Below are 57,671 nucleotides of genomic sequence, written 5' to 3' on the forward strand. Positions count from 1 at the left end.
GTCAACGTGCGCCGCGACGGCAACGTCTACGGCATCGCCTTCGAAAACGGCGACAAAGTGCAAGATCTGACGGTGACCGGCACCTGCGGCAAACGCAACACCGGCACCAGCGTGCACTTCTGGCCGGACGAACAGTTCTTCGACAGCCCGCGTTTCTCGGTATCGCGCCTCACTCACCTGCTGAAAGCCAAAGCGGTGCTGTGCCCCGGCGTTGAGATCTATTTCATCGACAAGGTGAACAACACCGAGCAGCGCTGGTGCTACCAGGACGGCCTGACCGACTACCTGATGGAAGCGGTTAACGGCCTGATCACCCTGCCGGAAGCGCCGTTCGTCGGCAATTTCGCCGGTGATACCGAAGCGGTGGACTGGGCGCTGCTGTGGCTGCCGGAAGGCGGCGAGCTGCTGACCGAAAGCTACGTCAACCTGATCCCGACCATGCAGGGCGGCACCCACGTCAACGGTCTGCGTCAGGGGCTGCTGGACGCGATGCGCGAGTTTTGCGAATTCCGCAACATCCTGCCGCGCGGCGTGAAGCTGTCGGCGGAGGATATTTGGGATCGCTGCGCTTACGTGCTGTCGGTGAAGATGCAGGATCCGCAGTTCGCCGGGCAGACCAAAGAGCGTCTCTCTTCGCGTCAGTGCGCGGCCTTCGTTTCCGGCGTGGTGAAAGATGCCTTCAGCCTGTGGCTGAACCAGAACGTTCAGGCGGCGGAACAGCTGGCCGAGCTGGCGATTTCCAGCGCCCAACGCCGTCTGCGCGCCGCCAAGAAAGTGGTGCGCAAGAAGCTGACCAGCGGGCCGGCGCTGCCGGGCAAGCTGGCGGACTGCACCTCGCAGGATCTGGCCATGACCGAACTGTTCCTGGTGGAAGGGGACTCCGCGGGCGGATCGGCCAAGCAGGCGCGCGATCGCGAATATCAGGCGATCATGCCGCTGAAGGGCAAGATCCTGAATACCTGGGAAGTCTCCTCGGACGAAGTGCTGGCCTCGCAGGAAGTGCATGACATTTCCGTGGCGATCGGCATCGATCCGGACAGCGAAGATCTCAGCCAGTTGCGCTACGGCAAAATCTGCATCCTGGCGGATGCGGACTCCGACGGCCTGCACATCGCTACGCTGCTGTGCGCGCTGTTCGTGCGCCACTTCCGTTCGCTGGTGAAAGGCGGGCACGTTTATGTGGCCATGCCGCCGCTGTACCGCATCGATCTCGGTAAAGAGGTGTTCTACGCGCTGGATGAAGAAGAGAAAGCCGGCGTGCTGGAACAGCTGAAGCGCAAGAAAGGCAAGCCGAACGTCCAGCGCTTTAAAGGGCTGGGCGAGATGAACCCGCTGCAGCTGCGCGAAACCACCCTCGATCCGAACACCCGCCGTCTGGTGCAATTGACGGTCGCGGAAGATGATGTCGATCAGACGCTGGCGGTGATGGACATGCTGTTGGCCAAGAAGCGTTCGGAAGATCGCCGCAACTGGCTGCAAGACAAGGGCGACATGGCCGAATTGGCGGTCTGAGCCTGACCCTGGCCCGGTGAAACGCCGGGCCGGCTTTCCCGCAGGGCGTTCATGCGGCGCCCGATAACCTGGGCCGGAATGCATGAAGATCACGCTCGAAGAATTGCTGGCGTTCACTTCGGTGGTCGACAGCGGTTCCATCACCGCCGCCGCCGATCGGCTCGGCCAGACGACTTCCGGCATCAGCCGCGCGCTCAGCCGCCTGGAGAATAAGCTCGATACCACCCTGATGCGCCGCACTACGCGTCGCCTGGAGCTGACCGAAGAGGGGCAAAGCTTCCTGAGCCATGCGCGTACGATCATCAACTCGGTGGAAAATGCCGAAGAACAAATGGCGGTGCGCCGGCAGATGCCGGCCGGGCGACTGCGGATCAATGCGGCTGCGCCTTTTATGGAGCACGTCATCGTGCCGCTGGTGGCGGGGTTCAGGGAACGTTATCCGCAAATTTCGCTCGAGCTGAACACCGACAATCTGATCATCGATCTGCTGGAAAAACGCACGGATATCGCCATTCGCATCGGCGCGTTGCGCGATTCGACCATTCATGCGCGCGCGCTGGGCGCCAGCCGGTTGCGCATCCTCGCCAGCCCGGCTTATCTGCAGCAGCACGGCACGCCGCAGAGCGTGGAGGCGTTGCACCGGCATTGTCTGCTCGGTTTTACCCAACCGGAATCGCTGAACCAATGGCCGTTGCGCTATCGCCAGGCGCCGCATTTCGCCATCACGCCGACGATCTCGGCGTCCAGCGGTGAAACGCTGCGGCAATTGGCGCTGCGGGGCGAGGGGATCGTACAGCTGGCAGACTTTATGACCCGGCGCGATCGGGAAGCGGGCAAGTTGGTGACGTTGCTGGAGCAGGAGACGCTGGACGTGCGCCAGCCGATTAATGCGGTGTATTACCGCAATACGCAATTGGCGGCGCGCATCACCTGTTTTCTTGACTACGTCAGCGCGCACATCGACGCGCAGACGTTATAAGGCGGAGCTTACAGGATAAGGCGGAGCTTACAGGGCGTTTTCCAGGATGTAGATCTCGGTGTCCAGCACGCTGTCTTTGAGGGTGTCGCGGTGTTTGAGCATGTGCTCAATGGCCAGATGTTTTTCCAGATGCGCCATGCTTTCCCATTTCTCCAGCATGAACACCGAATCCGGCGACCGCTTCTGCCACGGCGCCTGGGTATTGCTGTCGACCATCGGCGTGTATTCGCCGCAACCCTCTTCCGCCAGCACCAGCGGCACCAGCTTTTCAATGGCTTGCAGTACGGTGGCGCGGTGGCCGGGTTTCACTTTGATTTCTGCGATTACGGTGATCATGCTTACCTCGTTGATGAGTATGTTCTGCGTCAGTTAAGCAAAATTTTTCGCCAGATGCTCGCGATAACGTGCGATGTCCGCTTCGATATCCGGTTGTTTTATCACGTCATTGCAGATAAAGGTCGGCAGCGCTTCCATTCCCAGGAACTGGTTGGCCTTGTGGAAGTGCAGGTAAACGCCGTCGACGCCGACGCCGTGGAAGAACTGATCGGGATCGGTGAAGGCCTCCAGCGGGGCGTTCCAGGTCAGGCTCAGCAGGTATTTTTTGCCCTGGATCAGGCCGCCGGAGCCATATTTTTTGCTTTCGTCAGAACGAGAGCGGCCGTCGCTGGCATACAGGCTGCCGTGACCGGCGGTGAACACTTCATCGATGTATTTTTTCAGGATCCAGGGTTCGCCCATCCACCAGCCCGGCATCTGGTAGATGACCGCGTCGGCCCACAGGTATTTCTTTACCTCGGCTTCGATGTCATAACCGTCGTCAACCACGGTGACCTGCACATCGTGCTGCAGATCGCGCAGGAAGCTTTCCGCCACGTCGCTCAGGGTTTGGTTGAGTTCGCCGTTGGAATGGCCGAATTGTTTTTTAGCGTTGATAATCAGGATATTGCTCATCTTTCGCGGCTCCCGTCAGAGTTAAGATATGGCATGCTTCCCGCCGAAAAGGCGGAAACCATCTCGCTGGCGACGAGTGTAATCGTTAGGCAGGCAAGTAAAAATGCGATCCAGCGCACAACAGTGTTGACTGCCAGTCAATAAACGGGCCGCCAGACAGCGAAATTTTGCATAAACCGCAGCGCGCAACCGGCCGCCGCCGGCGATCCTTGCGCCAACTGTGACAGCCACCCTGCAGATGGGTTACTATCGCGGGCAGAATCGACAAGCGATGCCTTTTGTCGTCCAAGGGATTGCCAAGCCACGGTCTGAGGATAATTGAGTAATGAGTGATCTGACTCATGACGGTGTAGAGCGTTTACCGCTGCACACATTCACTGAAAACGCCTATCTGAACTATTCCATGTACGTCATCATGGATCGGGCGTTGCCGTACATTGGCGACGGTTTGAAGCCGGTACAACGCCGCATCATCTACGCCATGTCTGAACTGGGGCTGACCAACAGCGCCAAATTCAAGAAGTCCGCCCGCACCGTGGGCGACGTGCTGGGTAAATATCACCCGCACGGCGACAGCGCGTGTTATGAAGCCATGGTGCTGATGGCGCAGCCGTTCTCGTATCGCTATCCGCTGGTGGACGGCCAGGGGAACTGGGGGGCGCCGGACGATCCCAAGTCGTTCGCGGCGATGCGTTATACCGAATCGCGCCTGTCCAAATACGCCGAGGTCTTGCTGGCCGAGCTGGGCCAGGGCACGGTCGACTGGATCCCGAACTTTGACGGCACGCTGCAAGAGCCGAAGATGCTGCCGGCGCGCCTGCCGAACATCCTGCTGAACGGCACCACCGGCATCGCGGTTGGCATGGCGACCGACATTCCGCCGCACAACGTGCGCGAAGTCGCCGCCGCCGCGGTGGCACTGCTCGACAAGCCGGGCGCCTCGCTCGATGACCTGCTCGAGTTCGTGCAGGGGCCGGACTTCCCGACCGAAGCCGAGATCATCACCCCGCGCGATGAAATTCGCAAAATTTACCAGAGCGGCCGCGGCTCGGTGCGCATGCGCGCCGTGTGGAAGAAAGAGGATGGCAGCGCGGTGATCACCGCCTTGCCGCATCAGGTTTCCGGCGCCAAGGTGCTGGAGCAGATAGCCAGCCAGATGCGCGCCAAGAAGCTGCCGATGGTCGAAGACCTGCGCGACGAATCCGATCACGAGAACCCGACGCGTCTGGTGATCGTGCCACGTTCCAACCGCATCGATCTGGAGCAGGTGATGAATCACCTGTTCGCCACCACCGATCTGGAGCGCAGCTACCGCATCAACATGAACATGATCGGTCTGGACAACCGCCCGCAGGTGAAAGGGCTGGTGGAGATCCTCACCGAATGGCTGGCCTACCGTCGCGATACGGTGCGTCGCCGCCTGAACTACCGCCTCGAGAAGGTGCTCAAGCGCCTGCATATCCTCGAAGGTTTGCTGGTGGCGTTCCTCAACATCGACGAGGTGATCCACATCATCCGCAGCGAGGATGAGCCGAAGCCGGTGCTGATGCAGCGTTTCGGCATCTCCGATACTCAGGCGGAAGCGATCCTCGAGCTGAAACTGCGTCACCTGGCCAAGCTGGAAGAGGTCAAGATCCGCGGCGAGCAGGACGAACTGGCGAAAGAGCGCGATCAGCTGCAGGCGCTGCTGGCGTCCGAACGCAAGCTGAATACGCTGATTAAGAAAGAGATCCAGGCCGATGCGCAGACCTACGGCGACGATCGCCGTTCGCCGCTGACCGAGCGCGCGGAAGCCAAGGCGATGAGCGAGCATGACTTCGTGCCGTCCGAACCGGTGACCATCGTGCTGTCTGAAATGGGCTGGGTGCGCAGCGCCAAGGGCCATGACATCGATCCGACCGGGTTGAGCTACAAGGCCGGCGACAGCTTCCGCGGCGCGGCGCGCGGCAAGAGCAATCAGCCGGTGGTATTTATCGACTCTACCGGGCGCAGCTATGCGCTCGATCCGATGACGCTGCCTTCGGCGCGCGGGCAGGGCGAGCCGCTGACCGGCAAGCTGACGCCGCCGCCGGGCGCCACCATCGAGCAGGTGCTGATGGCGGCCGACGATCAGAAGCTGCTGATGGCGTCTGACGCCGGTTACGGTTTCGTCTGCACCTTTAACGATCTGGTGGCGCGCAACCGCGCCGGCAAGGTGATGATCACGCTGCCGGACAACGCCAGAGCGCTGCCGCCGATGGAGATCCACGGCGCAGACGATATGCTGCTGTCGATCACCGCCGCCGGGCGCATGCTGATGTTCCCGGTCGCCGATCTGCCGCAGCTGTCGAAGGGCAAGGGCAACAAGATCGTCTCCATTCCGGCGGCGCAGGCCGCCGCCGGTGAAGACAAGCTGGCCTGGCTGTTCGTGCTGCCGCCGCAGGCGTCTGTCACGCTGCACGTCGGCAAACGCAAGCTGACGCTGCGTCCGGAAGATCTGCAGAAGTTCCGTGCGGAACGCGGCCGCAAGGGCACCCAACTGCCGCGCGGCCTGCAGCGCATCGATCGCGTCGAAGTGGATGCGCCGGTGCGGGCGTCGGGTGGCGACAGCGAAGAGTAAGCGTTGGCACCAGCGTTAACGGGCGGTCGCAGCATGCTGTGGCCGCCTTATTTATTTTTGCTGGCGTTTATTTTCCAAATAGTTAACATTTCTGCGCATAAAATTATTGTGCGTACTGCCGCCTGGCGGGAAAATAGCGAGAAATGCAGGCGACATAGGCGTGCTTTCCGCTTGGTCGGCAAATAATGAGTAAAGGAATCTGCGCAGCGAAGTAAACTGCGTTGGCAGTGTGCTAATGAGGTTGTTATGTTATTGATTTTGCGTGCCGTTCTCGCCACTCTTTTCTGTATTCTGGTGTGTATTTTCGGTTCGGTTTATTGCTTGTTCAGTCCGCGTAATCCTCGCCATGTGGCGACCTTCGGCCATCTTTTCGGTCGTCTGTCGACGCTGTTCGGCATCAAGGTTGAAACCCGCGTGCCGGCCGATGCGGCCAACAACGGCAACTGCATCTATATCGCCAACCACCAAAATAACTACGACATGGTGACGGCCTCTAATATCGTGCAGCCGCGCACCGTGACGGTCGGTAAAAAAAGTCTGGTGTGGATCCCGTTTTTCGGCCCGCTGTATTGGCTGACCGGTAATCTGCTGATAGATCGTGATAATCGCGCCAAGGCGCACGGCACCATCGCCCAGGTGGCGGAGCAGTTCAAGAAGAAAGACATTTCGATCTGGATGTTCCCGGAAGGGACCCGCAGCCGCGGCCGTGGGCTGATGCCGTTTAAAACCGGCGCGTTCCACGCGGCCATCGCCGCCGGCGTGCCGATTGTGCCTATCTGCGTATCCACCACCAGCGGTAATATAAATCTTAATCGCTGGAATAACGGCCATGTGATCGTCGAGATGTTGGCGCCGGTGGATACCAGCAAATACGGCAAAGAAAACGTGCGCGAGCTGGCGGCCCATTGCCGCGAGCTGATGGAGGCGAAAATCGCCGAATTGGACGCCGAAGTCGCCCAGCGCAACGCCGCCAAAAAATAAGAGTCTACCGGCTTCAAAGAAGAGTTTTTTAATTGGCGTTCAGCGCCGTTAACGCCTGAGCGCCTGCTAATCTTGATTGGCGGGCGTTTGGGTTTTGCACACGGTTTAGTTATTGCTTTTCATGGAGAAAATATGTCACTCAGTCGACGTCAGTTTTTACAGGCATCGGGCCTGGCGCTGTGCGCGGGCGCCGTGCCGCTGAGGGCTGAGGCGAGCGGAACGCAGACCCCATTACCCATTCCCCCGCTGCTGGAGTCTCGCCGCGGTCAGCCGCTGTTCCTGACCTTGCAGCGCGCCCACTGGGCGTTTATGGATAACCGCAAAGCGGCGGTGTGGGGCATCAACGGCATGTACCTGGGGCCGACGGTGCGGGTTTACAGCGGCGACGACGTCAAACTGATCTACAGCAACCGCCTGCAGGAGCCGGTGGCGATGACCATCAGCGGTCTGCAGGTGCCGGGCACGCTGATGGGCGGCGCGCCGCGCATGATGTCGCCCAACGTCGACTGGTCGCCGGTGCTGCCCATTCGTCAGGCGGCGGCTACCTGCTGGTACCACGCCAACACGCCAAACCGCATGGCGCCGCATGTGTATAACGGGCTGGCCGGATTGTGGCTGGTGGAGGATGCCGTCAGCAAAGCGCTGCCGCTGCCCAACCACTACGGCGTCGACGATTTCCCGCTGATCATTCAGGACAAACGCTTCGATAACTTCGGCACGCCGCAATACGATGCGCCGTCGCAGGGCGGCTTCGTCGGCGATACGCTGTTGGTCAACGGCGTGCAAAACCCGTATGTCGACGTGTCGCGCGGCTGGGTGCGTTTGCGTTTGCTCAACGCCTCCAACGCGCGGCGTTATACCCTGCAGCTCAGCGACGGGCGGCCGTTCAACGTGATCGCCAGCGATCAGGGCTTCCTGCCTGCGCCGGTTGCGGTGCAGCAGCTGTCGTTGGCGCCGGGCGAGCGCCGGGAAGTGCTGATCGACATGTCGAAGGGCGACGAGGTGACCATCACCGCCGGTGAAGCGGCGGGCATCATGGATCGCCTGCGCGGCCTGTTCGAGCCGTCGAGCATTCTGGTGTCCACCCAGGTGCTGACGCTGCGCCCGACCGGCCTGCTGCCGCTGGTGACCGACAACCTGCCGATGCGCCTGCTGGCGGATCAGCTGTTGGACGGCAGCGCCAGCCGCACCCGCGATTTCCGCCTGGGCGACGGCGGCGTCGGCATCAACGGCGCAATTTGGGACATGAACCGCATCGACGTACAGGCGCAGCAAGGCACCTGGGAACGCTGGAACATTCATGCGGATACGCCGCAGTCGTTCCATATTCAGGGCGTGCAGTTCCTGATTAAACGCGTCAACGGCGCGCAGCCGATGGCGGAAGATCGCGGCTGGAAGGATACCGTCTGGGTCGATGGCGACGTCGAGCTGCTGGTGTATTTCAACCAATCCACCTCCGAACACTTCCCGTTCCTGTATTACAGCCAGACGCTGGAGATGGCCGATCGCGGCACCGCCGGCCAGCTGATGGTGCAGCCGACGATGTAACCCGCTCTGCGGGCCGCTTAGGGCGCCCGCAGCATCGCCAAAAAAGCCTGCACCACCGGCGTGACGCTGTCGGTACGGTATACCGCATACAGATCCGCCGGCGGCGCCTGTTGCAGCGAGCAAAACCGCACGCCGGGCCACGGAATGCGGCCGTAGCTGTCCGGCAACAGCGTAATGCCGCAGCCTTCCGCCACCAGCGCCAGCAGGGTTTGCGGCTCGTTAACCTGATAAGCGACGTCCGGCAAAAATCCCTGCTGCAGACACAGATTGTGCAGATACAGCCCCAGGCTGGCCTCATGCGGCGGCAGCACGATGAAGCTGTCGTTTTGCAGCGCCGCCAGCGGGATATTCTCCTGCTGCGCCAGCGGATGATCGAGCGGCAGCACCACGGCGATGCTTTCGCGCGCCAACCGTTGGCAGGTCAACCCCGGCAGCGTCTGTTGCTGCGCCTCTCGCCAGACCCCGATGTCGATATGCCGCTTTTGCAGCGCGATGATTTGCTGGCTGGGCGTGAGCTCGTTCACCGACCAGGTGACGCCGGCGCTCCGCTCGCTGAATCGCCGCAGCGCCGCGATCAGCCCGCCCCAGGCCGAGGTGCCGACCATGCCGACCACCATGTGGCCGCCTTCGCCGCGCCCCATTTGTTGCACCTGATGCAGCGCGCTGTCGGCCTGATCCAGCAGCCGCTCGACGTTGCGCAGCAGCGTGCGGCCAGCCGGCGTCAGCGTCATGGAGCGGGTGGTGCGTTTGAACAGTACCACGCCGAGCTGGCTCTCCAGTTCCTTGATGTGCTTGCTGAGCGGCGGCTGTGACATATTCAACCGCCGCGCCGCCTGAGTGAAATTCATCTCTTCCGCCACCACGCGGAAATAGTGCAGTAGGCGGAAGTTAATCCGACCGGGATCGGGCAGGGCATGGGGCGGGTTCATCCGGGGTATCGCCTCCTGTGACGCAGCTCAACTTATAGATAAATGAAATAAATCGGCCGCCAAGAATGTATTGGTCTCGGCCGCGCCTCGCTCTCTACTATGGGGCTTATTGTCCCCCGCTTAAAGAGAGAATACGATGTTTAATCAAGAAGATGCTTTTATCTGCGCCGATGTTGTCCGCGCACGTCTGCCGGGTTTTCAGCCGAAAGCGGCCTTGATTCTCGGCTCTGGGCTCGGCGCTCTGGCGGAGGTGATGACTGAAACCGTCACCCTCGATTACGCGGCGCTGCCGGGCTTCCCGGTGAGCGGCGTCGCCGGCCACGCCGGGCAACTGGTCGCCGGCAAGCTGGAGGGCGTGCCGGTCTTGTGCATGAAAGGGCGCGGCCACTTCTATGAAGGGCGCGGCATGCAGGTGATGACCACCGCAGTGCGCACCTTCAAACTGCTGGGCTGCGAATTCCTGTTGGCGACCAACGCCGCCGGTTCGCTGCGCCGCTCGGTAGCGCCGGGCAGCCTGGTGGCCATTACCGATCATATCAATTTCATGCCGGAATCGCCGCTGGTCGGCGCCAACGACGAGCGCTTCGGGCCGCGCTTCTTCAGCCTGGCGAACGCCTACGATCGCGATCTGCGCGCCCAACTGGCGGCGGTGGCCGAAAGCGCGGGCATCCCGCTGGCGGAAGGGGTGTTCGCCGCTTACACCGGGCCGAACTTCGAAACGCCGGCGGAGATCCGCATGATGCAGACCCTCGGCTGCGACGTCGTGGGCATGTCGATCGTGCCGGAAGTCCTGACGGCGCGCCACTGCGGCCTCAAGGTGCTGGTGGTGTCCGCGATGACCAACTACGCCGAAGGGCTGTCGGATACGCCTCTTTCTCACGAACAAACGCTCAGCTGCGCGGCGCTGGCGGCGGACGATTTCATGCGCCTTATCCGCGAGCTGTTCAAAACGCTGTGACACCGTAAGCAAACCGGCGGCGGGCTGCAGTGGGCCCGCCGCACCAATCATCGTTGAAAGCATAATAACAAGGTGATGGCGATGGCGATAAAAACACGATTGAAGGTGATGATTTTCCTGCAGTTCTTTATCTGGGGCGCCTGGCTGGTGACGCTGGGCTCCTATATGATCAACACGCTGCATTTCAGCGGCATGCAGGTGGGAATGGTTTACAGCGCCAAGGGGATCGCGGCGCTGATCATGCCGGGCCTGGCGGGCATCATCGCCGACCGTTGGATGAGGGCCAACTACCTGTATGCGCTTTGCCACCTGCTCGGGGCGCTGGCGCTGTACTGTGCGGCGCAGGTTGAGCAACCGATGCTGATGTTCTGGGTAATGCTGTTCAACGCCATGGTCTATATGCCGACCATCGCGCTCTCCAACGCCATTTCCTATTTTTGCCTGGAGAAGCACGGCTTTGACACGGTAAAGGACTTTCCGCCGGTGCGGGTGTACGGCACCGTGGGATTCATTCTGGCAATGTGGCTGGTCGGTTTCAGCCAAATCGAGCTCAGTAATCTGCAGCTGTATCTGGCTTCTGCGGCGTCGCTGCTACTGTCCGCCTATTCGCTGACGCTGCCGCGCTGCCCGACCAACCGCGCGGCCGAGTCGAAGCGCTGGGTGAGCGTGCTGGGGCTGGATGCGCTGGTGCTGTTTCGCCAGCGGCGCATAGCGCTGTTTTTCCTGTTCGCCATGTTGCTCGGCGCGGCGCTGCAGATAACCAACACCTTCGGCAACCCGTTCCTGCACGATCTGTCGCTCAATCCGCTATATCAGGACAGCCTCAGCGTCCGGTATCCGGCGGTGCTGCTGTCGCTGTCGCAGATCTCTGAAGTGTTCTTTATCCTCACCATTCCCTTTTTCCTGCGCCGTTACGGCATCAAGCAGGTGATGCTGATCAGCATGGCGGCCTGGACGCTGCGTTTCCTGTTCCTGGCCTACGGCACGCCGGTCGGTTTTGGTTTCGTGCTGCTGCTGTTGTCGATGATCGTTTACGGTTGCGCGTTCGACTTCTTTAATATTTCCGGCGCCATTTTCGTCGAGAAGGAGGCCGATCACCGCATCCGCGCCAGCGCGCAGGGGCTGTTCATGACCATGGTCAACGGTCTGGGCGCCTATGTGGGGGCACTCGCCAGCGGCGAAGTGGTGGATTTCTTCAGCCGTGACGGCGTGAAAGACTGGCAGAGCATCTGGCTGGTGTTTGCGCTGTATACGCTGGTGCTGGGGATTGTGTTCGCGTTGAGCTTCAACTATCGCCACTCGCCGCAGGAGAGTGCGGCGGCGGCGCAGTAAGGCTGAGGGCGCTGGATGGCGGCGCCCTGAAACGTCAGGCCTGCGGGAAGCGTTGTTGCAGTTGATGCCGGTCCGGCGGATTGGCGGCGCCGAGGCTGGCCACCACGCAGGCGGCGACCCGGTTGGCCAGATCGACCGCCCGCGGCAGCGGCCAGCCGGCGGACAGCCCCGCCAGCAAACCGGCGCAGTGGGCATCGCCCGCGCCGATGGTATCGATGACGTCCACCGGATAGGCGGGAACGTGCAGCGGCGGCGTGCGGCCGTCACAGATCCAGGCGCCGTCGCGATCCAGGCGGCAGATCAGCGTCAGATTACGGGCGGCGGCATAGCGCTGCGCGGCATCCACGGCGTCGCCGGCGCCGCACAGCGCGGCCACTTCGTCGCGGTTGAGCGTCAGCAGGGTGTGGCTGTCGCTGAGCATGGCGAAGAAATCTTCGCTGAGCTGGGCAATGCGCGGGCCGGGATCGATCAGACGCGGTTGGTCGAACGGCATGCGCGTCAGCCACTCGCGCAGCGCTTCGCCGTTTTCGCCCGCCAGCTCGTAGCCGCTGGCGTAGATCAGGGTGTGTTCCGTCAGCGGCAGCGTGGCCAGCTGCGCTTTATTCCATTGGCTTTCGCAACCGGAAACCGTGATGAAGGTGCGTTCGCCGTTCGGCTCCACCAGCGCCAGGCACCAGCCATTGTCCATCTGGCCGTGGCGCAACAGCACCTCCAGCCCCAGTTCGCCCATGGCGGCTTCGATCGCCGCGCCCCATTCGCCGTTGCCGACCGGCATACCGTTGATCACCGGCACTTCAAGGCGCGTCAGCGCGCGCGCCACGTTGAACGCGCAACCGCCGATTTGCCGCGCCTGCGGCTGGGCTTCGATATCTTCGCCGCTGGTCGGCAGGCGCGGCAGCGTCATCACCAGATCGCCGACCGCGCCCCCTATCACCAGGACAGGCGTTACAGCTTCCCACTCATTCATTGATGTTCTCTGCGTTGGGTCAGGTACAGACCGTAAGCGATCAGACTCACCGCAAACGACACAAACAGCCCCAGGCTGGAGTCGGCAAACAAGCCTTTAGCCAGCGGGCCGTCGATAAAACCGGTTTTGGTGACCAGCAGGCCGCACAGGGCGCCGAGGAACCAGCAGAACAGCGGGGCTTTGCGCACGCCGCGGTTCTGGCCATGCAGGCCGTACAAAGCGTTGCCATCATACCCGTGGTGGCGGCGCAGGCACAGGTAATCGAGCAGGAAAATCGCCTCCCAGGCCGCCAGGAACACCCCGCAGAACACCAGGAAGGAGATGAACGGCCCCATAAAATCGCCGGAGATGAACAGCACATACAGGGCGATACCCAGCACCACCACGGCGTCGATCGATACCGCCAACCACTGTTTGACCTGCACGCCGATGGTCAGCAGGTTAAGGCTGGCGGAATACAGGCTGAGCACCGCGATGGTGACGATGCCGGCGGTGGCGGCCAGCAGATAAGGGATCGCCATCCAGGCGGGCAGCACTGAGCCTATCAGCGTGATGGGATTGGCGGCGTTGGCCAGATCGGGCAGCTGCACGGAAAGCAGAATGCCGGCCAGCATCAGCAGCATCAGCGGCAAACAGGCGCCGCCCATCACCGCGGCGAAAATGCTTTTGCTCGACGAATTCGGGCTTTGATAGCGGCTGTAATCGGCGCCGGCGATCGCCCAACTGATGCCGGTACCGGCGGCGATCACCGAGACCGCCGGCAGGAAGCCGGTCAGCCAGCTGCCGGAAGGCAGCGCCAGCACCTGGCTCCACTCGGTGTTGAACAGGATATAGAGCACCACGATCAGCGTCATGGTGCCGAAGATGCGGCTGAACCAGCTTTGCATCCAGACTACGGTATTCTGCCCCAGCAGGCTGACGACGATAGTGAGCCCGGCGAACAGCAACAGGCTGAGCGCGGTCAGCAGATGGCTGGCCCCCAGCCCGAAGGCCTCGAACAGCGCCGCCAGCGTCAGGGTGCCGGTGATCACGTTGACCGCTTCCCAGCCCATCAGATTGATCCAACTGAACAGGGTAGGCGCCACGTTGCCCTTCAGCCCGAAAATCACTCGCGACAGCGTCAGCGTAGAGGTGCGCCCGCGCTTGCCGGCGAAGCTGGTGAGGCCAACCAGCACGAAGCTGGCGACGCCGAACAAGGCGGCGAGCACCGATTGCAGGAAGGATAAGCCGAAGCCGACGATGATGGCGCCATACACCACGCCGAGAATGCCGATATTGGCTGCCGACCAGATCCAAAACAGCTCGATGGGCCGCCCGGTCTGTTCCGCATCCGGCACCCGGTCGATACCGGTGCTCTCTACCTTCCATGCTTCATTGCGATTGATATCGGTCATAGCAATTGTTCCCTGTTGCGCAGGGCCTTGAGGGCCGCCGCAGTTAACTGAAAAGCGATTTTGTTGGCGCTGCGGCCGCCGCCTCGGATGAGGCTTGCCGACCGCACGGCGCCAATGAGTGTAGACAAAGAGTGGGTCTGCAGCGGAGTTTGGAAGAGAGAGAACGTTTTTATTTGCAGGCATCAGTCCGTTTCACCCGGCGCAAGGGGGATCGCGCGAGGGGATGATGAGCCGTGAGCAAGCTATCCATTAGCACCGTTGCTTATTATTTGTCATTTGTAGTGGCGTCTTGGGCAACGTGACCCATCGGGTACGGCGAGAAGCGGGCAATTCATCCCAAAGGGTCGCCCATCCGCTTCAGCGAACGGGATGCGGACAGCGTATGCCCGCTGCCTGACCATCAGGTGCGTCCTGTCTGGTCGGCAGCGGATTTTTAGTTGTTTTAAAGGTGGATCCCTGGTGTTGGTGCCATTGATGTTTCAACATCAATAAGCACAGATTACGCGCGATCTAGATCCAATGAAAGTCCATTGAATAAAAATTGTGATGTCCCTCTGAAAACATTAGCAATATTTTAGTTATGGTGAGAGGCTTTATCGCCGGATCGGCGATAGGAGAAAGCGAAGTTTGGGCATAGGGCGGAACAAGAGGGCGGGCGAATGACGGATTTTATGGCCTGGCTGCGTGAACATCTGGCGCAGGGGGCGGCGGCGCCGCGCTATATTCAGCTGGCGACGGCGATAGAAACCGCGATCAGGCAGCAGGTGCTGGCAGCGGAGGCATTTCTGCCGCCGGAGCGACACATGGCGGAAGGTTTGGCGCTGTCGCGCGTCACCGTCAGCAAGGCGATGAAACTGCTGGAGGAGAAGGGGCTGATTTCGCGGCAGCAGGGCGTTGGCACCCGCGTGGCGATGCGTATCGGCTATTCCCTCGATAAGGACAGCGGTTTTACCGCTCAGGCGCTGCGTCATGGCAGCAGCGTCAGCAACCGATGGCTGCTGCGCGCGCGGGTCGGCGCGCCGGCCAAGGCCGCGGCGGCGCTGGGGATCGCGGAAGGGGATGAGGTGGTCAAACTGCGGCGTTTACGCTTGTTGAACGGCAGCCCGGTCTCGCTGGAAACCACCTATATTCCGCTGCGCTTCCTGCCTGAACCGGCGCAGCTGGAGCATTCGCTGTATGCGTTATGGCAATCGCGCGGCATCGTGCCTGAAGATAAACACTTTTTGTTGAAGGCGGTGTCCTGCAGCGGCGAGGTCGCCGAGCTGCTCAACGTACCGTGCGGCGCGCCGTTGTTGCACATCATCCAAACCAGCCGCAACGCCCGGGGCGAGGCGCTGGAGTTCAGCGATATCTTGTGCCGCAGCGACGTTTATGAATTCGAGGTGAATGGTTAGCGAAATAACCATGCTCTTTTTGCCACTAGTGCGTATAATCGCCGCCCGGCGATTAATTAACCTGTAAAAAGAGCAGCAGAATGAGCACCACCAGCCTGATCCAACCCGATCGTGAACTGTTTTCTTATAAGCCTTATTGGGCGGAATGTTATGGCACCGCGCCGTTTTTACCGATGTCGCGAGCAGAGATGGATCAACTGGGCTGGGACAGCTGCGACGTGATCATCATCAGCGGCGACGCCTATGTCGATCACCCGAGCTTCGGCATGGCGATCATCGGCCGCATGCTGGAAGCGCAGGGCTTCCGCGTCGGCATCATCGCGCAGCCGGACTGGAGCAACAAAGAAGACTTCATGCGGTTGGGGAAACCGAATCTGTTCTTCGGCATCACCGCCGGCAACATGGATTCGATGATCAACCGCTATACCGCCGATCGCAAACTGCGCCACGACGACGCCTACACCGCCGGCAACGTCGGTGGCAAGCGCCCGGATCGCGCCACCCTGGTTTACAGCCAGCGCTGCAAAGAAGCCTATAAAGACGTGCCGATCGTGCTGGGCGGCATCGAAGCCAGCCTGCGTCGCATCGCCCACTACGACTATTGGTCGGATACCGTGCGCCGCTCGGTGCTGGTGGACTCCAAAGCCGACATGCTGATCTACGGCAACGGCGAACGCCCGCTGGTGGAAGTGGCGCACCGTCTGGCCGCCGGCGAGAAGATCGGCGATATCCACGATATTCGCAATACCGCGGTGATGCGTAAAGAAGCGCTGCCGGGCTGGAGCGGCGTGGATTCCACCCGCCTCGACAAGCCGGGCCGCATCGAACCTATCCCGAACCCGTACGGCGAGGATCTGCCGTGCGCCGACGGCGCCAAACCGAAGGAGCCGGAAGCCAAGCCTGTCACGGTGCGCGCCGCCAAGCCGAAGCCGTGGGAGAAGACCTACGTGCTGCTGCCGTCCTTCGAGAAAGTGAAGGGCGACAAGGTGCTGTATGCGCACACCTCGCGCATTTTGCACCATGAAACCAACCCCGGCTGCGCCCGCGCGCTGATGCAAAAACACGGCGATCGCTACGTGTGGATCAACCCGCCGGCGATCCCGCTGACCACGCCGGAGATGGACAGCGTCTTCGCCCTGCCTTACCAGCGCGTGCCGCACCCGTCCTACGGTCAGGAACGCATTCCTGCCTACGACATGATCCGCTTCTCGGTGAACATCATGCGCGGTTGCTACGGCGGCTGTTCGTTCTGTTCGATCACCGAGCACGAAGGGCGCATCATCCAGAGCCGTTCGGAAGATTCGATCGTTCGCGAAATCGAAGAGATCCGCGACAAAGTGCCGGGCTTTACCGGCGTGATCTCCGATCTGGGTGGCCCGACCGCCAACATGTACATGCTGCGCTGCACCAACCCGCGCGCCGAGCAGACCTGCCGCCGCGCCTCGTGCGTGTATCCGGAGATCTGCACTTATATGGATACCAACCACGAGCCGACCATCAAGCTTTACCGCCGCGCGCGTTCGCTGGAGGGCATCAAGAAGATCCTGATCGCCTCCGGGGTACGTTACGATCTGGCGGTGGAAGATCCGCGCTATATCAAGGAACTGGCGACCCACCACGTCGGCGGCTACCTGAAGATCGCGCCGGAGCACACCGAAGAAGGCCCGCTGTCGAAAATGATGAAACCGGGCATGGGCAGCTACGATCGCTTCAAACAGCTGTTTGATCACTATTCGAAGCAGGCGGGCAAAGAGCAGTACCTGATCCCGTACTTCATCTCTTCGCACCCGGGCACCCGCGATGAAGATATGGTGAACCTGGCGCTGTGGCTGAAGAAGAACCGTTTCCGCCTCGATCAGGTGCAGAACTTCTATCCTTCGCCGATGGCCAACTCCACCACCATGTATTACAGCGGCAAAAACCCGCTGAGCAAGGTGGGGTACAAGAGTGAAGACGTGGTGGTGCCGCGCGGCGAGCGCCAGCGTCGCCTGCATAAGGCGCTGCTGCGTTACCACGATCCGGCCAACTGGGCGCTGATCCGCACCGCGCTGGAAGAGATGGGGCTGAAGCACCTGATCGGCAGCCGCCGCGAGTGTCTGGTACCGGCGCCGAGCATCGACGAGCAGCGCGAAGCGAAACGGCTGCAGCGCCACACCCGACCGGCGTTGACCAAGCATACCGACATCAATCGGCAGCGCACGCCGTCCAACCGGCCGCCGCGCAAACCGATTCGCAAGGCCAAGCCGTAACGACGAGGCCCGCGCGCAAACAAAAAGGAGAACCCTCGGGTTCTCCTTTTTACTTTGGCTAATTACAACCGTTCGTAAGCGGCTTCCACTTTCATCAAATGGCGCGGCGCCTGCGGGGCGGGATGGTATTTGCGCACGTGCCAGTTAAAGGCTTCCGGCGACAGGTTGTTAATCATCGCGATCGCCTGCTGGCGGTTGCTGGAGAAGGTGCGCAGCAGCGCCCCGGTACCGTTGACGTAGGCGATGATGGTGGCGTAGCGCAGCGTGACGGGATTGGCGATCCCTTTAAGCTGTTGTTTTTGCAAGGTGGCCAGATAGGCGGCGCCGAGATCGATATTGGTGTCGGGATCCCGCAGGTCATCGTCGTCCGGGCAGCCGCGTTTGCCTTTGTAGCGGTAGGCGTCGCAGCCGGCGGTATCGGCTTTCAGCTGCATCAGACCGATCGCATTGGATCTGCTCACTGCGGAAGGGTTGAAGCCGGACTCCACCTGGATCATGGCGGTGATCAGCTTGGCGTCCACGCCGTATTCGCTGGCGGCGTCTTGAATGGCGCTATCGAAGGCGTGGCGATCGTAGCTGACGCGCTGTTTCTTGCCGGCGCAACCCGCCAGCACCAGCATGATGCAAAGCATGCCCAGCCGTGACCCGTGTGAGAAAGAGAATTTCATGGTGCTCCGTGCTTGTCTGTTTTTTTAACGGCGTTAACCGGTGGCCGGAGCCTCCGGCGTCGTCATCATAACGTCAGGCGGCGCAAAGGAGCAATGTGCGGGAAGGAAAAGCCCCCTCCGGCGGGAGAGGGCTTGAGGGGGTTACAGGGTATCCGGATCCGGCCCCAGGCGGTTGCCGACGTCCAGCTTGGCGATCTCGCCCAGTTCGTCCTTATCGAGTTTGAAATCAAACACCTCGAAGTTTTCGCGGATGCGCGACGGCGTGACCGATTTCGGGATCACGATAAGGCCGCTGTCCAGGTGCCAGCGCACCACGATCTGCGCCGGAGTCTTCTCGTATTTCTCGGCCAGCGCCTTGATCAGCGGCTGGTCGAATACCCCTTCACCACCCTGCGCCAGCGGGCTCCAGGATTCGGTGGCGATATGGTGCGTGGCGTTCCAGGCGCGCAGCTGGCGCTGTTGCAGCAACGGGTGCAGCTCGATCTGGTTGACGACCGGCGCCACGTTGGTTTCATCCAACAGACGCTGCAGGTGCGGCGTATGGAAGTTGCACACGCCGATGCTTTTCACCAGACCTTGTTCGCGCAGTTTGATCAGTTCGCGCCAGGCGGAGACGTATTGATCCTGCTGCGGGCGCGGCCAGTGGATCAGATACAGATCCACGTAGTCCAGCTTGAGCTTTTCCAGACTGGTTTCCAGCGCCGCCAGCGGATCGCCCTGATCGTCGTTCCACAGTTTGGTGGTGATGAACAGGTCGCTGCGCGGCAGCGCGCTGGACTGCAGCGCGGCGCCGACGCCTTCCTCGTTCTTGTAGATCGCGGCGGTGTCGATGGAGCGGTAACCGATCTCCAGCGCTTTGCTGACCGCGTGGGTGGTCTCTTCAATACTCGCCTGCCAAACGCCGAGACCCAACTGCGGCATCAGATTACCATCGTGGAGTTTGATGATGGGTTGTTGCGTTGTCATGCGCATCTCCTTGTGTACGGATTGCGGCGCCTGCGGCACCGAAACGGCTATAGATAAATTCTAGTTGGCAAAATGGGCGGTTGCCGGGTTTGCCAGCCTAATTTCAGCGGTGGCGGGAGGGCGATTTTCTCCCCGCTCTCCCTGCGAATGAGCGGTAAGACGAAGGGTACGAAACGAGCGGCGGCGCGCTGAGGCGCCCGACTGCGCCCGGCGATCGGCCGAGCGCAGAATGCGGCGAAAAATGGCTGGCGAAGACTAAAGCCTAGCAAAAAATCGCCGTTTTGCGATTAACGCGCCGCTTCATAAATGCGGCGGCTGACGTCCAGGGTGATGTCCTGATGCTCGCCCAGGGCGGTCATGCCGTGCTGCTGCAGCTTGTCGAGCAGCGCGGGAATGCTGCTGCCGTCGAGCTGATAATCCGCCATGCGGGTCGGCACGCCCATCTGCTCGAAGAAGGCGCGGGTGGCGGCGATCGCGTCGTCGATTCGGCTGTCTTCGCTGCCTTCGCGCAGGCCCCAGACGCGTTCAGCGTACTGCAGCAGCTTTTCGCGTTTCTGCGCTTTCTTCTCGTGCAGCAGCGCCGGCAGCACGATGGCCAGCGTTTGCGCGTGGTCGAGGTCGTGCATGGCGGTCAGCTCATGACCCAGCATGTGGGTCGCCCAGTCCTGCGGCACGCCGGCGCCGATCAGGCCGTTCAGCGCCATGGTGGCGCTCCACATCACGTTGGCGCGCACCGCATAGTTCTCCGGCTCGGCCAGCGCGCGCGGGCCGTCTTCCAGCAGGGTCAACAGCAGGCCTTCGGCGAAGCGATCCTGCACCTTGGCGTCGACCGGGTAGGTCAGATACTGTTCCAGGGTGTGTACGAAGGCGTCGACCACGCCGTTGGCTACCTGGCGCGGCGGCAGCGAGTAGGTCACCACCGGATCCAGTACGGCGAAGCGCGGCTGCACCAGCGGTGAGAAGAAGTGCTGCTTGTCGCCGCTGCTCTTCCGGGTGATCACCGCGCCGCTGTTGGATTCTGAACCGGTGGCCGGCAGCGTCAGCACGCAGCCCATCGGCAACGCGTCAGTGATGTGGCTGCCGACGGTCTGCAGAATATGCCAGGCATCGCTGTCGGCCGTATAACGAGCCGCGGCGGCGATGAACTTGGTGCCGTCAACCACCGAACCGCCGCCGACCGCCAGCAGGAAATCGATGTTTTCCGTTTTCACCACCTCGACCGCTTTCATCAGGGTTTCGTAGGTCGGGTTAGGTTCGATGCCGGAGAATTCCCGCACGTCGCGGCCGGCCAGCGCGCTATACACCTGGTCGAGCACGCCGTTTTTCTTCACGCTGCCGCCACCGTAGGTGATCAGAATGCGCGCGTCCGCCGGGATCTGGCCGGCCACTTCGGCGATTTGCTGCTTGCCGAACAGGATTTTGGTTGGGGTATGCAGAATGAAGTTTTGCATGGCTGATTTCTCTCTTTCTGTCAGGCGGGCGCCAAAGCGGCGCAAAGGTTTCTGGCCCGTATTGTCAGCAACCTGGCGGTAACGCACAATGCACATTCCTGTTTGGTTCTTGCCTATTTCTACAGATGACTGTAGAAATAGAGAGTTTTAAATTATGATTTATGCCGAATCGTTCTGACTGTAAGAGGGTGTTTCCGTGACTGAAATCGATGCGCTGCGCAGCCGCATGGCGCGCCAGGCGATGGCTATCGCCACCGGCAACGGCTATACGCCGTCACCGGTGCCGCGGGTGAAGATCCTGTATGTCGATCGCCACTGCCCGCGCCAGCCGGTGATGTACGAACCGGGGATCGTCATCATCTTTCAGGGGCACAAGGTCGGCTATTGCGGCAACAAGGTGTTCCAGTACGATCCGCGCAACTACCTGCTGATGACGGTGCCGCTGCCGTTCGAGTGCGAAACCTTCGCCAGCCCGGAGCTGCCGCTGGTTGGATTGGCGGTCAATATCGATACCCAAATGCTGCAGGACTTGCTGATCGACATCGGCGACGACGACTACCTGATGCAGCCGCGCGCGGAGAGCAACGGCGTAAACCTGGCCGAGCTGACGGAAGAGCTGTTGTGCGCCACCGAACGTCTGCTGGACGTGATGGCCAAGCCGCTCGACGCTCGGGTGTTGGGGCCGCAGATCGTACGCGAGATCCTCTACTACGTGCTGCGCGGCGCCTGCGGCGCGTCGCTGCAGGAGCTGGTCAACCGTCATACCCATTTCAGTCAGATCGCCAAGGCGCTGCGGCGCATAGAAAATCAGTATGCCGAGAGCCTCAACGTCGAGCAGTTGGCCGGCGAGGTCAACATGAGCGTGTCGGCGTTTCACCATAACTTCAAGGCGGTGACCAACACCTCGCCGCTGCAGTACGTGAAGTCGTACCGGCTGCACAAGGCGCGTTTGCTGATGGTGCATGATGGCCTGAAGGCCAGTACCGCGGCGATCCGCGTCGGCTACGAGAGCGCGTCGCAGTTCAGCCGTGAATTCAAACGCCTGTTTGGCGTCACGCCGGGGGATGAAGTCGCCCGGTTGCGCGACGCCAATCCGCTGATGCTGGAGGGGTGAGCCGCCGCCGGGCGGCGGGCTATGGGGTTAGCACGATCTTGCCGAACGGGCCGCGATCGAGGTGATCCAACGCCTGCGGCAGTTGATCGAGCCGGTATACCTGGTCGATCACCGGCTGCAGATTGACGGCGTCCACGGCGCGCACCAGATCTTCCAGCGCGCGGCGGTGGCCGACGCCGATGCCCTGGATCTCCGCCGATTTCAGCAGCAGCAGGCCGGCGGGGGCGGAGATCTCGGCGCCCGCCAGCACGCCGATCACTGAGATGCGGCCGCCCACCGCCACAGCGTGCACCGAGTTGCCCAAATTCGGGCCGCCGACGGTATCGATCACATGGTCGATGCCGCGATCCTGCGTCAGCGCATAAATCGCCTCCACCCAATCGCCGTCCAGCCGGTTGATGCCATGATTGGCGCCCAATGCCAGGGCTCGCGCCAGCTTTTCATCGCTGCCGGAGGTGACATAGACCTCCGCGCCGTGGGCTTTGGCGATCTGCAGCGCGAACAGCGCCACGCCGCCGGTGCCTTGCACCAGCACCGTCTCGCCGGCATGCAGTTTGCCCTGTTCCACCAGCGCGAACCAGGCGGTCAGCCCGGCGCAAGGCAGGGTGCTGGCCTGCACGTCGTCCAGCGACGCCGGCGCCGCCACCAACCAGTCTTCATGCAAAATCACGTATTCCGCCAGCACGCCCTGATAGAAGCCGCCAAGGGTGTGGTAAGGCACCTGGCGCGCATTGCCGTACGGTTTTTGCCGGCCGTCGATCCAGCCGGGGCTGAAGGTAGAAATGACCCGGGTGCCGGGTTGGAAACGGCTGACGCCGGGCCCGACGGCGTCGACCTCGCCGGCCATGTCCGAGGCGGGGGTGAACGACTGCGGCAGCGTCAGCCCCATGCCGCTTTCAATCATCATTTTGTCGCGGTAGTTGAGCGCTACCGCCTTCACTTTCACTCTGATCTCGCGCGGCCCCGGCTGCGGGATCGCGTCGGTGGTCAGCTGCAGGTGTTCACGCCCCAGGGCGTCCATCGTCCAGCGTTGCATCGTGTCGGTCATGATGTTCTCCAAAGTCTGCGATTAACGACCTGTCGATAATATCGTTGATGAAGGTTCGCCAGTGGCGATAAGATTTCCGCAGATTGTTTCTTTTAGAGCGACAAACCATGAGCGATCGATTGAGCGGCATTTCGGTATTCGTCACCGCCGTGGAGGCGGGCAGTTTTGCGTTGGCGGCCAGTCGGCTGCACCTGTCGCGCTCGGCGGTGGGGAAAACGATCGCCCGGCTGGAACAGCGGCTGGGCGTGCGGCTGTTTCATCGCACCACCCGCAGCCAGAGCCTGACCGACGATGGCGCGTTGTTCTATGAGCGTTGCCTGCGGGCGCTGGAGGAGATCCGCGGCGCGGAAACGCTGCTGGAGTCGGGCAAGCGGCAGGTCAGTGGCCGGCTGCGGGTATCGATGCCGGTGTTGTTTGGCCGCATGTGCATCGCGCCGCTGCTGACCGAGCTGACGCGTGAGCATCCCGGCCTGGAGCTGGAGCTGTCGTTCAGCGATCGGGTGGTGGATCTGATTGAGGACGGCTTCGATATGGCGATCCGCAACGGCACGTTGGCCAACAGCAATGGGCTGGTGGCGCGGCGCATCGGCGATCACCGCATGACGCTGTGCGCCTCGCCGGCCTATCTGCAGCGGTGCGGCGAACCGCACAGCATTGAGCAACTGGCTCAGCACGAGGCGGTGACCTATATGCGCGCCGGCGCGCGGCGCAGCTGGCGGGTGCTGGACGAGAACGGCGAGCCGCAGGAAGTGATGCCGAATAACCGATTGCAGATGGACGATTTGCAGGCGATTGCGGATGCGGCGACGGCCGGGTTCGGCATCGCCTGGCTGCCGTGTTGGCTGGTGCGTGAGCAGCTGTTGAGCGGGGCGCTGGTGCGCCTGCTGCGCGATCGGCCCGGCGCCGCCTTTGAAGCGCATGCGGTGTGGCCGCACACGCCTCACCTGCCGCTGAAGGTGCGGCTGGCGGTGGATACGCTGGTGAGCAAGTTGCCGCCTCGCCTGGCGTTGGTCGAGAAAGCGCTGTAGCGCGCGGGATCAGGAAGAGGAGGCGCGTTTTTTACGCCAGACCACCAGCATGGCGCCGAGCAGGCCGACGAACAGCAGCAGCAGCGGCAGCAGCATCAGGCCGGTCATCACCTGGCTTTCGTGGCGTTTCACCAGCGGAATTTGGCTGAAAGCGTAGCCGAGGCCGACCAGCGCGCAGACCCAGATCGCTGCGCTCAGCCAGTTGAAAACCTGGAAGCGCGAGCTGTTGAGCCCGGAAATGCCGGCCATGGTCGGCAGCAGCGTACGCACGAAGCCGAGGAAGCGGCCGATCAGCAGCGCCGTCAGCCCGTGGCGGTTGAACAGGTTATGCGCGCGCTGATGGTATTGCGCCGGCAGTTGCAGCAGCCAGCCTTTCACCAGGCTGGTGTGGCCCAGCCAGCGGCCCTGGATATAGCTCAGCCAGCAGCCGAGGCCGGCGGCGGCGGTCAGAATCAGCAGGGTGGGGGCAAAGCCCATCACGCCTTTGGCGATCAGCGCACCCGACAGCAGCAGCAGGCTGTCGCCGGGGAGGAAGGAGGCGGGCAGCAGTCCGTTTTCCAAAAACAAGGTGGTGAAAAGTACGGCGTAAACCACCCAAATCACGCTGGGATCGGCGAGGGCGATGAAGTCCTGCTGCCAAAGCGCATGAATAATCTCTCGTAATACATCCATTTTATGTCCTGTTGCATGCCGGTTGCGCCCGGGGTCACGTTCTCCAGGATGCGGCGGTTACCGTATCTGACAGTTACCCGGTTAGTGTACCGCTAATAGCTTAAGCCGACATTAAACGAGACGAAGAAAATTACCGGAATCCGCCTTAGCGCACGCCGTTGAGGCGATCGAAGCCGGCCGCCAGATCGGCGATCAGGTCTTCGACGTTCTCCAGACCGATATGCAATCGCACCAGCGTGCCGGAAAAATCGACGCCGCCCGCCGGGCGGATCGCTTCCAGTTCTTCCGGCTGATTGGCCAGGATCAGCGACTCGAAGCCGCCCCAGGAGTAGGCCATGCTGAAGTGGCTGAAGTTGTCCAGGTAAGCGGCCAGCTGCGCCTCATCCAGCCGCTCTTTCAGCACGAAAGAGAACAGCCCGTTGCAGCCGCTGAAGTCGCGGCGGTAGAACGCGTGGCCCTTGCAGCTGGGCAGGGCCGGGTGATTGACCGTCGCCACCTCCGGCCGTTCGGCCAGCCAGTTGGCGACCTCAATGCTGCTGCGTTCGTGCTGCTTGAGCCGCACGCTCAGGGTGCGCAGGCCGCGGCTCGCCATGTAGGCGGTGTCGGCATCCACCATCTGCCCCATTAGATAGGAGTACTCGCGCAGTTGCTCCCAACAGCGCGCGTTGGCGACGGCGGTGCCGAGCATGTAATCGGAATGGCCGATCAGGTATTTGGTGCCGGCCTGAATGGAAATGTCGATGTCGAAATCCAGCGCCTTGAACAGCACGCCCGCCGCCCAGGTGTTGTCTATCATGATCACCACGTCCGGCGCCACGGCGCGAATGGCCTGCACCATCGCCGGGATATCCTGCACTTCCAGGGTGATGGAGCCGGGGGACTCAAGGAACACCACGCGGGTATTGGGTTGGATAAGCGTGGCGATGTCGGCGCCGATCAGCGGATCGAAATAGGTGGTGCTGACGTTCATGCGGCCGAGGATGTGGGTGCAGAAGTCCTGGGTCGGTTCATACGCTGAGCCGGTGACCAGCAGGTGATCGCCGGCGCCGACGAACGACAGGATCGCATTGGCCACCGCCGCCGCGCCGCAGGGGTACAGCACGCAGCCGGCGCCGCCCTCCAGCTCCACCATCGCATCCTGCAGCGCGAAGTGGGTCAGCGTGCCGCGTCGGCCATAAAACAGCTCGCCGTGGGCGCGTTGCGCGGTGGCCTGTTTTTTGGCGGCGACGGAGTCGAAGACCAGGGAAGAGGCGCGTTGAGTCACGGGGTTGACGGAGCCCTGGGTGTAGCGTTTGCCGCGGCCGGCGCCGATCAGCGTGGTTTCGATGTGTTTTGACGTCATGGTACCTGGCTCACCTCTGGTTGCTCTGCACTGCCCGTTTGCGATAGCCCTTACGTTAGCATGAGTTATTATAGCCATCCAGACGTTTTAACTTCTGGATATAGAAACGGCTATAATTGGCTGCCGCCCGCGCATTTTTCGCGTCATCCTTCTGCCGAGCGGCCAGAGAGAAGCCCATTCATCGGTCGAGACGCCGTTCGGCAGCGTGGCGTTGTTGCGCCGTTGTGGGAGAAAAGTAACGAAATCGCCCTATAAAAGGGGCTTTTAGCGGTGAACGGGCGTAGATTGGCGTTTGGTTGCGGAGGTGTCTAAAATTTTCTCGTTTATTTGGTAAATAATAATGAGAACTACTATCAATCCCCGGTTGGTTTGATATGATCGCACGCTGAATTATTCCTTAATTTTGATCGGTAATGGGTGGAGGCACAGCGTGAAAACGGCTGGCAAGAATTTAAATCAAGGATCGTTCGGCCAGGGCCGGGCGCAGTGGGGCAAGGCCTTTGGCCGCAGCCTGATGGCTTCTATGGTGCTGGTTGTGGGGCTGGCCGGCAGCGCGCAGGCAGCGCCGGCGGCCAATCCGGCCGTTACCGAAAGCGTTGCGCCGACCACCGCGCCTGCACCAGCAGCCGCTGCGCCGGAAAGCATCACGCCGGTGAACCCGGCACCGACGATCCAGCCACCGGAAACCCGCGGCATGGACCTGTCCATTTGGGGCATGTACCAGCACGCCGACGCGGTGGTGAAAGCGGTGATGATCGGCCTGGTGCTGGCGTCTATCGTGACCTGGACCATTTTGTTCGCTAAAGGCAGCGAACTGCTGCGCGCCAAGCGCCGTCTGCGCCGCGAGCAGCTGGCGCTGGCCGAAGCGCGCTCGCTGGATGAAGCTTCCGAGCTGGCGCAAAACTTCTCCGCGGAGAGTGTCAGTGCGGTGCTGCTGAACGATGCGCAAAATGAGCTGGAGCTGTCTGCGGAATCCAACGACAACAACGGCATCAAAGAACGCACCGGTTTCCGTCTCGAGCGCCGCGTGGCGGCCTACAGCCGCAACATGGGCCGCGGCAACGGCTTTCTGGCCACCATCGGCGCCATCTCGCCGTTCGTCGGCCTGTTCGGTACCGTATGGGGCATCATGAACAGCTTCATCGGCATCGCCCATTCGCAGACCACCAACCTGGCGGTCGTGGCGCCGGGCATCGCCGAGGCGCTGCTGGCAACCGCAATGGGCCTGGTGGCGGCGATCCCGGCGGTGGTGATCTACAACATCTTCGCCCGCGTCATCAGCGGCCATCGCGCCCAGGTGGGCGACGTGGCGGCCCAGGTCTTGCTGCTGCAGGGCCGCGATCTGGATCTGGCCGCAACGGCGGAAGCCAAGCGCTCACAGCACGCACATCAACTGCGGGCGGGGTGAGTCATGGCGATGCGCTTAAATGAAGATCTGGACGACAGCGGCGAACTGCATGAAATCAACGTGACGCCGTTTATCGACGTCATGTTGGTGCTGTTGATCATCTTTATGGTGGCCGCGCCGCTGGCAACGGTAGATATCCGCGTCGATCTGCCGGCTTCTTCCGCCAAGCCGCAGCCGCGGCCGGAAAAACCGGTCTTCCTGTCGGTGAAGGCCGACAAGCAGCTCTACGTCGGCGATCAGCCGGTGAATGCCGATCAGCTGACCTCGGTGCTGGATCAACGCACCCAGGCTAACAAAGAAACCACCATCTTCTTCCAGGCGGACAAGAGCGTGGACTATGAAACGCTGATGAGCGTGATGGACACCCTGCGTAAAGCGGGTTACCTGAAAGTGGGGCTGGTGGGTATGGAAGGCGCCGCCAAGTAGCGGCAGCAAAACGATAAAGGGCGCTCAGGCGCCCTTTTTTTACGGCTAAAGAGATGTCACGCCTTTGCCAGCAAATCCCTGGAACCGGCATGGCGCCAGTGGATGCGGCCCGGCAGATACAGCGCGTTCTGTTCCAGCGGCCGCTCGTCGATAAGCGCGGTGACATTGTCGAAGCTATGTTGCGCCAGTGCCAGGCAGTCTTGCGCGACCGTGTCTATCTTCAGCGTCATGCAGTCGAACAGGTAGTGATCGTCGAAGCTGCACAGGTGAATGTCGCTCTCCATCAGCTGATGCTGAGTCAGATATCGCAATACGCCTTCCAGCAGGCCGCAGGCGGCGGTAAACAGCGCTTTGGGCGGACGCCCTAACTGTGCGCACAGCTGAGCGAACATCTCGTAACCTGAGCTGGGGTGATAGTTGCCGTTGATGATCCATTCCGGTTTGCACGTTACGCCGGCGCGCTCCAGGCCAAGCTGGAAGCCGGCCAGGCGATCGCGGGTCGGCGAAATGCGCGGCTGCCCGCCGAGAAAATAGATCTCATCCGGATGTTGGCGCGCGACCGTTTCCACCAGGTCGGCGGTCGAATTGACCGAATCGGTGATCACCAGCGGCAGTTCGGAGCCGGCGATCAGGCGATCCATCTGCACCACCGGCAGCCCGGCGTTGATCTTCTGGTATTCTGCGTCGTTCAACTGGCTGGAGGCGACGATCAAGCCGTCCACCTGCCGCTGTACCAGACTGTTCACCGCCATCATCTCCTGCGCCGGGTTTTCATCGGTGCAGGCGATCAACAGCTGCAGGCCAGCTTCGCGGCACAGCGTTTCCAGCTCGCGTGAAATCACCGCAAAGCCGTAGTTGGTCATCTCCGGCACCACCAGCCCCAGCGTGTGGCTGCGGTTGGAGCGCAGGGAGCGGGCGTGGATGCTGGGCTGATAATGGTGCTCGTGCGCCAGCGCCAGAATGCGGTCGCGGGTGTCGTCGGACACCCGGTATTCCTTGCTGCGGCCGTTCAGCACCAGGCTGGCGGTCGATTTCGACACCCCGGCCAGCGTGGCGATGTCACTGATGGTAATGCGTTTATTTTTTTTCACTGACGCCATCTGAAGTCATCGGAGGATGCGTCATTCTAGCATGCATGGCGTCAGCGGCCAGTATTCCAACGCCAGCGGCGCGTTTCCGGACAGCCGCAGTTGCGGCTCAATGGCCGGGAAGTAGCGCGCGCTCATCACGGCCTCGCCGTGGTTGATGAAGATCTCCACGCTGGAACGATCGAACAGCAGCTGCAGATGCGTGACCGGGCCGCGCCAGTAACGGTGCTCCGGCTGGCCGTCGGCCAGGGAAGCGCGCGTCAGCCGCAGCCTTTCGCCGTCCCAGTTCAGCGTCATTGCGTCGCCAAAGGCGGCGTTGAACGCGCCCTGCGGCGCCAACTGCAGCTCCGCGGCCCCCAGCGCGCAGGCGGGGGCGCCATCGGCGCGGCCCTGCCAGCATGTTCGTTCGCCGCGCAGCTGTTGCAGCTCGCGCGCCGGACGCTGCTGGAGGCGGCCATGCCGCAGCGACAGCTCGCGCGGGCAGGTCATGGTGTGGATCCAGCCGTAGCGGCGCGTCGGATGGGCTTCTTCATCTTGCTCGGGCACGCCCATCCAGCCGAACAGCAAGCGGCGGCCATCTTCCGCCAGCGTCGTCTGCGGCGCATAAAACTCGAAGCCGGCGTCCAGTTCGCGGAATTCGCCGTGACGGAAGGCCGCCTGGCGGTAATCCAGCTTGCCGATCAGATAACCGGCCTGATAGCGATTGAGGTAGCGTTCCGGCTGCGGCGTCAGCCCCTGCGGGCAGCAGATCAACACGTCGGCGTCGTCCAGCGAGAACAGATCCGGGCACTCCCACATGTAGCCGAATTCGCCTAAGCCGTTCAGGCCGGAACCGGCGATCTCGCCCAACGGTTGCCAGCCGCGCAGATCGGCGGAGCGCAGTAACAGCACCTTGCCGCGATCCTGCAAGTCCCGCGCGCCGAGTACCATGTACCACGCATTCTGATGACGCCACACTTTCGGATCGCGTACGTGCCCGCTGTAGCCCGCCGGCAGCGGCAGCACCGGCCCGAGTTTGCGGTACTCGCCCAGATCGCTTTCCTGAGCCAGGCACTGGTAAGCGGTGCGTGAGCCATCGGGGAATTTCACGTTGCCGGTGTAGATCAGCGTGATTTTGTCTTCCGCCACCACCGCCGAGCCGGAGTAACAGCCGTGGCTGTCGTAACAGGCGCCCGGCGCCAGGGCGATCGGCTGATGCGCCCAACGCAGCAAGTCGGTCGACTGCCAATGTCCCCAGCACTTGTTGCGATGGTCGCAGCCCAGCGGATTCCATTGATAGAACAGATGATAAACGCCGTTGTGCTGAATGAAGCCGTTGGGATCGTTCAGCAGGCCAACGCTGGGCGCCAGATGCCAGGCCGGGCGGTGCGGATCGCGCAGCGCGAGTGGCAGGCCGTTCATGACCGCCCGCAGTGCCTGTTTGATTAAGCTGAGCTCCTCCATCATTGCGCGTCCGTTTTATATTTCAGCAGCAGGGAGAGGGCGAAGGCGCTGCCAAACGCGATCGCCAGGCCGATGATATAGCTGACCAGCGAACTGGCCTGCACGATCGCCATGCCGGGGATCGCCGTCAGCCCGACCGCGTTCATGCCGACATGATTGGCCACCACCCAGGCGCCGCCGAGCGCGCCGCCCGCCAGCGCCGCCAGGAACGGTTTCACGAAGCGCAGGTTGATGCCGAACAGCGCCGCCTCGGTGATGCCGAGCATGGCGGAAAAGGCTGAAGGCACCGCGATGGCTTTGATTTTGGCATCGCGCGTTTTGAAATACACCGCCAGGCAGGCGCCGCCCTGAGCGATGTTGGCCATCGACCAAATCGGCAGCAGGAAGTTGACGCCGATGTTGGGGTTGCCGAGCAGCCCGGCCTCCACCGCGTGGAAGCTGTGATGGATGCCGGTGATGACAATGGCGGAATAGAGGCCGCCGAACAGCAGGCCGGCGAACCAACCGGCATGGGCGATCAGCGTGCTGAGCACGAAGGAGATGCCGTCGCCCAGCGCCCGGCCGGCGGGGCCGATAAACAGCAGGGCGACAAACCCGGAGATCACGACCGTCAGGAACGGCGTCAGGATCAAATCCAGCGCGTTGGGGATCACCTTGCGCAGGCGTTTTTCCAACAGGCTCATGAACCACACCGTCAGCAGCACCGGAAATACCGTGCCCTGATAGCCGATCATGGCGATCTCCAGACCGAAGAAGTTCATGGTATGGAACCCTCCGGCGACGCCCCAGGCGTTGGTCAGCGCCGGGTGCGTCAGAATGCCGCCGAGCGTGGCGCCCAGATAGGGGTTGCCGCCGAATTCGCGGGCGGCGGTGAAACCGATCAGAATCGGCAGGATAATGAACGCCGCCGAGCTGAACATGTTCAGCATCACGAACAGCGCGCTGTCGGCATCCGCCCAACCATAGGTTTTCACCATGCCGAGCAGCCCCATCAGCAGGCCGGAGGCGACGATGGCCGGGATGATCGGCACGAAGATGTTCGACAGCAGGCGGGCGATGCGCTGCAGCGGGTTGAGCTTTTTCGCCGCGATATCGGCGGCTTCGGCCTTGCTGGATTCGCTGACGCCTGCCGCCTTGATGAATTCCGCATGCACCTTGTTGACCAGCCCGGTGCCGAAGATCACCTGGATCTGACCGGCGTTGCTGAAGCAGCCTTTGACGCCGTCCAGTTTGCCGATGGCCTCTTTGTCCACCTTGCTGTCGTCCACCAGCACCAGGCGCAGGCGCGTGGCGCAGTGGGCGGCGCTGGCGATGTTCTCTTTACCGCCGAGCAGCGGCAACAGCGCGTTGGCGGTTGCGGTAATGTCCATGTTGTCCCCTTGCTGAATTAAAATGCCGCCGCGCTCTGCGCGGCGGAAATACGTTCATCGATGTCAGAAGAAATACTTGAATCTGGCGCGCACGCCATAACGCTGGTCGTTGTCGCCGTTGGCGATCTTGTTCTCGGCGTTGGCTTCCAGCAGCGAAACATAGGCGCCTAAATACACATTGAAATTCTTCATATTCATAATGTTAGGTATCTGATACGACGCGTGAACGGTGTGGATGTCGTAGTTGCCCGGCTCGCTGAGCGGATTGTGGATATCGGCGGCGATCCCGGCGGTATTGAACTCTTTGATGTTGTTGTGCGCATAGATATAACCCAGTTCGAAGCGCCGCCACAGCACGTTGACGCCGGCGGTCAAGTCCTGCTCGCCGGCGGCGTCCAGGTAGGCGGTGCTCAGGTTGGCCACCACGCCGTTATCCGGATCGGCCGCGTTGGTGTTCCAGCTCATGGTCATGCCGTAGCCGTTGCGCTTGGATTGATCGACGAAGCGGCCCTGGCTGTCCTGATAGCCGTAGGCATTATTCACCACGTTGCTTTCCATCGCCGCCGCGATGCTGAAGGCCTCTTTCTTCCAGGCGATCACCGGGCGCAAATAGGCGACGTTTTTCTTATTGTTCAGCGCATTGCCGTGGTAGCTGTTGTCCTGGAACAGTGAGGTGCCGTCTTCCACCAGCGTGTTCAGTTCGAAATAGACATCCCCGGCGTATTTGCTCAACATCAGGTTTCCGCCGCTGCTGCTGCGGCCACGGCCTTCTTTCATCATATAGATATAGCCAAAGCCGTCAGCGTAAAGATCGTTGGCGGTGTTGCCTGAATACTGAATGAAAGTGTCCTGATTCAGCGGGAACATGTCGTAGGCTTCGAAGCGGCCGATTTTGGTTTGCCAGTTCTTTTCATTGCCGAAGAAGAAAGCGGCGTCGTCCAGGTTCATTTTGCCGGTCATGTCCGCCAGCGGCTGGACGCTGAAACCGGAGAAGTTGCCGTCCGGATTGCGGCGATAGCCGTCCAGCCCCACCAGAATACGGCCGTTGATATCCCAGCGCTCTTTGTTGCCGGGTTTCCAATCCTTGTGATCGCTCCCTTTCAACGACGTCAGTTGGCCGCTGCGGCTGGCGCCGTCCAGATTGAACTCCACGTCGCCGTATAGCTTCAGATCGTTGAAGCCGTTCAGTTTCAGCGCGCCGGTTGCGGGGGATTGCGTTTCCAGCGCGGCGGCGCGTTGCGCGACCCGCGCGGTTTGCCGCTCGGTGCTGGCGGTGCGCTGCTCCAGCTGTTGCGCCCGGCGTTCCGCCGCCGTGGCGCGGGTTTCAGCCTGAGCGGCGCGCTGTTCCGCCTGCGCCAGACGTTGTTCCAGCGCGTTAAGACGCGCCTCGATACTGCCGTCGCCGGAGGCCGCAGCGGCAGAAGTGGAGAGGAAAAGCCCTGTTGTTATCGCCAAATAGCTGAGTTTTTTCATCATCGTCTATCATCCGGGAAGGGTTGTTATTATTTTTTGCTAAATTGCTAAACCGGTTTTTCATGGCGAAAGATAACGATCGAGAAGCGGACTGGCAATCAAGTTTGCTAACCCGATTCAGCTATTGTGATCGAGTGCGCAAATCGTGGGGTTAAAAGACCACGGCGCCCAGGGGATCGCCGTGGATGCAGGGGATCAGCGCAGAAAAGCGGCGAGCTCTTCGGCGCGGGGCAGGGCGGTCATGGCGCCTTTGGCGGTGGTGGCCAACGCGCCGCAGGCCTGAGCCTGGGCGATAATCGCCGGCCATTGCGCTTCTTGCGGCAATGCGTGAAGGCGCGCCAGCGCCGCTAACAGCCCGGCGACAAACGCGTCGCCGGCACCGGTGGTATCGACCGGCACGACAGGCGCCGCGCGGAAATGACGCAGCCGTTGGCCGTCATGCACGTAGACGCCGTCGCCGCCCAGCGTGACCAGCAACAGGCGCAACGGGTAGGTTTGCATCATCCAGCGGATGCCGTTCTCCACATCGTCAAGATGGCTGATGAAAACCAGCTCTTCGCGCGACAGTTTCACCACGTCCGCCAGCAGCAGCGCCTTTTGCAGGCAGGGGCGCAGCGCTTCCGGCTGACGCCAGACCTCTTCGCGGATGTTGGGATCGAAACTGACCCGGCCGCCGACTGCCCGCATGCGTTCCATCGCCGTAAAGGCCGTGCTGCGGCTGGGCTCCTGCGACAGCGCGATGGAGCAGAGGTGCAGCCATTCGCCCCGTTGGAAAGCCGGCAGATCGTCGGGCTGCAAAAACAGATCGGCGCTGGGCTGCACCATAAACGTGAATGAGCGCTCACCGTGCTGATCGAGATCCACCACCACCGTGGAGGTGTGGTGTTCGGGATCCGAAAGCATATGGTCAATATCCACCCCTTCTTCGCTCAGCACCTGCTGCAGAAAGGCGCCGAAGCTGTCTTGCCCCACTCGGCCGATAAAGGCGCTGTCGCCGCCCAAGCGGGCGACGCCCACCGCCACGTTAGCCGGCGCGCCGCCGGGGCATTTAAGATAACTGTTTGAATTTTCTGGCACCAAATCGACCACTGCGTCGCCCAGCACCCATACGCGATTCGCCATGCTTAATCCCTGTTTCTACCGATGTCTGATGGGTGGCTAAAATAGAAGAACCGGTTTAGCAAAGCAATGAAATAATGCGTCAGGCGTTTGGGGAGTGAGGAAGATCAAAAAATAGGGCGGGTCAGGCGCAGGAAATACCGCCCGCGATGCGAGCGGGCGGTATGGATGAACGAAGCGCCTGTAGTGGGCGCTGGGAGTCAGAATGCGACGGAACCCTGCACGAAGAAGGTGCGCGGTTCACCGACGTACTTGCCGAAGTTATTGTCGTTGGAGCGGGTAAAGTAGCGCTGATCGAACAGGTTTTTCACCCCGGCGCCCAGCGTCAGGTTCGATAGCTGCGGCCCGAAATTATATTCCCCGCGCATGTTCCACACCATGTAACCGGCGATATTGCCGAATTGACCATCGGCGCTTTCCTGCGTGACGTACTCCGGCCCGGTGCCCGGCGAATGCTGTTTGGACTGCGCGTAACCGTCCAGATTCCATACCCAGTTGCCGGTGGCGTAGCGCGTGCCGACGGTATAGACCTGGCGCGAGTAGAACGGCAGGTCTTTACCGGCGAAGTCGCCCTTGTCGGTGCTGGCCTTGGTGTAGGTATAGCTGGTGTAGACGCTGGCGCCGTCGAGCGCGCGGTTCAGCTCGCTGAGATCGTAGCTGAGCGCCAGCTCGATGCCTTTGTGCTTGGTGGCGCCCATGTTGGTCCAGCCCACATCGTTGCTGATGTATTGCAGCTGATTATCGAAGTCGATATAGAACAGCGTGGCTTCGGCCTTGACCACGGTGTCGTCGTAGCGGGTGCCGAACTCATAGGTATGCGCTTTTTCCGCCGTCAGCCCCGGCGCAGGCTGGTTGCCGTTGCCGCCTTTGGTCAGCTGGAAGTACTGCATGCTGCCGAACGAGGTGTTGGCGTTGGCGAACAGTTTCCAGGCGTCGGACAGGTGGTACATCACGTTCAATGACGGCAGCGGTTCGCTGTAGCTTTTCTCGCGGCTGATGTTGTTGAACGAATCGTCCACGTGGGTGCGAATGCTTTCATAACGCAGGCCCGGCGTGACCGTCCAGTTGCCGACGTTAATGGTATCGTCGATATAGAACGCGTTGGCTGCGGTGCCGCCGGAGGTGTGCTGGTAATAGTCCGGGGTATCCGGCGTGGCGCCGACATTCGCCGGGTTATACCAGGCCGAACGCGACGCCTTTTCATCCATGGTTTCATTCAGGTAGCGGTAACCGAGGGTGATCTCGTGCGCCATATCCCAGAAGCGAAACAACTGCGAATAGCTTGGTTCGATCGCCCAGGTCGAATAGTGGCGCGGATAGGACACCATGCGCCGCAACCCGGCATTTTTGCCGGTGCCTTCCGACTCGATGTTGCTGCCGCGGTAGCTGTCGGTGAAGTAGGTCAACACTTCGAACTGTTTGTCGTCTTCCTGATGTTTGTATTTGAACGACATATCCTTGCGGCGGCCTTCGAACTGGTCCCAGGGACGCGTGGACTGGAACGGGTTCTGCGCGTATTGCGCGCTGCTCAGGCCGCCCGGCATGCCGGCTTTGGCGTCGTAGTAGTGGAAATTGGCCAGCAGTTCGTCACGATCGGTGAACGCATAACGCGTTTTCAGCATGAAATCGTCGATGTCGGTGTTGTCGTTGTTGTCGCGGTAGCCCTGGCCGTGCAGGCCGGAGTAAAGCAGCTCGGCGCCGAAGCCGTTATCTGCGGTGCCGCCCACCGAGGCGCTGGTCAGGGTCTTCAGGCCGCCGTGGCTGGCGCCCTGAGTTTGCACGCCGGCGGTGCCGCCAAACGCTTTTGGAATGTCGCGGGTGACGAAGTTGATCACGCCGCCGACGTTTTGCGGCCCGTAACGCACCGCGCCGCCGCCGCGCACCACGTCAACCGATTGCAGGTTGCCGATCGACAGCGGCGCCATCGACAGCTGTGGCTGGCCGTAAGGCGCGACGGCCAACGGAACGCCGTCCATCAGAATGGTGGATCGCGGAGAAAGGCGTGAGGTCAGGCCGCGCACGCCGACGTTGAGCGAAATGTCGCTGCCGCCGGTGCCGTTGCTGTCGCGCACCTGCACGCCGGGCACACCGCGCAGGCTGTCGGCGATGGTTTGGTCGCCTTGCTCATGCATCTGCTGCTGAGTGACGATGGATCGCGCGCCCGGATGGTTGAGCAGCACCGAACTGGTATCAGGGTTGTCCAGCCAGTTGCCGACGACGGTTACCGTATCGGCATCGTTTTGAGATGAGTTATCAGCAGCAAGGATGGGGAAAGCAACGGCGATAGAGGTCGCCAGCAGGGAGAGGCGAAAAAGAATTGACATAATAATGCCTTAGAAGTTTCAGACCCGGATGTGTTTTTTTAGAAACGACAATCTTAATGATAATTATTGGCAAGTAAATAGAATTGTTATGGAATAGTTAAGCGGGTAACTACATGAAGGATGCCGGTAGCAGGGCCCGGTTGGCGGGCCCTGGCGGGGATTATTGCGGCGTAAGCCAGAAGACCCCGCTGTAATCCAGCGCGGTGAATTTCTGGTGCACGCTTTCGATATCCGCTTGCGGATCAATATCTTTAAACAGCGCCGGGTGCAGGAATTTGGCGATCGCCTCGACCGCGATAAAGTTGAGCGGCGTGTCGTAAAATTGATGATAAATCGCCATCACGCGTTTTTCTTTCACCGCTTTCAACACGTTAATGCCGGTGCGATCCAGCAGATGCGCCAGTTTCTTTTGGCTGGTGGCCATATCGGTGGTGTAGCCCAGCGGCACGGCCAGCGTACCGCGATGGCCACGGCTCCAGTCGGCGCCGGTCAGCAGATAGAAATCCGGATTGCTGGCGATCACCTGTTCGACGTTCACTTCACCGCCCATGTCTGAAAACAGTTTGCTGCCGATATTGTCGCCGCCGGCGGTATCGATAAACTGCCCGAAGCTGCCTTTGCCGAAGGTATTGCAGCACTGCTCGCCTTTGATGCCGGCGCTGCGTTCGATGAAGACGCTGGGGCGCTGCTCCGGTTTCAGCGTGGCGACGCGCTGGCGCACCAGCTCGAGGCGTTGCTGATAGAAACGGATAAAGGCGTCGGCGTTGGGCTGCTCGTCAAACACTTTGCCCAACAGCGCCATGCTGGCGACGGTGTTGGTCAGCGGCTGCTGGCGGAAATCGATGATCAGCACCGGGATGCCGACTTTTTCCAGCTGGGTCAGTACGCCGCTGTCTTTCAATTTGCTCAGCAGACCGATGTCGAAAATGATCAGGTCCGGTTGGCGCACCACCGCGCTCTCCACGCTGAAGTCACTGGTGTAGGGGTTGTCGAAGGTGGGGATTTGCATGACCTGCGGGAATTTTTTCGCATAGGCCTCAACCAGATCCGGCGCTTTGACCTTCAGCGAGTTGTCCCAGGCGATGATGTTTTTCAGCGGCTCCTGCGGATGCAGAATATTCAGCGCCAACAGCGCTCGGGCGTCGGCCAGGATAACGCGCTTGGCCGGTTGCGGCAGCGTAACCTGACGGCCGGCGACATCGGTAACGACGATCGGCGCGGCTTGAGCGGCGCCGGCCAACAGCAAAACGCAGGCGGCCAGCCAGCGGCCGGCTTTGGCGATAAGAACAGCGGACATGGAGATCCTTGAGTAATCGGCTAGGAACGAGAACGCAATGATAAGCGATATCCTTTCGCTTTTTGAACCTCTTCGCTGTCGATAGGCTACTCCTGGCCCATCAGCGGGTCGCTGACGCTGTGTTCGCCATCCTCCAGTCGGCCTGCCAGGCGGCGCCGCCAGCCTCCGGCGCTGTGCAGCGCAAGATCATACCAACCGCCGCTGGCGCGGGCGTCAAACGTTTGGCGGTGGCTGCCGCCCGCAGGCAGCGTGATGGGCCACGGGCCTTGTTGCGAGTAAGGGCAGCGGTCGAGAGTGACCGTCACCGTTTCGGCACCTGGGTTATCCAACTGCAGCAGCAGGCTGCGGCCCGTCGGGCGCAAACGCACTTCCGGCTGCGGCCGGCTCAGCGCGCCGCGCATTTCACGATGAAAACCGTTGGGGCCGAGCAGCCACAGATGGTACTCGTCCTCCGTCTGCCAGTCGTCGCTGACCGCCTTGCCGGCCTCGACGGTATAGCGGCGCGGGATCTGCGTCAGATCTCGCCGGTCGTAGACGTGAAACACCGCCCCTTGCTCGCCGGTATTGAACAGGTTCAGCGTTACGCGCCGCTGCTCGGCCGCGACGCTGGCCTCGACGTGCAGCTGATAGGGCAGTGCGCGAGAAGGGCGCGCCAGGCGGCGTTGGTGTGGCAAACGCTGGCGGGCGGGCGGCGGCAGCGGCACCTGCGGCAGCTGCTCCTGGCGTTGACGCAGACCGTCGGCGGCGTGGCGGCTGGTGGCGGGCAGGCTCGGCAATGCTTCGCCGTTAGGATCGACAAAGTTGAACGCCGAGGTGAGATCGCCACACACCGCGCGGCGCCAGGCGCTGATGTTGGGTTCATGCACCTGAAAGCGCTTTTCCAGGAATTGCAGCACCGAGGTGTGATCGAAGACCTGCGAATTGACCCAGCCGCCGCGGCTCCAGGGCGACAGCACCAGCATCGGCACCCGCGGGCCGGGGCCGTAGATGCGGCCGTCCGGCGGCGGCTGGTTCTGCGAGCCGGGCGGCGCCACGTGCTGGAAGATCTCGGTATCGAACGGCACCGTCGATTTACCGGCGAAGCTGCCGTCTTCGCGCAGCGACGGCGCGGAAGGCGAAGGCATATGATCGAAAAAACCGTCGTTTTCGTCGTAGTTGACCAGCAGCACGGTTTTACTCCACACCTCCGGGTTGTCGGTCAGCGCGTTGAGGATCTCTTGCGTGAACCAGCCGCCCTGCACCGGGCTGGAGGGATCGGGATGTTCCGAATAGGCCGCCGGCGCGATGATCCAACTGACCTGCGGCAGTTTGCTCTGCTGCACGTCGGTGCGGAATCCGGCCAGCATGGCGTCCAGATCGTTGCCGTCGGCGGCCGGCAGGGTGTTGCCGTTGCCTTTGTACAGCGGCGCGGTCGCGTTGAGCTCGTCGCGATAAGGCACGAAGGCGTTGAAGTCTTTTGGCGGCCGAGCCGGGTTGCCCACCTGAATGCTGGCGGCGCGGTATTGGCGAAAGCCCGCCAGCGGGTTGTCGGTAAAGTTGTCCGGCAGGAATTGGTATACCTTCCAACTGACGCCGCTCGCCTCCAGCCGTTCCGGATAGGTGGTCCACCGGTAGCCGATCTCTGCCGGGCCGGGGCTGTCCCATTCGTTGACCACTACCGCCACGTCGGCGGCGGACGGGCCGTTGGTGCCGGTCCAGTGGAACAGCCGATTGGTGTTGGTGCCGGCGTGGATGGAGCAGTGATAGGCATCGCACAGGGTGAAGGCGTTGGCCAGCGCGAACTGGAACGGCAGCTCCTGCTGGCGGTAGTAGCCCATCGAGGCCGGCGTTTTGTAGGTGGGCCAGGCGCTCATGCGGCCGTGATCCCAGGCGGCTTGCTCATCCACCCACGAGTGCGGCGTGCCGGTGACGCGCTGGGCGTTGCCGCGTTTGCTGTCCAGATGGTAGGGCAGCACCAGCCGTTCGGCGCCTTGTTGCTGCCAGACCAGGCGATCGCCGGGCAGTGGAATGGTAAATCGATCGCTGAAGCCGCGCACGCCCGGCAAGGTGCCGAAGTAGTGATCGAAAGAGCGGTTCTCCTGCATCAGGATCACCACGTGTTCGACGTCGCGCAGGGTGCCGGTGCGGTTATTGGCGGGAATGGCCAGCGCTTTGCGAATCGAGGCGGGCAACAGCGAGAACGCCGATCCGATGGCGGCAGCCCGCAGGATGTCTCTGCGAGAAAGGTCAGGCATGCGTCGTTAATCTCCGTCAGTGTGCTTTGAAGATAGCCGCTGACGACGATAATGGCGAAAAATAACAGGGAGATGAAAGCGAGAGAAACAATGCTCCCTGGCGGGAGCATTGGGGGATGAGGCTTACTGTCTGATCAGGCGGCCGAGCGTCGGCGCCGTTTCGAAATCGCTGCGGAAGGGGTTGATGTCCAGGCCGCCGCGGCGGGTGTAACGCGCGAACACGCTGAGTTTTTCCGGGCGGCAGCTCTGCTTGATGTCGTTGAAAATGCGCTCGACGCACTGCTCGTGGAATTCGTTGTGCTGGCGGAAGGAGATCAGGTAGCGCAGCAGGCTTTCGCGATCGATTTTGCGGCCTTCATAGCGGATCACCACGCTGCCCCAGTCCGGCTGGTTGGTGACCAGGCAGTTGGATTTCAGCAGATTGGAAGACAGCGTCTCCGCTACGTGCTCCCCTTGATCGGCCGCGCCGCTCAGGTATTCCGGTTTGAAGGCGAAGTCGTCGACCGCGATATCCAGATCGTCGATGTTGATGCCCGGCAGACGATCGATCTGCGCCGGATAACCTTCCAGACCCGGATAGAGCTTGACGGTGACCTGGCCATTGGCCGCCTGCGACAGATCCTTCTGCATGGCGGCGCTCACCTGTTCCACGCTGTCGAAGCGCGTTTGGTTGAAGCTGTTGAGATACAGCTTGAACGATTTCGATTCGATCAGGTTGGAAGAAGAGTGCGGGAAGGTAAATTCGCCGATGCCCACCACCGGTTTGCCCTTGCCGTTGAGCCACGACAACTCGAAGGCGGTCCACAGATCAAAGCCGCTGAACGGCAGCCGCCGTTCGTCCACGCCGATCAGATCGCGGCCGCGTGCGCGCGGCAAGGCTTCGAGCAATGCGGGAGCATATTGGTCCGGATAATCGGAGTTCGCGCCAAGATGGGTGATCTTATCTTGCTTTTGGATATGCATATTCATTGCCCTTTGCTTGTTCGGTATTGATGTAGCGGTTAAACAGACTGCGGGTGGCGTAAATCGGCCCGACGCCCAGCAGGGCGTAAACCACCTTGATCAGGAACTGAGACAGGATCATGGTTTTGATGATGTCCCAGCTCAGCACGTTGTAGAACGCCAGCGTACAGAACACCACGCTGTCGATGGCCGATGCGATTACGGTGCTGGTGATCACGCGCACGAACAGGTAGCGGGAGTTGGTCAACTCCTTGATCTTGCAAAGCAGATAGGAGTTGACGTTCTCGGAGATCAGATAGGCCGCCGAAGAGGCCACCAGCACCGCCATGATGCTGTGCACGATGCCGTTGTAGGTCTCGCTGTACTCCCACTGTGGAATGCTCGGCACCAGCGTCGTCACCCAGACGCCGAGAACGAAGGTCAGGTTGGCGATGAACGAGATGATGATGGTGCGTCTGGCCAGCCGCAACCCATAGAACTCGTTGAGAATGTCCACCAGAATGAACGTGAGCGGATAGATGAAGATCGCCGGCGGCGTGATGAGATTCAGCACCGGAATTTGGATCGGCTTGACGCCGCACAGCGTCGAGAAGATATAAATCACGCTGAGCGCCACGGTAATAATCAGGTAGGCGTACCAGGAACGTTCATGGCGATCGCTGAGCTCATAGGCGGTTTTTTGTTGATTGTCGCCGTAGAGTTTACGGTACAGCGCCTGCAGCTCGTGCCGGCTCAGATCTTCCGATATTTCGCTGTCGGCCAGCTCATTGAGCCCCATGGTAATGGTTTTGCCGGTGGCCAATACCATGACATTGGCCGCGATGGTGCCATGTCGGGTGAAGCCCAACAGCTTGAACTTCTGATTCGGTTCCATTTATAACCTTTCTCCAACGATATAACCCAGGAATTGCACCGTCTCCTGAAGGCGTTTGTCCATGCTTTCGCTGTCTTTGTCGTCAACCACAAAGAAGCCGCTTTTTCCCGAGTGATACAGCAAAGGTGAATCGCAAATCAGTACCGGCGGACGTTTGATGATAATGACTTCGCCCGGAATGAATGACCCTTTAATTTCGGTCTCTATTTTCATTGCCAACATGTTCGACTCATCGCCGAAGAAATAAGTCAAAGGAAACTCGGTGACCAGCTGCCCGATCTTGCGCTGCGAGACGGCCAGATAGCGCGACTGCGGGATCACCGGAATGGCGGAAGGGTTCTTGTTGCCTTCGGTGGACAACGTTTCGTTGAGCAGCTCCAGTTTTTCCAGATCGTAGTCTTCGATCTCTTCACAGGAGACACCGAAAAAATCTGAAATCCGATTAACGGTGGATTGCTGAACGTTGTTCACTCTTCCATCAAGAATTTTGTATAGGGTAGTGCGCGTCAGGCCGCTGCGGTTGGAAAAGGAAGCCTTGGTTTCACCGCGGGTACGCATTAGATATTCAATATTTTTAATGATGTTGATTTTGCGCTGTGCGTTGGGGGTTTTCATAGGCTGTCCTTACAAACATTACGCTGGCTTCACTATATCTTACGCGTTGGCGTTGTCCAGATAAAAAGGCGCAGGGAATAGGATAACAGACTGATTATTTTCGTTAATTATTGCTTTCTGTCAGCGGCTTGGCGGGGGGCGGGCGACGTGGATGCGGAAGGCGGTTTGGGGAAATGATAAAGCTGTGCAAATCAATTGATTAGCTTTTGCTTATGGAAAAGTGAACACAAAAGCCAATTTTATGTTCACTTTTATGTTGACCAAAGGCGATTTCATGGGCTACTGTTCATGCAAGCTGAAGTTTTTCTTTACGATCAAAACACTGAAGCTAACGACTTTTATAATAAAAAGCTCAGAGGGGGATGTTCCCGCACTCTGAGCATAATGGATAGCTTGCTACCGACACCAGGGACCCTCATCACCACGGCCGTTTGTCTGCGCGATCGGCCTATTCCTTTGCGCTGAACTCCGCATTTTGCGAGCAATAAAACACTCCCCCGTCATCGGAGGAGTGCGTTAACGCCTGTGCGAAAATCAGAGCGACTTCTGCGAGGCCAGGGGTTTTTGCGCCCGACTGAAGGCCAGCTTGAGCACCCAATACAGCAGGCTGGCGGCCACCAGTGAGTTGATGGTCGGTACGCCCCATTCGGTCGCCAGGCCAACGGCGCCGCCGGCGATGCTGGCGACGATCGCCGCCCAGCCGATGGTTGGGGTTTCGTTCGGCAACTGGCCCGTACGGCGGCTCTCGTCCAGGATTTTGCGGTGGCTGCGCAGCAGGTAATAGTCCACCAGCATGATGCCGATAATGGGCGGGAAGACCACGCCAAGCACCGTCAGGAAGTCGACGAAGCGGTCGAGAATGCCCAGCACCGACAGCGTGGTGCCCAGAATACCGATCGCCAACGTGGTGTAGGTGTACTTCAGCTTTTTGCCGGTGATGCCTTCCACCGCGTTGACGATGCCCAGCGAAGAGGAGTACAGGTTGAGATCGTTGACGCGCAGGGTGGAAAACACCACCACCAGCAAACCGGCGCCGCCGGCCGCTTGCGACATGATGGTGACCACATCCGCAGTGCCCAGGGTTTTGGCGATCAGGATAGCCAGGCCATTCACCACGAACTCGCCGGCGACGATGGTGAAGATCGTAACGCCGAGCACGTGTTTGCCGTTTTTGGAGTAACGGGTCAGATCGGGCGTCATCAGGCTGGCCACGATGGCGCCGCCGACGACGATGGTGATGCCGGCGCTGATGGTCAATGGTTCACCCGGCGGCGCCAGCTGGATGATCTCCTGCAGGTTATGGCCGGAAAGCGCGGTCACTGAAATATAGGCCACCAGCATAATGAACATCGGCACCGCGATACGGGCGGCGATGCGCAACGCCTTGAAGCCGAATGCCACCAGGATGGTCAACAGCGTGCCCGAGAGCCCGGCGGCCAGGCCAAAGCCCAGCTTATTGCCGAGCGCGAAATCGAGCGACTTGGCGAAAATGGCGTTTTGAATGCCGAACCAACCCAGCAGGCTGACGGCCACGACCACGCCGATCAGCACCGAGCCCAGGCGGCCAAAGCCGCACCAGCGCGCCAGCAGGCTGCCGGAAATCCCTTCGCGCATGCCCGCCATCCCAAGCCCATAGGTCACCACGCCGAAGATCAGGCTGCCGACGAAAATGGCGGTGAAGGCGTCAATCAACGTCATGGAGTTGCCGAGCACGGCGCCGAGCATGAACTGGTCCAGCGCGGTCAGCATGCCCATATGCACGATGGCCACGCTTAAAAACGAGACTCTTTTATCCTGCGGCACCCGGGTGAGCGGATAATCTTCGATCTTTATCACGGTGAGATCTTCCTTGCGGTTCAAATAAACTGAATGCCCTTGGTTATCAGGCGATCGGGAATGTAGTTATCCAGGTTGGCGTATTTGCAATACTCCTCAAACTGTTGCTGAGTATGCACGTTGGCCTTCTGGTAAATATTATAAATGCGGTTTTCGATGGTCTTATTGCTGACGTTATAGATTTTGGCGATCTCTTTCACCGTAAATCGCTGCAGCATAAGGAAAATGACATCGAGCTCGGCGCGGGTGAACAGCTCGTTGTTAACTTCGGTGGTCAAGATGCTGGGTTTTTGCTGATTGATGTATTTCAGCGGCGACAGGCTGTTCATCGGCTTGGCGTTCCAGATCACGCCGATCACCTGTTTGTCATCGTTGTAGACCGGCAGCTTTTCGCTGATAAACGGCGTCAGGCTGTCTTTGCCATACCAGTAGTGCGTCTCGATGACCGTGACCCGATCGCGCGCCGCTTCGGTCATCTTGTCATGCTCGATAAAGTCGGCGGCGGAATCGGCCCAGTCGGCGGGGAATTCGTGGTCATATTTTCCGGCGACGTCGAAATTCAGCGGCGTATTGGTATAGAGATAAGCGGCGCGGTTCATATAGAGGTGGCGGGACAGCTGGTCTTTGATGCCCCAGGGCTCGCTCAGGTGCTCCATCATGGTGATGAGGCCCTTGAAATAAGATTCATTATTTTTATGCGATGAACCCATACCCACCTCTGCGCCGCTCAGGCCGCGTTACAGGCTTTTAGCCAGGTAATGGCGGGTATGGCGATGCGCATAGTCACCCAGCTCGCCATAGACCCGGTAGCCCAGTTTTTCGTAGAAGCCTCTGGCCTGGAAATCGAAGGTATCGACGTAGGCCATATGGCAACCGCGCTTGCGGGCTTCTTCTTCGGCTAGCTGCATCAGTTGGCGACCGTAACCGCTTTTGCGGCATTGATCGCCGACCCAAAGATACTGTACTTCCAGGCCGCCCCACCAGGTACGTGCGACCAGACCGCCGACGATCTGCTGGTTGTCGTCGGTGACGGTCAGGAACAGCGGGTGAATGTCTACGGGCTGGGTTTTATGGTTGTGCGCCCAGAGGCTGTCGATAACGAACTCTTCATCCTGCGGGTTGGGTTTGTCGGTGATATTAATATTCATTTTTAATATAATTCCCTGATTTAATTATTCAAATCTGAACTAGACGCTTTCGCCCCAACCGCTTCTATTATCACTTTTATTAATGTATTTCAAGGGTGGTTTTCACCCTTTTCCGCCGTGCAGGCGGGCGCTTATAGTAAGCATCACAGGGTGAAGAAAATAGCGAAACAGGCAGTATTAAAACGCTGAAATGCCCTGCCAACACCATCTTTTCCTACTTGCGCCTCACCAGGGCCCCACCGGGAAAACTGCAGTACTGTACGGCTCCACCGGATAGAGCAAGCTAACTTGCCGACGGGGGAGCCACTTTGTTTTTGCGCATCCGTTCCGCGATGACTGCGCGCTGTCTCAGATATTAAACGCTCTTCTTATCAGAAGATATGAGCCGCCGATGAAAATGCGGTCGATACCCTCCTTTAGTCTTCATATGCCACGCTGCTCAGTGCCGGCTCGATGGCGGCACCCAGCATGGCGCCGTGTCCCAAGTCGGGCCACTCCCGATAGCCGACGGTAAGACCGTCGAGCTTTGCCAGGCGTTCCGCCAGCATTTGCGCCGCGTTCGCCGGCAGTGCAGGGCTCTTCACGCCGGGCGGGGCCGCGCGCTCGCGCTCCGCCAGACCCACCCACAACTGCAGCCTTGCCGCCGGCGTCGGATGCCGTTCCGCCCACTGCTGCGCCTCTTGCAGGATCATGCCGTTGCCCCACCACAGCGAGGGTTCCACGGCGATATAATGCTGGAAGGCGGCGGGATGGGCGAATAACGTATGCAGAACGAAGAGCCCGCCGTAGGAATGGCCCCACAGCGTTTGCCGCTGCTGATCGACCGCCAGTTTGGCGGCGATCGCCGGTTTGATCCGCGTTTCCATCAATTGCAGGAAGGCCTCCGCGCCCCCGCCCGCCTGCGGCGGTTTCTTCATGCCCGTCGGCAGAGGCAGCGTATAGTCGTAGGCGCGGCCGGCGGCATCGATGCGCAGATCGTTGTCATAGCCGATCATCACCAGCACCGGTGGCCGCTTCGCCGTCGCCAATCTGGCCAGTAAGCTGGCGTTCAGCTCCATCAGCACCGCATTGCCGTCGAGGAAATAAATCGTCGGATAACCGTCAGGAGCAGGCGCCCGACGCGGCTGGGCGATACGGACGCGGTAACGCCGTTGACCATCGGCGGAGGTGAAGCGCAGATCGCTGAAGCGGTAATCCGCAGAGTCGCTATCGGCGACGGTCACGCCGATCCTGCGTTCCAGATCGGGCCTGGCCTGCACGGCCCCCGGCAACCAAAAGCCGATGGCGAGCGCCAGAAGCGTGCAGATAAAATGCCGGTGAGACAATAACATGCGGGTCAGCGTCCTCGAAAAAGGCCGATATTAGCATCGGTACGCGCCCAGTAAAAACCTCTCCTTCGGGCGGGTATTTCAGTGGCGAAGTGCGGCCGGGGTCAGGCGGTGGCTGCCTGATGCTTCGCAGGGTTAATAGCAACTCATTGTTATTATTGGCAAGTCAGGAATAAGAAGGGTTACGATTAATTAGAAATGATTATGTTTTTTTGAGGGGGTAATCTGCTGATGGGTGCAAAAACACTCAATCATCAATGGGTGTTAGCGAAAAAAAAGCCCTATAAAATAGGGCAAAGACACACAACAACACCAGGGAAACTTTCCGGTATCTTATATTATAGCTTCCTATACATATAGAACATTTTATTATAAATATGTAAACGATTCTTATTAATGTTCTAATGCCATTGTTTTTCAAGGGGTTATGTCGCCCAAGGGGGAACGTTCCCGATGGCGGTGCAAGCCACTCCGCAGTGGATTAAGCGCAGGTGGCGGGGCGGTGCCGGCCCGCCGCCCCACAGTGAGATGCCGGCGGGCGGCCTGCGAAAACGCCGGCCGGTATCTCCTGTTTGATGGATGCGCAGGGGAATTGCGCCGCCTTTTGTTGATGATAATCAGTGCTGTTGCAGCGTCAGCATCTTGCCAAGCAAAACATCGGTCGGTGGCAGAATATCCGTATCCAGCCCGGCCGAGGGGGTAAAGGTCAGCTCACCGAAAATGATTTGGCCCTGAGAGATGTAGAAATCAACGCGCACGAACTCGAAGGGCGCTGACAAACGAGCGGCATACTCAAACAGCTCATCGTATCCCTCCGGTTTCACGAAGGCATCTATCTCCTCCTGGCTCAACGCCAGGCAGTCCTCGCTATAGCAAAGGAACTTGAAATCTTTGTCGAAGAAGTAATATTTCGGCGTCCCGGTATCCCTGCCGACGCACAGCAAGGTGCAGTATGGCACGCCGCGAAAACAATAAATTTTGTAGTCTTCAGGCCCGTGACCATTGGCCGATTCGATATACTTTTCTCCAATGATCTTTTTTTGTATCCCTTTGTAGTTGAGTTCTACATAGGTTTTCCAGTAATCGTCTTTCATCCAGCCATCGATCAGCTGGGAGGCGCTTTTAATGTTCAACGATTGTTTATTCTGGCAAATTAAATTATATCCTGAGCCGTGATTCCCCTTGATGACAAATTTCTCAGGCAGCGTTTCCCATGGGATCTCCTGTACCGAATCACAGGCAAAGTACAGCTCATTTAGGATCTCTTCACATCCTTTTGCCTTGATGTACTCTCTAACCGCATATTTATCTGCGCATTGAGTGACTAAGGCATTTTTACTGTAGTCATTCAACTTAAGGTGATTGATTTTTTCATTCCAGGTCGATGGCGCCTGCAAGTTCAGCGGTTTGCCAAATGCTCTTTTGTAGATCAATCTGGCCTTGAATTCGGGGGCCAATACGGCCAACTGATTCATAATGAACTTGTTTATTTGTCTTTTCATATACGTAATTCCATCAAAGCATAGTGACAATGATTAAGACGTTCTTGTATTTAAAACGCGGGTGGCGCGCCTTCACTGCGCCATTGAATGGCTGTCGGCGTTGTTCCCAAATCAAATGGCTGGTGGTCTAACGCCCGATTAAGAATGCGGGCCGAACGCCACGCCATCAGGCTCAGCTGAGGATCGGCAATGCCGTGATTATGCATACTGGCGTTCATCGCAAATAAGCAGTTCTCCGCCGGGCCTTCCCACTCAAAGGTAAAGTCCGGGGCTATGCGGTACTCGCCGTCCGCCGTGGTCAACAGTCGGTGGGCCAGAGGCGCAAGGAACTCAGGCGTCGCCGATTGATAACCGGTAGCAAAGATCACCACGTCCGCCTTGAAGATTTCCTCGCCGTGATCGAGATGATGACGCGTTTCGAGTTGGTAGGCGTTATCCAGCGTGTGTTTTACGGCCGTCAGCGAACGGCTGGGCAGCAGGCGCACCCATAATTTCTCGCGCAGTACGTCGAAGCGGTGGTACATGGCGCGATAGATGGCCAGCAGCGACTCGCTGGTGATGCCGTCTGAGGTCATCTTTTGTTCGGCCAGCATATGCCGCTTGGCCGCGCTGTCCAGTGAGTAGAAACTCTCGACGTAATCTGGCGTGAAATATTCATTGGCAAAGGCCGCCTCATCAAGCGCGTTGTAATTGTTGCGCCGCGATATCCAGTCGAGTTGTTCCGGCTGCCCCCATTCCCCTTTAAAAATATTCAGGAACAGATCGGCGCCGCTCTGGCCGCCGCCGACGATCGCCACGCGTTTGCCTGCCAGATTAGGGTTGCGCAGCATCATTTCGCTGGCGTGGAAACAGCGATCGTTTTGCGCCGTCACGCAGTCCGGTAACTTTATTTTCTTGCCAATACCGATACTTACGTGTCTGGCGTGGAAGACCTCCCGTGAGGTGGTCACCACGAACTGGCGTTGCCGATCGTCAAACTCGACTCGCTGAACGTCTTGATTGAACGCCAACGATCCCATCCCGCTTGCGGCCCAGGTGAGGTAATCGGCGAACTCTTCACGCGATGCGGTACGCTGTTCGGTCGTCAGGAAACGGTAGAATTTTCGGTTTTTTACCAGATAGTTGAGAAAGCTGTAGGGATTGGTTGGGGCAACCGCGCTCACCAAATCCTTTAAAAAGTTGGTTTGCATGTTGCAGTCAGCCAAAATCATGCCCGGGTGCCAGGAGAAATGAGGTTTACGCTCAAGGAATTGCCCCGTAAATCCCTCGATTTCGCTCCCTAAGGCCGCCAGGCTAAGATTCGACGGGCCAAGGCCAATGCCGATGATATCGAAACGCTGATTCATTAATAAGCTCCAGTATAATGAGAATAATACCCAGAAATACGGCTGCAAAGGGGTTGGCTTATAGCAACCAGGCTGCCTTTTTCTTATAAGTAAACGACATGAATTAAAAATAATTAAAAGATATGCGGGTTAAAAATGCGTCATTTTTAAATGCCCGTTTAGAATTCGGTAGCACATCAGGTAAAGGCTACGGGTGTATTTCTTTCCATGAAAGTCCCTGCGAAAGCTTGCGTATGTGTTTAATTAATATTCTTAAGCAATAATCTTAGAAACCGCGTTCATCATTCCATGTAAACGACACTCCGCAAAGAGGATAAGCCGCATGGGATTGGCATCGACTATTGACTGTTAACGTGTATACGCCGTTCTGCGTTCGGCTTGTGTTTCTTGAATCAGGTATTCGCTGCTTAGAATAGCGTTAAAAGGGAGTCTGGGAAGGTGAAATAACATGATATTAGGCGTTGAGCGCTTTTTGAAAAGATGAAATTAAAGTGAAATTATGAAATCAGGCCGTTTTGATGGTATTTTTATCATTATATTCAATGTGTTATTATCTTTTGGATGCGAGAGCTATTGCGTCTTGGCGGCATGGGGGTATCCGCTTTCACATCGGCCAATGCGCCCAGTTTCGTTGTTTGCGGGCCTGTATGGCGGGAAATTATCCCTATATGCATTAATTTCAATGAGTGAATGTTCATGTTATATACAGAGGCACCTGTTGACGTTGGAAAAGCGCCAATTAAAAACCGATTGGCCGACAGTTTGACGTTTAGGTTCGTTTAGGTTCAGCGACGGCGTGACGTGCAAGGATATCCGTGTGCCGCCGGAACTTGCCTGAATGTAGCCGCCATGATATCAACCCGGTTTGAATTGTTTTGGCGTTTCTCTTTTATAATTCCTTTGCCGCTGATGATGATTCTCATTACCTGAGCGTTAAACGCCATGGGAATGGGGTAAAGTATGGCGCTCGTGGGCAAGAGAATCGACGTTGGCGCTGCGACAAACGGATTGCCGCAGCAATAATTTACTCGTGGATAAATTTAACGTCAGTTGGCGTACCTATCTGGACGCTCACGCCGTTGCCATATAATTCGCCGGTATCCAGATCGCGTTGTAATACGGTAACGTTATTACTAAACACATTGGCGACTAGCAGAAACTTTCCGCTTTTATCGAAGGCGAAAGCGCGCGGTTCGATTCCGCCGGAAAGCGTGCGGCCAATCAGCGTGAGTTTGCCATTCTCCGGGTTAATTTTATAACCCACGATTTCGTTGGTTTTTTGGCGATTGCTCGCATAGAGGTATTTTCCGTCAGGGGAAAACGCCAGCCCGCCGCCGCCCTTTGCATCCGCGCGGGTGCTTTCCGTCAGCGCTAATGTCTGGATGTTCTCCAACCGATCGTTATTAATCTGGTAGGCAAAAATATTCGCTGACATTTCGCTGATCACGTAGGCGAATCTGCCATTTGCGGAAAAGATCATATGTCGCGGGCCGGTGCCCGGCGGAAACGACAAATCGTAATCCGGCGCGAGCCTGAACGGCGCGGCCTTATTTGCCGCGTCGTAGAAGAAGGCATGAATGATGTCGCCGCCTAAATCGGCGGCGTACATCATGCGCCCATCGGGGGTGAAGTTGACGGAGTGAATATGGGCGCTGGCTTGCCGCTCGGCAACGGCCTCTGAGCCCTTGGTGAAGGGAAAGCGCTGCAGCACCTCGCCGAGTTCACCGTTCTGGAGAATGGGGGCCACGATGACGCTGGCATGCCCGGGGGCGTTGGAGTAATTGGCGGCCAATAAGTAGCGCCCGTCTGGACTGATGGCGGCATGCGTCGGCTCTTGTCCCTGCGAGTCGATGCCGCTGATGCGTTGCGGGTCGCCGCCTTTGCCGAGCCTGAGCGTGCTGATTTGGCCTTGCTGAGTTTCATTGGTGGTATAGGCAAATTGGCGATTTTTGCTCAGAACTATCCAGGAAGGGCTGTCCATTTTTATGCGATTCAATGGCAGCAGGCTGCCGTCTTCGTTGAGCGCCAACCGATACATCCCCTGGCTGGGATAAACGGGCGGCTGAACCCGATCGCCGTCTCTTTCCCCTGTCCAGGTGCCAATCAAAACGATTTGCGCGGTGCTGCCCGGCTGCGGCTGCGGGGGAGCGGCCTGGGTGATCCAGGCCGGCAATAATAAAGACAGAAAGGAAAACTTGGCGATGCTGGGGAACGTTGCGTTTTTCATGGTCGGGCTCCTGGCGTGATTGACTGTGTTTTGTGACCGAGGTGAACGGTGTACAGGGTTTATCGTCGTAGCGAGGCACCGCCCAGAATGAACAGGCAGACATAACCAAAATAGTGCAAAACGCCGGCGAGGCCTATTTTTAGCACATCATTGGCGTATGGCATCAGAGCCTTGCGCGCCGGCAGATAAGCTCCCTGCGGCCGCCAGCGTAGGGAGCTTTAATTGGCGTGAATCACGCGCCGCGGCGTTTGCGCACCCGCCACGCGATGGCCGCCAGTAGCGCCAGCGCGCCGCCGCCCAACCCCGGTGCCATATAGGGCTGCATCTCGGCCAGCAAGGGCGCCGGGCCCCCTCGTCTGAGGATCGCAACGTCTTCGGCGGTGACGTGCGCCGCGGGGTTGCCGTAATGTTGCAAGACATAGTTGCCGATCGCCGCAATCTGTTGGTCGTTCAAGGGATTGACATAGGATTGCGGGCCGAAATTCGGCATCAGGATATGTTGATCCCCGACGCGGCGCTCGACGCCGAACAAAATGGCCGAGATCAGATTGGAGGGATTGCGCGAGCCCGTCGCCGTGTTGTTGAACAGCGATGGATAGGCCTGGTTTTGACTGCCGCTGCCGTCGGGTTGGTGGCAGCTGGCGCAGTTGCCGCTAAACAAGGCGGCGCCGTCAATCACCGTCTCGTTGGCAGTCGGCGGATGCGCGCCGCGCAGCTCGGGTTCAACGTTGAACGGCTTGCCAAAGCTGTCTGCCGGCCGCGTATCGCGTCGATCTCTGATCGGCGGACTGTTTTTCAGGTAAGCGGCAATCGCGGCCAGATCGTCGTCCGACAAATATTGCAGGCTGTTTTCTATCGCTTCCGCCATGCCCCCCGCCGCCTGGTTTTTTCCCGCCGCGCGCCCGGTTTTCAAATACTGGATTAGCTCAACCTGGCTCCATCCGCCAATGCCGCTGATCGGGTCGGAAGTAATATTGGGCGCATACCAACTGCCGACCATGGCGCCGGAAAGCGGTTGCCCGCTGTATTCAGCCAGTAACACGTTGCGCGGCGTATGGCAGGTATCGCAGTGTCCAGGGCCGTTGACCAGGTAGGCGCCGCGGTTCCATTGCGCATCTTCGCTGCTGTCGGCGCTGAAATGCCCCTCTTCCAGAAACAAACTGTTCCAGGCCGGCATGATAAAGCGCAGGTTAAAGGGGAAGGGCAGTTCGGTTCGCCTGTTGTGCTGAACGACGGGGGCGACGCCGTTCATAAAGTAGGCGTACAGCGCGTGAATGTCCTCGTCGTTCAATTTGACGTATGACGTATAAGGCATTGCCGGGTACAGCGGGGTGCCGTCCGCGCGAATGCCTTCACGCACGGCGCGGGCGAATTGCGCTTCGCTGTAGCGGCCAATGCCGGTTTCCTTGTCGGGGGTGATGTTGGTGGTGTAAATCACGCCTACCGGCGTGGCGATGCTGTAACCGCCGGCAAATCGCTCGCCGCCTCCCGTTTGGGTGTGGCAGGCCTGGCAGTCCGCTGCCACCGCGAGCCGCTCGCCTTTTTCAATCAGCTCGGCGCTGAAATACGGTCCTTCGTCGGCGGCGAACGCCGAGCCGCCGCCCGCCGCGAGGAGCAGCGCCAGCCAGGCTATCCTTGCAGGTTTTCTCATGATTTCACCGCCAGTTTGCGGGCAATGTCGTCCGCCGCTTTAAGGCCCAGGGCCGCCATCGTCAGCGTGCTGTTCACCACGCTGGCTGAAGGGATGGCGCCACCGCCGGGCAGCCACAGGTTCGGATGATCGTGCGCACGGCAATCGCCGTTCACCACGGAATTTTTCTCATCGTTGCCCATGATGGTGCCGCCCATAATGTGATTATTGGCATTCAGGCTGGTGGTGATGTTGAATTCATCGGCATCAAACAATTGGCCAATATGCTTGAGCTGCCGGTGCGCCGCTTCAGCCCCTTTTCGCACATAGTCCCCCACGTCATAGTAAATGTCCGGGCAAGGCAAACCGTGGGCGTCTTTGCGCGTTGCGCTCAACGTCAGACGGTTATTGGGATCGGGCAGCGGTTCCAGACTGATGGACAAATCGACGCCGTGCGCCGCGCGGCGGCGGATCTCGTCATCCAGCGCTTTCCCCACCAGGCCCTGCGCCAGGGCCTGACGCGTAGCCGGCAAAACGCGGTTGATGTTATTGAGGATCATCTTGTTGGCTGAGTAATGCTTGCGGAAATCCCCATCGCGCGGGCCGACCAAACAGCTGCTCTGCGCCGGGCCGCGTCCTGGCCACAGCGGCTCTTTCGCCAGGAAGGTGCAGTGAAAGCCGGAGTGATCCATCATATTGCGGCCAACCTGATCGGAGCTGTTGGCGATCCCATTCGGGTTTTGCGCATTGGCGGCCATCAACAGCAGGCGCGGGGTTTCGATGCCATTGCATGCCAGGACGAACGCGCTGGCGCTGGCTTTGTGCGACCGCTTTTGGTTGTCCAGCCAATGCACGGCGGTAACCTGATTTTGTCCATCGGTATCGATTTTGTACGCCACCGCTTCCGCCAGCACGAGCGCTCCTTTCATTTCGGCGCGTTCGATGTGATGGATGCCGTTATACATGGCGCCAATCGGGCAGATAGGTTGGCAGTTATTGTTGCCGCAGCAGGTGGGCCGCCCCTGCCATGGTCGCGTGCTGCGCCCTTGGGGGATCGGTACGGAGCGGTAACCGTGCGGGTTGACCACTTCGGCGAACCGCGTATCTCCGTGGGCCCAGGGCACCATATCCATGGGATAAGGCTTGCTGCGCGCTGAAGGCGATTGTTTGGCCGGATCGTTTGGGCCGGCGACGCCAATCGCCTCCTCCGCGCGGCAGTAGTAGGGCTCGAGATCGTCATAGGCGATGGGCCAGTCGCGGCCAACCCCGTACAGCGTTTTCATTTTGAAATCGTTTGGCAGATGGCGCCAGCAGGAGGCCGCCCAGTGCCAGGTCGTGCCGCCCACGGTGCGTAAATAGCCCTGCTTAAAGCTGTCCGCGCTTGGGCCACTTAACGCGACATAATCGTTTGGCGGAAAATAGAGCGGCGCGGTGGCGTAGGCTGATTGCGGGTACAAGCCTTGAAAATCGGAGCCCGCACGGTTATCAAACGGCATATTGCGCCAGTTTTCGACGGCCTGCGCGCGATCGATACGCAGGCCCGCCTCCAATACCAGCACGGAATAGCCTTGGCCGGCCAACTGGTCCGCCATCATGCCGCCGACGATCCCCGAGCCGACGATGACAATATCGGCCGAGGCATCGCCATCAGCCGTGAATACCGGTTTTTTCATGATTCAGCTCTCAGAGGGCAGTAAGGCGTTAACCTCAGGCGGGGCGGCGGTCCACCAAAGCGGGCCGTTGCCGCAATAGGTGGGCACAATCAAGGCGTCTTTAACCGGGCGATACATCAGGGCATCTTTATAAGCGATGAGACTGGCGTTTGCCCCCTGGCCCACGGTACCGGTATACCAGGCGGTGACGATGGCCGAGACCAATGCCGAGAGCCCCAGTTGGCCGGCGATTTGCTGAAGTTGCCGGGCGCTTTGTCCGGCCTTCACGCGTGCGCTTAATCGCTCAACCTGTGATGAGAATTGCGGGTTTGCGAGGCTCAACGCAGTGAAAATACGAGCCGAAATGCCAGGGTCAATATCCTGACGTTCTGTCAATTGCCGGGAGAGCGCGAAGAAACGGGCAAAAAGCAGGGGGTTTTGCGCGGCGGTATGCTGTTCCGCCAGCGTGAGGAATGGGGCGCCGGCCAATGCGGTGGCGACAAGCGTTGACGCCAGGCCGAGCAAGACATTTCTGCGGCTGACGCCCTTGCCATGTTGATCCGGCTGTTCGCCATTGTCTGATAAACCATATTCCATATGTTTTTTCTCAACGGGTGTTTAATGCCAGAGCCAAAAAAGGCCAAAATATCAGTGGGTGAGCAGGCTAAATTAAGCGTTCTATTACGGTGATATGACGATCTTCACCGATGTGATGTTTTAAGAACGCCTGTCGGTAAATTAGCAGCGGCAACGGACGGTATTTATCAAAAAATCACAAGGTGAGTGCCGACCGCATTTTTGGTTTATTTTTAATAACGGCAGGGGATTATGTGATGGGGCTCTGTTTAATTGATTGTTATTTAATGTTTTTATCGGTTTGTGGCTGTGGGTTTTTATCAGGCGCAGAATGAAAACATTAATGGTATCCCGTGTTTGCGTATTAATTCAAATGACGGCGAAAATAAGGAGGGTTGGGTTATGGCGCAAATGGAAATAATACAGTGCCGTAAACACAGGGCAGGGGGCGGGCATCAATTAAGACTGCGAATATAAAGGCCGAGATTTAGGTTAAAGAGATAGGAACAGGAGCACTTCTGCTCGGTATTCAAGGTCTCAGCGCTGGCGCCGCGTTGAACAGCGCTTTAGAGCTGGCCCGCAGGGTGAGGCCCTTGGCCGAATAATCGAACGCAGTTCGATGGAGAGTCCGTATCTCAGAAAGCGAAAAACCCGCCATAGGCGGGTTCTTCTAAATATGGTGCCCGGACTCGGATAACCGGCGCTGGCGCCGCGTTGAACAGCGCTTTAGCGCTGGCCCGCAGGGTGAGGCCTTTGGCCGAATAATCGAACGCAGTTCGATGGAGAGTCCTGTCCCTGCAAAGCAAAAACCCAGCCATAGGCTGGGTTCTCTGAATAGGGCGACCGGACTCGGACAACCGGCGCTGGCGCCGCGTTGAACAGCGCTTTAGCGCTGGCCCGTAGGGTGAGGCCTTTGGCCGAATAATCGAACGCAGTTCGATGGAGAGTCCGTACCCCAGAAAGCGAAAAACCCGCCATAGGCGGGTTCTTCTGAATATGGTGCCCGGACTCGGAATCGAACCAAGGACACGGGGATTTTCAATCCCCTGCTCTACCGACTGAGCTATCCGGGCAACGGGGCGCATTAAACCGTATTGGTCGGATGGCGTCAATCGCTTTCTGTCACAAAGCCGATCGGTTGCTCTATTTTCAGGCAGCGAACCCGAGGCGCTAGAGCCTGTGGCGATATCGGCACCCAATAAATATGCATAAAAAACGTGTATTTATACCACTTTATCAATGTTGTTTTTCATGTTTATTGTTAAGTAACAATAATTTATGCTTGCGTTAACGCAAGCTCAACCCAGATGATTCTCGCTTGAACCTCGTAACGAATCATGCAATCATTGCGCAAATTTTAGCACTCTCCGTTCCCTGACGGTGTTCCCGCTTCTTATAAGTCAGAGGGTTATTGGCATGACTGGTTTTGTCGCTCAAGCGCTGTCGCGCACCAGACCTCTGACGCCGCCACCGTTCCGTCTTTGCTTGCTCCGAACGCCATCCGTCCGAATACGCCTGCCGATCATGCGGTAAGGCCGCCTGATGCTCGCTGTTAGGCATGCGTAAAGCCAGCGCTGCGGCCCTGATTTTACTGATGCCTGTCGGACGCTGCCAAGACCAGTTCCCCCGATAGCTGCCTGATGGTCCCCGATCATGAGGCGGTCACGCACGCCGCTTATGCTGCCGTGCCCGGGTATCGCTTTTACCGGG

The 57,671-nt window shown here is 59.6% G+C and carries 45 protein-coding genes and 1 tRNA gene (1 of these 46 running past the window's edge); 13 read left to right on the forward strand and 33 right to left on the reverse strand.

What is annotated here, in order from left to right:
* Together parE and ACUTQY_RS18260 are read left to right on the forward strand one after the other, a co-directional pair.
* On the forward strand, positions 1-1,512 hold the 3' portion of the coding sequence (gene parE / locus ACUTQY_RS18255; protein ID WP_025304305.1) for a DNA topoisomerase IV subunit B. It extends 384 nt beyond the left edge of the window; the window shows 1,512 of its 1,896 coding nt (coding positions 385-1,896); its start codon lies off the left edge, out of view; its stop codon occupies positions 1,510-1,512.
* 82 nt (positions 1,513-1,594) lie between these two features.
* Positions 1,595-2,491, forward strand: coding sequence for a LysR substrate-binding domain-containing protein (locus ACUTQY_RS18260; protein ID WP_046687822.1), 897 nt, complete (start codon positions 1,595-1,597; stop codon positions 2,489-2,491).
* A gap of 27 nt (positions 2,492-2,518) precedes the next feature.
* Here the strand turns inward: ACUTQY_RS18260 and ACUTQY_RS18265 are convergent, their stop codons facing one another.
* Together ACUTQY_RS18265 and ACUTQY_RS18270 are read right to left on the reverse strand one after the other, a co-directional pair.
* On the reverse strand, positions 2,519-2,827 hold the full coding sequence (locus tag ACUTQY_RS18265) for a putative quinol monooxygenase (RefSeq protein WP_033644613.1): 309 nt from the start codon (positions 2,825-2,827) through the stop codon (positions 2,519-2,521).
* Positions 2,828-2,860: 33 nt separating this feature from the next.
* Complete coding sequence (locus tag ACUTQY_RS18270) at positions 2,861-3,442, reverse strand: NAD(P)H-dependent oxidoreductase (protein WP_046687821.1); 582 nt, start codon at positions 3,440-3,442, stop codon at positions 2,861-2,863.
* A gap of 325 nt (positions 3,443-3,767) precedes the next feature.
* Between ACUTQY_RS18270 and parC the strand changes: the two genes are divergently transcribed.
* From parC to ftsP, 3 genes are all read left to right on the forward strand, one after another.
* Positions 3,768-6,041, forward strand: a complete 2,274-nt coding sequence (parC, locus tag ACUTQY_RS18275; protein WP_004937261.1) for a DNA topoisomerase IV subunit A — start codon at positions 3,768-3,770, stop codon at positions 6,039-6,041.
* Positions 6,042-6,287: 246 nt separating this feature from the next.
* On the forward strand, positions 6,288-7,022 hold the full coding sequence (locus ACUTQY_RS18280) for a 1-acylglycerol-3-phosphate O-acyltransferase (RefSeq protein WP_004937266.1): 735 nt from the start codon (positions 6,288-6,290) through the stop codon (positions 7,020-7,022).
* A 132-nt stretch (positions 7,023-7,154) separates the two neighbouring features.
* The gene (ftsP, locus tag ACUTQY_RS18285) at positions 7,155-8,570 is read left to right on the forward strand and encodes a cell division protein FtsP (RefSeq protein WP_033644615.1); all 1,416 of its coding nucleotides are present in this window, start codon (positions 7,155-7,157) and stop codon (positions 8,568-8,570) included.
* 17 nt (positions 8,571-8,587) lie between these two features.
* Here ftsP and ACUTQY_RS18290 read toward each other — a convergent pair whose 3' ends face one another.
* Positions 8,588-9,499, reverse strand: a complete 912-nt coding sequence (locus tag ACUTQY_RS18290) for a LysR family transcriptional regulator (RefSeq protein ID WP_046687820.1) — start codon at positions 9,497-9,499, stop codon at positions 8,588-8,590.
* Positions 9,500-9,635: 136 nt separating this feature from the next.
* Between ACUTQY_RS18290 and xapA the strand changes: the two genes are divergently transcribed.
* A complete protein-coding gene (gene xapA, locus ACUTQY_RS18295; RefSeq protein ID WP_033651299.1) occupies positions 9,636-10,457 on the forward strand; it encodes a xanthosine phosphorylase in 822 nt (273 codons plus the stop codon).
* An 81-nt stretch (positions 10,458-10,538) separates the two neighbouring features.
* Positions 10,539-11,789 (forward strand): nucleoside permease, encoded by a 1,251-nt coding sequence (locus ACUTQY_RS18300; RefSeq protein ID WP_046688542.1) that lies wholly within the window; start codon positions 10,539-10,541, stop codon positions 11,787-11,789.
* A gap of 34 nt (positions 11,790-11,823) precedes the next feature.
* On the opposite strand, the gene ACUTQY_RS18305 is transcribed toward ACUTQY_RS18300, so the two are convergent.
* Complete coding sequence (locus tag ACUTQY_RS18305) at positions 11,824-12,756, reverse strand: PfkB family carbohydrate kinase (RefSeq protein WP_033644619.1); 933 nt, start codon at positions 12,754-12,756, stop codon at positions 11,824-11,826.
* Entirely contained in the window at positions 12,753-14,150 is a 1,398-nt protein-coding gene (locus ACUTQY_RS18310) for a purine-cytosine permease family protein (RefSeq protein WP_046687819.1), read from the reverse strand. Before ACUTQY_RS18310 ends, ACUTQY_RS18305 begins: the two co-directional genes overlap by 4 nt.
* 659 nt (positions 14,151-14,809) lie before the next feature.
* Between ACUTQY_RS18310 and ACUTQY_RS18315 the strand changes: the two genes are divergently transcribed.
* Together ACUTQY_RS18315 and ACUTQY_RS18320 are read left to right on the forward strand one after the other, a co-directional pair.
* Complete coding sequence (locus ACUTQY_RS18315) at positions 14,810-15,544, forward strand: GntR family transcriptional regulator (RefSeq protein WP_033644622.1); 735 nt, start codon at positions 14,810-14,812, stop codon at positions 15,542-15,544.
* A gap of 80 nt (positions 15,545-15,624) precedes the next feature.
* Positions 15,625-17,793 carry a YgiQ family radical SAM protein gene (locus ACUTQY_RS18320; protein WP_033651302.1) on the forward strand — a complete coding sequence of 723 codons (2,169 nt, stop codon included), beginning with the start codon at positions 15,625-15,627 and terminating at the stop codon, positions 17,791-17,793.
* A gap of 62 nt (positions 17,794-17,855) precedes the next feature.
* Here ACUTQY_RS18320 and ACUTQY_RS18325 read toward each other — a convergent pair whose 3' ends face one another.
* The 3 genes from ACUTQY_RS18325 to yqhD all read right to left on the reverse strand — a co-directional run bounded on the left by ACUTQY_RS18325 (position 17,856) and on the right by yqhD (position 20,878).
* Entirely contained in the window at positions 17,856-18,461 is a 606-nt protein-coding gene (locus ACUTQY_RS18325) for a transglycosylase SLT domain-containing protein (RefSeq protein WP_033644624.1), read from the reverse strand.
* Between the two features lie 141 nt (positions 18,462-18,602).
* Positions 18,603-19,427, reverse strand: a complete 825-nt coding sequence (gene dkgA, locus ACUTQY_RS18330) for a 2,5-didehydrogluconate reductase DkgA (RefSeq protein ID WP_046687817.1) — start codon at positions 19,425-19,427, stop codon at positions 18,603-18,605.
* A gap of 287 nt (positions 19,428-19,714) precedes the next feature.
* Positions 19,715-20,878, reverse strand: coding sequence for an alcohol dehydrogenase (gene yqhD, locus ACUTQY_RS18335; RefSeq protein ID WP_046687816.1), 1,164 nt, complete (start codon positions 20,876-20,878; stop codon positions 19,715-19,717).
* Positions 20,879-21,104: 226 nt separating this feature from the next.
* Between yqhD and ACUTQY_RS18340 the strand changes: the two genes are divergently transcribed.
* Positions 21,105-21,992, forward strand: coding sequence for an AraC family transcriptional regulator (locus ACUTQY_RS18340; RefSeq protein WP_202396379.1), 888 nt, complete (start codon positions 21,105-21,107; stop codon positions 21,990-21,992).
* A gap of 19 nt (positions 21,993-22,011) precedes the next feature.
* Here ACUTQY_RS18340 and ACUTQY_RS18345 read toward each other — a convergent pair whose 3' ends face one another.
* A complete protein-coding gene (locus ACUTQY_RS18345) occupies positions 22,012-23,040 on the reverse strand; it encodes a zinc-dependent alcohol dehydrogenase family protein (RefSeq protein WP_046687815.1) in 1,029 nt (342 codons plus the stop codon).
* 107 nt (positions 23,041-23,147) lie between these two features.
* Between ACUTQY_RS18345 and ACUTQY_RS18350 the strand changes: the two genes are divergently transcribed.
* Positions 23,148-24,068 (forward strand): LysR family transcriptional regulator, encoded by a 921-nt coding sequence (locus tag ACUTQY_RS18350; protein ID WP_042785382.1) that lies wholly within the window; start codon positions 23,148-23,150, stop codon positions 24,066-24,068.
* Between the two features lie 9 nt (positions 24,069-24,077).
* Here the strand turns inward: ACUTQY_RS18350 and ACUTQY_RS18355 are convergent, their stop codons facing one another.
* Together ACUTQY_RS18355 and metC are read right to left on the reverse strand one after the other, a co-directional pair.
* The gene (locus ACUTQY_RS18355) at positions 24,078-24,740 is read right to left on the reverse strand and encodes a DedA family protein (protein ID WP_033644630.1); all 663 of its coding nucleotides are present in this window, start codon (positions 24,738-24,740) and stop codon (positions 24,078-24,080) included.
* 145 nt (positions 24,741-24,885) lie between these two features.
* On the reverse strand, positions 24,886-26,082 hold the full coding sequence (metC, locus tag ACUTQY_RS18360) for a cystathionine beta-lyase (protein WP_033644631.1): 1,197 nt from the start codon (positions 26,080-26,082) through the stop codon (positions 24,886-24,888).
* Between the two features lie 430 nt (positions 26,083-26,512).
* On the opposite strand from metC, the gene exbB reads away from it, so the two are divergent.
* Both exbB and exbD read left to right on the forward strand, forming a co-directional pair.
* Positions 26,513-27,490, forward strand: a complete 978-nt coding sequence (gene exbB / locus ACUTQY_RS18365; RefSeq protein ID WP_080273417.1) for a tol-pal system-associated acyl-CoA thioesterase — start codon at positions 26,513-26,515, stop codon at positions 27,488-27,490.
* Between the two features lie 3 nt (positions 27,491-27,493).
* Positions 27,494-27,916, forward strand: a complete 423-nt coding sequence (exbD, locus tag ACUTQY_RS18370) for a TonB system transport protein ExbD (RefSeq protein ID WP_004937307.1) — start codon at positions 27,494-27,496, stop codon at positions 27,914-27,916.
* A gap of 56 nt (positions 27,917-27,972) precedes the next feature.
* On the opposite strand, the gene ACUTQY_RS18375 is transcribed toward exbD, so the two are convergent.
* The 22 genes from ACUTQY_RS18375 to ACUTQY_RS18480 form a co-directional block, all read right to left on the reverse strand.
* Complete coding sequence (locus ACUTQY_RS18375; protein WP_033644632.1) at positions 27,973-29,016, reverse strand: LacI family DNA-binding transcriptional regulator; 1,044 nt, start codon at positions 29,014-29,016, stop codon at positions 27,973-27,975.
* A gap of 21 nt (positions 29,017-29,037) precedes the next feature.
* The gene (locus ACUTQY_RS18380) at positions 29,038-30,447 is read right to left on the reverse strand and encodes a sucrose-6-phosphate hydrolase (RefSeq protein WP_046687814.1); all 1,410 of its coding nucleotides are present in this window, start codon (positions 30,445-30,447) and stop codon (positions 29,038-29,040) included.
* Positions 30,447-31,817 (reverse strand): sucrose-specific PTS transporter subunit IIBC, encoded by a 1,371-nt coding sequence (locus ACUTQY_RS18385; RefSeq protein ID WP_033644635.1) that lies wholly within the window; start codon positions 31,815-31,817, stop codon positions 30,447-30,449. Before ACUTQY_RS18385 ends, ACUTQY_RS18380 begins: the two co-directional genes overlap by 1 nt.
* Before the next feature lie 63 nt (positions 31,818-31,880).
* Positions 31,881-33,290 carry a carbohydrate porin gene (locus tag ACUTQY_RS18390; RefSeq protein WP_033651352.1) on the reverse strand — a complete coding sequence of 470 codons (1,410 nt, stop codon included), beginning with the start codon at positions 33,288-33,290 and terminating at the stop codon, positions 31,881-31,883.
* A 195-nt stretch (positions 33,291-33,485) separates the two neighbouring features.
* Complete coding sequence (locus ACUTQY_RS18395; protein ID WP_033644636.1) at positions 33,486-34,412, reverse strand: aminoimidazole riboside kinase; 927 nt, start codon at positions 34,410-34,412, stop codon at positions 33,486-33,488.
* Between the two features lie 197 nt (positions 34,413-34,609).
* Positions 34,610-36,733 carry a TonB-dependent receptor family protein gene (locus ACUTQY_RS18400; protein WP_033644638.1) on the reverse strand — a complete coding sequence of 708 codons (2,124 nt, stop codon included), beginning with the start codon at positions 36,731-36,733 and terminating at the stop codon, positions 34,610-34,612.
* Between the two features lie 160 nt (positions 36,734-36,893).
* Positions 36,894-38,030, reverse strand: a complete 1,137-nt coding sequence (locus ACUTQY_RS18405) for an ABC transporter substrate-binding protein (RefSeq protein WP_033644639.1) — start codon at positions 38,028-38,030, stop codon at positions 36,894-36,896.
* An 86-nt stretch (positions 38,031-38,116) separates the two neighbouring features.
* The gene (locus tag ACUTQY_RS18410; protein ID WP_046687813.1) at positions 38,117-40,264 is read right to left on the reverse strand and encodes a phosphocholine-specific phospholipase C; all 2,148 of its coding nucleotides are present in this window, start codon (positions 40,262-40,264) and stop codon (positions 38,117-38,119) included.
* Positions 40,265-40,387: 123 nt separating this feature from the next.
* Positions 40,388-41,227, reverse strand: coding sequence for an NADPH-dependent 7-cyano-7-deazaguanine reductase QueF (gene queF, locus ACUTQY_RS18415; protein ID WP_046687812.1), 840 nt, complete (start codon positions 41,225-41,227; stop codon positions 40,388-40,390).
* Entirely contained in the window at positions 41,205-42,101 is an 897-nt protein-coding gene (locus ACUTQY_RS18420; protein WP_033644642.1) for a queuosine precursor transporter, read from the reverse strand. The genes queF and ACUTQY_RS18420 overlap by 23 nt, the downstream gene beginning before the upstream one ends.
* Positions 42,102-42,716: a helix-turn-helix domain-containing protein gene (locus tag ACUTQY_RS18425; protein ID WP_033644644.1), complete on the reverse strand. Its 615-nt coding sequence runs from the start codon at positions 42,714-42,716 to the stop codon at positions 42,102-42,104.
* A 534-nt stretch (positions 42,717-43,250) separates the two neighbouring features.
* A complete protein-coding gene (locus ACUTQY_RS18430) occupies positions 43,251-44,552 on the reverse strand; it encodes a cytosine permease (RefSeq protein WP_033644921.1) in 1,302 nt (433 codons plus the stop codon).
* Positions 44,553-44,572: 20 nt separating this feature from the next.
* Positions 44,573-45,262 carry a helix-turn-helix transcriptional regulator gene (locus ACUTQY_RS18435; RefSeq protein WP_033644646.1) on the reverse strand — a complete coding sequence of 230 codons (690 nt, stop codon included), beginning with the start codon at positions 45,260-45,262 and terminating at the stop codon, positions 44,573-44,575.
* Positions 45,263-45,289: 27 nt separating this feature from the next.
* Positions 45,290-45,700, reverse strand: a complete 411-nt coding sequence (locus ACUTQY_RS18440; protein WP_019453029.1) for a GNAT family N-acetyltransferase — start codon at positions 45,698-45,700, stop codon at positions 45,290-45,292.
* 416 nt (positions 45,701-46,116) lie between these two features.
* Positions 46,117-47,031, reverse strand: a complete 915-nt coding sequence (locus ACUTQY_RS18445; RefSeq protein ID WP_046687811.1) for an alpha/beta hydrolase — start codon at positions 47,029-47,031, stop codon at positions 46,117-46,119.
* A 614-nt stretch (positions 47,032-47,645) separates the two neighbouring features.
* Complete coding sequence (locus tag ACUTQY_RS18450) at positions 47,646-48,530, reverse strand: ATP-grasp fold amidoligase family protein (protein ID WP_033651313.1); 885 nt, start codon at positions 48,528-48,530, stop codon at positions 47,646-47,648.
* A 50-nt stretch (positions 48,531-48,580) separates the two neighbouring features.
* Positions 48,581-49,876: a lysine N(6)-hydroxylase/L-ornithine N(5)-oxygenase family protein gene (locus ACUTQY_RS18455; RefSeq protein ID WP_042785378.1), complete on the reverse strand. Its 1,296-nt coding sequence runs from the start codon at positions 49,874-49,876 to the stop codon at positions 48,581-48,583.
* 1,024 nt (positions 49,877-50,900) lie between these two features.
* Positions 50,901-52,103 (reverse strand): lactonase family protein, encoded by a 1,203-nt coding sequence (locus tag ACUTQY_RS18460; protein ID WP_080273418.1) that lies wholly within the window; start codon positions 52,101-52,103, stop codon positions 50,901-50,903.
* 232 nt (positions 52,104-52,335) lie between these two features.
* Positions 52,336-53,754: a cytochrome c gene (locus tag ACUTQY_RS18465; protein ID WP_046687810.1), complete on the reverse strand. Its 1,419-nt coding sequence runs from the start codon at positions 53,752-53,754 to the stop codon at positions 52,336-52,338.
* On the reverse strand, positions 53,751-55,406 hold the full coding sequence (locus tag ACUTQY_RS18470) for a GMC family oxidoreductase (RefSeq protein ID WP_033644658.1): 1,656 nt from the start codon (positions 55,404-55,406) through the stop codon (positions 53,751-53,753). The genes ACUTQY_RS18465 and ACUTQY_RS18470 overlap by 4 nt, the downstream gene beginning before the upstream one ends.
* A 3-nt stretch (positions 55,407-55,409) precedes the next feature.
* Positions 55,410-55,982 carry a sorbitol dehydrogenase family protein gene (locus ACUTQY_RS18475; RefSeq protein ID WP_046687809.1) on the reverse strand — a complete coding sequence of 191 codons (573 nt, stop codon included), beginning with the start codon at positions 55,980-55,982 and terminating at the stop codon, positions 55,410-55,412.
* 976 nt (positions 55,983-56,958) lie between these two features.
* Positions 56,959-57,034: transfer RNA gene (locus ACUTQY_RS18480), tRNA-Phe, on the reverse strand.
* Positions 57,035-57,671 lie beyond the last annotated feature (637 nt).

The organism is Serratia sp. TSA_130.1, assembly GCF_052691795.1.

Excerpts from the sequence above, each read along its gene's own strand:
- ACUTQY_RS18355 (WP_033644630.1), bottom strand. The coding sequence starts at position 24,740 with ATGGATGTATTACGAGAGATTATTCATGCGCTTTGGCAGCAGGACTTC.
- metC (WP_033644631.1), bottom strand. The coding sequence starts at position 26,082 with ATGACGTCAAAACACATCGAAACCACGCTGATCGGCGCCGGCCGCGGC.
- ACUTQY_RS18320 (WP_033651302.1), top strand. The coding sequence starts at position 15,625 with ATGAGCACCACCAGCCTGATCCAACCCGATCGTGAACTGTTTTCTTAT.
- ACUTQY_RS18455 (WP_042785378.1), bottom strand. The coding sequence starts at position 49,876 with ATGAATCAGCGTTTCGATATCATCGGCATTGGCCTTGGCCCGTCGAAT.
- ACUTQY_RS18325 (WP_033644624.1), bottom strand. The coding sequence starts at position 18,461 with ATGAAATTCTCTTTCTCACACGGGTCACGGCTGGGCATGCTTTGCATC.
- ACUTQY_RS18470 (WP_033644658.1), bottom strand. The coding sequence starts at position 55,406 with ATGAAAAAACCGGTATTCACGGCTGATGGCGATGCCTCGGCCGATATT.
- ACUTQY_RS18280 (WP_004937266.1), top strand. The coding sequence starts at position 6,288 with ATGTTATTGATTTTGCGTGCCGTTCTCGCCACTCTTTTCTGTATTCTG.
- ACUTQY_RS18475 (WP_046687809.1), bottom strand. The coding sequence starts at position 55,982 with ATGGAATATGGTTTATCAGACAATGGCGAACAGCCGGATCAACATGGC.
- ACUTQY_RS18400 (WP_033644638.1), bottom strand. The coding sequence starts at position 36,733 with ATGTCAATTCTTTTTCGCCTCTCCCTGCTGGCGACCTCTATCGCCGTT.
- queF (WP_046687812.1), bottom strand. The coding sequence starts at position 41,227 with ATGCATATCCAAAAGCAAGATAAGATCACCCATCTTGGCGCGAACTCC.
- ACUTQY_RS18395 (WP_033644636.1), bottom strand. The coding sequence starts at position 34,412 with ATGGCGAATCGCGTATGGGTGCTGGGCGACGCAGTGGTCGATTTGGTG.
- ACUTQY_RS18445 (WP_046687811.1), bottom strand. The coding sequence starts at position 47,031 with ATGTTATTGTCTCACCGGCATTTTATCTGCACGCTTCTGGCGCTCGCC.
- ACUTQY_RS18410 (WP_046687813.1), bottom strand. The coding sequence starts at position 40,264 with ATGCCTGACCTTTCTCGCAGAGACATCCTGCGGGCTGCCGCCATCGGA.
- parC (WP_004937261.1), top strand. The coding sequence starts at position 3,768 with ATGAGTGATCTGACTCATGACGGTGTAGAGCGTTTACCGCTGCACACA.
- ACUTQY_RS18380 (WP_046687814.1), bottom strand. The coding sequence starts at position 30,447 with ATGGAGGAGCTCAGCTTAATCAAACAGGCACTGCGGGCGGTCATGAAC.
- ACUTQY_RS18405 (WP_033644639.1), bottom strand. The coding sequence starts at position 38,030 with ATGTCCGCTGTTCTTATCGCCAAAGCCGGCCGCTGGCTGGCCGCCTGC.
- ACUTQY_RS18425 (WP_033644644.1), bottom strand. The coding sequence starts at position 42,716 with ATGAAAACCCCCAACGCACAGCGCAAAATCAACATCATTAAAAATATT.
- dkgA (WP_046687817.1), bottom strand. The coding sequence starts at position 19,427 with ATGACAACGCAACAACCCATCATCAAACTCCACGATGGTAATCTGATG.
- ACUTQY_RS18305 (WP_033644619.1), bottom strand. The coding sequence starts at position 12,756 with ATGAATGAGTGGGAAGCTGTAACGCCTGTCCTGGTGATAGGGGGCGCG.
- ACUTQY_RS18390 (WP_033651352.1), bottom strand. The coding sequence starts at position 33,290 with ATGAAAAAACTCAGCTATTTGGCGATAACAACAGGGCTTTTCCTCTCC.
- ACUTQY_RS18420 (WP_033644642.1), bottom strand. The coding sequence starts at position 42,101 with ATGGAACCGAATCAGAAGTTCAAGCTGTTGGGCTTCACCCGACATGGC.
- ACUTQY_RS18340 (WP_202396379.1), top strand. The coding sequence starts at position 21,105 with ATGGCGCGCCAGGCGATGGCTATCGCCACCGGCAACGGCTATACGCCG.
- ACUTQY_RS18310 (WP_046687819.1), bottom strand. The coding sequence starts at position 14,150 with ATGACCGATATCAATCGCAATGAAGCATGGAAGGTAGAGAGCACCGGT.
- ACUTQY_RS18450 (WP_033651313.1), bottom strand. The coding sequence starts at position 48,530 with ATGAAAAGACAAATAAACAAGTTCATTATGAATCAGTTGGCCGTATTG.
- exbD (WP_004937307.1), top strand. The coding sequence starts at position 27,494 with ATGGCGATGCGCTTAAATGAAGATCTGGACGACAGCGGCGAACTGCAT.
- ACUTQY_RS18315 (WP_033644622.1), top strand. The coding sequence starts at position 14,810 with ATGACGGATTTTATGGCCTGGCTGCGTGAACATCTGGCGCAGGGGGCG.
- ACUTQY_RS18265 (WP_033644613.1), bottom strand. The coding sequence starts at position 2,827 with ATGATCACCGTAATCGCAGAAATCAAAGTGAAACCCGGCCACCGCGCC.
- ftsP (WP_033644615.1), top strand. The coding sequence starts at position 7,155 with ATGTCACTCAGTCGACGTCAGTTTTTACAGGCATCGGGCCTGGCGCTG.
- ACUTQY_RS18440 (WP_019453029.1), bottom strand. The coding sequence starts at position 45,700 with ATGAATATTAATATCACCGACAAACCCAACCCGCAGGATGAAGAGTTC.
- ACUTQY_RS18465 (WP_046687810.1), bottom strand. The coding sequence starts at position 53,754 with ATGAGAAAACCTGCAAGGATAGCCTGGCTGGCGCTGCTCCTCGCGGCG.
- ACUTQY_RS18300 (WP_046688542.1), top strand. The coding sequence starts at position 10,539 with ATGGCGATAAAAACACGATTGAAGGTGATGATTTTCCTGCAGTTCTTT.
- xapA (WP_033651299.1), top strand. The coding sequence starts at position 9,636 with ATGTTTAATCAAGAAGATGCTTTTATCTGCGCCGATGTTGTCCGCGCA.
- yqhD (WP_046687816.1), bottom strand. The coding sequence starts at position 20,878 with ATGCAAAACTTCATTCTGCATACCCCAACCAAAATCCTGTTCGGCAAG.
- ACUTQY_RS18385 (WP_033644635.1), bottom strand. The coding sequence starts at position 31,817 with ATGGACATTACCGCAACCGCCAACGCGCTGTTGCCGCTGCTCGGCGGT.
- ACUTQY_RS18260 (WP_046687822.1), top strand. The coding sequence starts at position 1,595 with ATGAAGATCACGCTCGAAGAATTGCTGGCGTTCACTTCGGTGGTCGAC.
- ACUTQY_RS18375 (WP_033644632.1), bottom strand. The coding sequence starts at position 29,016 with ATGGCGTCAGTGAAAAAAAATAAACGCATTACCATCAGTGACATCGCC.
- ACUTQY_RS18290 (WP_046687820.1), bottom strand. The coding sequence starts at position 9,499 with ATGAACCCGCCCCATGCCCTGCCCGATCCCGGTCGGATTAACTTCCGC.
- ACUTQY_RS18460 (WP_080273418.1), bottom strand. The coding sequence starts at position 52,103 with ATGAAAAACGCAACGTTCCCCAGCATCGCCAAGTTTTCCTTTCTGTCT.
- ACUTQY_RS18350 (WP_042785382.1), top strand. The coding sequence starts at position 23,148 with ATGAGCGATCGATTGAGCGGCATTTCGGTATTCGTCACCGCCGTGGAG.
- ACUTQY_RS18270 (WP_046687821.1), bottom strand. The coding sequence starts at position 3,442 with ATGAGCAATATCCTGATTATCAACGCTAAAAAACAATTCGGCCATTCC.
- ACUTQY_RS18435 (WP_033644646.1), bottom strand. The coding sequence starts at position 45,262 with ATGGGTTCATCGCATAAAAATAATGAATCTTATTTCAAGGGCCTCATC.
- ACUTQY_RS18345 (WP_046687815.1), bottom strand. The coding sequence starts at position 23,040 with ATGACCGACACGATGCAACGCTGGACGATGGACGCCCTGGGGCGTGAA.